The sequence below is a fragment of the uncultured Clostridium sp. genome (assembly GCF_937920395.1).
Taxonomy (GTDB): Bacteria; Bacillota; Clostridia; order Clostridiales; family Clostridiaceae; genus Clostridium_AD.
The window spans coordinates 1-44,542 of sequence record NZ_CALEVF010000223.1 but is presented as its reverse complement, the minus strand read 5'-3'; the positions used below and the strand labels follow the sequence as shown (position 1 = coordinate 44,542).

Below are 44,542 nucleotides of genomic sequence, written 5' to 3'. Positions count from 1 at the left end.
GGTTAGTATGACTGAATTATTATCAATGCTTACAACTACATTATACGAGGGGGGACATCATATGGCAATTAGAAATATTTTGTTTGATGTGGATGGAACATTACTTGATACAAATGAATTGATTATACAATCTTTTAAATACACTTATAAAAAACACTTAAATAGACAGGTGGATAATGAGGATATTATTAAGCATTTTGGAGAAATTTTAGATGATACAATGAATAAAGAATTTGGTGATAAAAGTCAGGAGGCAATTAAAACCTATCGAGATTTTCAAACTAAAAACTTTGATAAGTTAATTACTATTAATGATGGAATTAAAGAAGGTGTAAAAGAGCTTCATAGATTAGGCTATAAGCTTGGAATTGTAACTTCAAGGTTAAAAAAATCAACAATTAGGGGTTTAAAAATTTTTGGACTTGTAGATTATTTTGATGTGATTATATCTGCTGATGATACCAAGCTTCATAAGCCAGACCCTACTCCAGCATTCATGGCACTTAAAACATTGGATGCTAAACCTAATGATACCATGCTTGTGGGAGATACTCAGTTTGATATTTTATGTGCAAAGAATGCAGGAATTACTTCGGCAATTGTTGGGTGGAGTGCATTACCAATAGATGTCATACGTAAGTATGATCCTGATTATATTATACCCAGCATGGAAAAATTAATCTCACTTGTGGAAAAATCGAATAATTAACATAAATGGCGATAAATTATAACGAAAACAGGTGAATTCTTAGAATTTGTCTGCTTTACTTTGTGCATATATTAAAAAAAGAATTAAATCGTATTTATTTAGAGGGATTTAGCTTATTTTGCAGAATATTATAGGGTGATTCTAAAATTAAGGAGTGAAATTATGAAAGATACAAAAAAACTAGGTTTATGGACGTTGGTAATGTTGATTTTTGTTCCAACATTCGGATTTGGAAATATTGCTTCAAATGCAGTGACACTTGGACCTGCTGCTATTCCATCATGGCTTATAGTTGCATTATTATTCTTTTTACCTTTATCGATAATGATAGCAGAACTTGCTTCTGCTAATAAAGATAAAGAGGGAGGTTTATACACTTGGATAGAATGCTCAATTGGACCAAAATGGGCATTTATTGGCACTTGGTCTTATTTTGTTGCTAATTTATTTTACTTGCAAATGGTTTTTGCAAGAATACCAGTAATGATATCTTGGACTCTTTTTGGAGAAAATAGATTTAATGATGCCAATGCGTATTTATTGCCGTATATTGGTATTGGACTAGCAATAGCATTAACATATATTGCTACAACTGGAGTTAAAAGATTCTCTAAAATAAGTGATTTAGGTGGAAAACTAACTTTAGGTGTGACAGTTATATTTATATTATTTGCAGTTGTTGGAGTATTAGTTGGAAAACAACCATCAGCTACGACTTTTAGCGCAGGAACGGTAATTCCTAAATTTGATGCAAGTTATTTCTCAACATTTTCATGGCTAATTCTTGCTGTTGCTGGAGCTGAAGTGGCAGGAACATATATTAAGGATGTGGAAAATCCTAAAAAAGTTTTCCCAAAAGCCGTTATTATTGCAACAACATTTGTAGCAGGAGCATATATACTTGGATCACTTGCAATATGTTTAGTTGCATCACCTGAATTAATAACTAAAGCTGGAGTTAAGGATGCAGGTTATGTGGTTTATAAAATATTAGCAGAAAACTGGGGATTAAATGGTAAAATATTTGTTCAATTATATGCACTTATTTTAACTATATCATCTATAGCAGCATTTGTAGTATGGCTTGAATCTCCAATTAGAGCTATGTTCTCAGAAGTTCCTAGTGGAACATTTCCTAAATTTTTAACAAAAAAACGTGAGGACGGAACATTAGTTAATGCACTTTGGGTTCAATGCGTTATATTATTAGTATTGATAATAGTACCACTTGCAGGATTAAATAACATAGATAAATTCTTTAACCTATTAACTACATTGTCAGCTTTATCACTTGCAATACCATATATTGTACTTGCGGCTGCATATTTAGTATTTAGACTTAAAGGAAATGTACCTCCATTTGTAATGTTAAAATCAAAAGCTGCTGTAATAATAGCTTCAGTTGTGGTTTTTGTATTGGGTATACTCGCATTCTTTGGAGCAGGATGGGGAGAAATTGCAGGAGCTAAGAATTTCTCAGAAGCGATAATCCCAATACTCAAGAATTATGGTGGACCAGTAGGATTTATAATTTTCGGGTTCTTTATATCATATTTAACAAGAACATTTACTAGGAGTAAGATTAAAGAAAATTAGTCAAGTAAAAGTTACAATAAAAAGAAAGGCAAATCCTAAGGATTTGCCTTTCTTTTTATTGTAAATATTTATTAATTAGATACTTCTTCATTTGATGTTGATTTAGCATATCTTTTCTGCAATCTTTCGGATAATTTCTCTTGCACAGAAATTAATGCTGGTATTACTATAGGAAGTAGAATTGTACTTAGTAAGATAAGCCCTGCAACATTATGTGATGGCCAAAATAGATGCCCAGCTAGTATTCTCATGAGTATTGGGGTTAATGTCATAAGTTCAAGAAGTAAAACAGCTATTTCAATAGCTTTTAAGAAAAAAGCTATTGCTTTACTAAAACCTAAGTCCATTTTAGTATTTACGTTTTCAAGGGAGCTACATATTAGGTGAAATATTCAAGCCTAATTATATCTTTTGCACGTCTTTGATTCCAAAGCAGATCTAAGTTTATCTTTCGATGTTCACCATAGGTGGATACAGAGATATAATATATATTGTCTTTTAAATTTAGCTCAAGGCCAGTTATAGTCATCCAATGCCAAGTATATTCCTTAAATTCTTTTATTGGGTGTTTAAGAACTAAGAGGGCTAATGGAAGTCTTTGAGATAATGCTTCTAAAATAAAATTAACAGCTTCATCAATACTACTTGCACTATAATCTAAAATGTGAGGGGTTAAAGATATATCTCTTTGTTTTGCAAAAGCTAAAACATTATCTGAAAATTGCTGAACAGAAGTAAGTCCAAAGATTCCTGGCTTTACGTATTTTCTGATTTCAATCATATGCTTCGTAAAATCATCTTTATTTATAATGCCCTTATAATGGTATAAATTGCTATATTTATTTGGGAATAGTTGGGCTAGATATGCAGTTATATTAGCAGCAGCAACTGGGCCACAACCACTAAGCTTATTAAGTTTTTTGGGGAACCAATATTGACTGCCACCGTAATATGATCCTTCTAAATCGGATATATTAAATTTAATATCCTCAAGGTGAGTATAAGTTGGTGTTGTAAAATTTTCCATGGTTATCACCCCTTCATATAAATTTTAAACAACTAAAATTTCTTTTAACTAGTATATAATATACTACAATTTTTTGAAGGTGTATACAAGGGGATGTTTGGGTATATATTTTAATTGTTAAGATTATTTATATCTAACTATAGCCATTAAATATTGAATAGTGTAATAAATTATATTTTTTAATTTTTTTGGGAAAAATGAGATATAATATAGTGACAAATCAAATGAAGAGGGAGTTTTATTTTATGAAAGAATTACTTAAAGAAATTGAATATAATAATGGTGAGTTTCCAGAGGCACAATTAAAAGAGATAATAAATCGTAGGGATGAGTTTATACCTGACTTAATCGAAATATTAAAAAATGCTAAAGATAATTATGAAGAGATACTGGAAAAACCTGATTATTTTGCACACATATATGCAATATTTTTGTTAGCACAGTTTAAAGAAAAGAAAAGCCTTAATCCGATTATAGATTTGATTAGTATACCAAATGAAATATCAAGTGATATTTATCGTGAGTACCTTACTGAGGATTTACATAGAATTTTAGCATCAGTTTGTGGCAGTGATACTGAGCCACTAAAAAGACTCGTGGAAGATAGTAGTATTAACGAATACGTTAGAAGCGCTGCTATTAAATCTTTTATTGCACTGCTTGGTGAAGGTGTTATATCTCAAAAGGAGGTTATTGAATACTATAAGAGTTTATTTGAAGGAAAACTTGAACGTGAATTTTCACAAGTGTGGAATGAACTTATATACGATTCTTGTGATGCTGGTCCTAGTGAATTATATGAACAAATAAAAAAAGCTTACGCAGATGAATTAGTTGATGAGGATTGCATATCACTTGAGGAAGTAGATGGAGCTATTAAAATCCATGATATAGCGAAATTTCCAAATTTAAAGGCTGAAGGTTATTCGTTTTTTAATGATACTGTAGCAGAACTAGGATGCTGGGATTGTTTTGCTAAGAAAGATAATAGTCCTAAATCTCAATTTATGTTAGGCGTTAGTAAGTTAAATAAAGGCAAAAGTAAAAATAAAAAAAAGAAGGTAAAGGATACTAAAAAGAAGCAAAGGAAAAAATAGTACAACAAATATTAGAATAAAATAATATTATTTGAAATATTATTTTGTTGCTATAATAGGAGGATAAATATGGATACACTTGATATCAAACGCAAAGAAATAGAACATATTTATGGTAAGGTAAGTCCGTTTGAACTTAAAAATAAATTGATTAACCTTGCAGAAGAATCAAAAGAAAAGGGTGCTCATGCATTACTAGATGCAGGTAGAGGTAATCCTAATTGGACAGCAGCAACTCCTAGGGAAGCTTTTTTTACATTTGGTCTTTTTTCAGTTTCAGAAACACGAAGAGTATGGAATAACAACGATCTTGCTGGGATGCCAGAAAAAAAAGGAATTGCAAATAGATTTCGATATTTTATTAAGGAGAATTCTACTTATCCAGGAAGTGAGCTTCTTGAAAATATTATAAATTATGGAATAATATCTAAAGGGTTTAATCCAGATGATTGGGTACATGAACTCGCAGATGGGATTATTGGAGATAACTACCCAGAACCTGATAGAATGCTTGTACATGTTGAAAAAGTTGTTCACGATTACCTAGTTCAAGAGTTGTGTTATAAGGCGCCACCAGCTGGAAAATTCAAGCTATTTGCTGTAGAAGGTGCAACGGCAGGAATGTGTTATATATTTGATAGCTTAATAGCTAATAATATACTATCTATTGGTGATAAAGTTGCACTAATGGCACCTATATTTACTCCTTATCTTGAAATTCCACACTTACCACGTTATAATTTTGATGTTGTGGAACTTTTAGCTTCCGAGATGACATCAAATGGAGCGCATACGTGGCAATACCCTAATGATCAAATTGAAAAACTTAGGGATCCATCTATAAAAGCTTTGTTTATAGTAAATCCAAGCAATCCACCATCTGTAGCAATGAAGCCTGAAACAATAAATCTTATAAAAAGTATAGTTAAAAAAGATAATCCTAATTTGATGATTATTTCAGATGATGTTTACGGTACTTTTGTTGATAATTTTCGATCATTAGTAGCTGATATGCCATATAACTCAATAGGGGTATATTCTTTTTCTAAATATTTTGGGGTAACGGGATGGCGCCTTGGTACTATTGCTCTTTATGAAGACAATGTATTTGATAAATTATTAAGAGAATTACCTGAAGACAAAAAAGAAAGGGCAAGGATACGTTATTCTACATTATCAACTAAGCCTGAGCAAATTCCATTTATTGATAGAATAGTTGCAGATAGTAGGCAAGTAGCACTAAATCATACGGCTGGTTTATCAACACCTCAACAAATACAAATGGCATTTTTCTCTGTATTTTCACTACTTGATAAAGAGAATAGATATAAACAGCTTACTAAAGATATTTGCCACCGTAGGCAAGGGCTATTATTTAAAGGTTTGGGTTTAGAGCTTAGGCGTGATCCGCTAGATGCAGCATATTATACAGAATTTGATTTGTTAGAGTGGGCATGTCACTATTATGGTACTGAATTTGCAAAGTATTTACAAAGAGAATATAAACCTGTGGATATCCTTTTTCGGTTAGCACAAGAATCTTCTATAGTGTTACTTAGTGGTGGTGGATTTCATGGCCCTGAATGGTCAATTAGAATATCACTCGCAAATCTTGACGATGAGCATTATAGTGAAATAGGAAAAGTACTCCATAAGATACTTGAGGAATATGTGACTGCTTGGAAGCGTTAGATAATTAAGATTAAATATTGTTTACAAAGAAGGTATAGCATGTCTTGTTATGCCTTTTCTGAAAAAATATAATAAAAACAGTACATAAAACAATATTACAAATGCATTATTTGTCAAATAATAATGAAATTTAATTAAATAAATGTTATAGTATATATAGAACATTCTAAATTTTTGGAAAATATGATAGATTTAAATTTAAAATTCCTTTCTTTTAAATATTATTATTTATCAAAGATACTAATATATAAAAGAAAGAAAAATATAAAAAAGAATAAAAAAAGGAGGAAAAAACAATGAGTATGATGATTTTGAAAGATGGAACGCAGATTTATTACAAAGATTGGGGAACAGGACAACCTGTGGTATTCAGTCATGGGTGGCCACTAAATTCAGATAGTTGGGAGTCTCAGATGATGTTTTTAGCATCAAAAGGTTATAGGTGTATTGCACATGACCGTCGTGGACATGGACGGTCGAGTCAACCATGGGAAGGCAATAATATGGACACTTATGCGGATGATCTATCGGAACTAATTGAGATGCTAGATCTGAAAAATGCTATACTAATTGGATTTTCTGCGGGTGGCGGTGAAATTGCTCGTTACATAGGACGTCATGGAACGAAACGGGTAGCAAAAGCTGCTCTTATATCTGCTGTTCCACCACTTATGCTAAAAACAACATCAAATCCTGACGGAGTACCTATGGACGTTTTTGATGGAATACGTCTCGGATCCTTAAACGACCGTTCTCAGTTCTACAAGGACCTTGCTAGTGGCCCGTTCTTCGGTGCAAACAGGCCAGGGTCTAAAGTATCACAGGGAATGATGGATTCATTCTGGCTTTATGGGATGCAGGCAGGTAGCAAGAACACATATGATTGCATCAAAGCATTTTCTGAGACGGATTTTAACGAAGATCTCAAAAGAATTGATATTCCAACTTTGATTATTCACGGTGATGATGATCAGGTTGTGCCCATTGGTACTGCTGGCCTTCGCTCATCGAAAATAATAAAGAACTCTATTCTAAAAATTTATAAGGGTGCACCTCATGGTTTAACGTATACACATTCAGACCGTGTTAACGATGATCTTTTAGAATTCATTAAGAGTTGAGATCAAATTTTATAAGATAATTTAAAGCAAATACTTGGACGCATTAAAATAATAATAATTTAAAGAAATAACTGTTTCTAAAAGGATATATTTACCTTTTGAAGCGGTTTATTTTATGTCAGCTAGTGCTTTGAAATCTGGGCGCGCTGCTGAATCTAGTAAGTAGGCTGAGGTAGTTGCATCTTTTATTCTAAATTTATTTAATTCATAAATCATTTCATCGGCATTTCCGATTCCGATTCCATGCCCAAAATAAAGACCATTACTTAGGTCTATAACATTTTCTCCTTGCCATTCGGGTTCTACTGGATCTACATCTGGGTTATAAAAGTATCGTCTATCCCCAGGAAAATAATCACTTCTTTTTTCTATATAACCAACATCCTCAAGAAGATCATCTATATAATGCCAATTCATTAATTGAATGCTTGGAAATAACTTATTGAAAAGACTTGCGTCATATATATTAAGTAGTGCTTGATAATAAATAATAATCATGGCGGTTGCACATTCAGTACCATATTTAGAACTGTTTATAGAAATATCCTTAATAGCATCGCTAGGAGCTACTCCTTTTTTTAATATGAAACCACCTTCTTTCGTACGATCCCAATAATCAGGGTTACATATTGATTTGCGAAAGGTTCTAAATTCCATATCTCCTTTATTTAGATTTTTAGCGGCAATAACAATACTATACCTAAGATCTAACTCAAATTTAAATTGAGTTAATGAATCATATTCATATTTTGATCCACTTGAATCCATCTTAGTTATAATATCTTTTTCAATATCATTTGGATTATAATCATTTATAAAAGTATTAACATTAACAACTTTTCCAGAAATTATTATCATCTATTAACCTCCTTATAATTCTTATATTGGGTTTAATAATTAAATTATAAAAAAGCTCAATTTGACCTTGCCATATTTATTTGTTTAATTATAGATTGATTAATCCATGACCTCCATAAATATTTATTTTCATGTTGAGTTTTAAGTGAGAAGTTTGATAGTAGCTGTTTAGTATCATTATCTAATCTATTAAAATAATTAGATAAGCTGTTTTCCTTTTGAGTTAAAGGTATTAAGGAAATACCAGTATCCACTGATACTCGTTTGTATAAATATTTGGAATCCATTGCTATGCTATAAGGAGTAGGATTACTTTCTCTTTGAAAACTCTCTCCTGTAAAATAAAGAAAAGGGTAGTTTTCCTTAAGATAGTAAAAAAAAGAGAAATATTGTTTTTGGGTATTAATTCCACGCGTCATATCTATGCTAGGATCAAAACCTAAAAGCTTTTGCGCTAATTTGACATCATTTATATCATCTGAATTCAAATAATTTGCAATTAGCATTAAACTGTATGGATCTCGTGCTTGAAAAAAAGCCCATATCAGATCATGATTAAAGAGACCTTTTCTGTTTCTAGAAAAAATAACATCTGCTAGGGTAGGTAAAATTGTATTATCTTTGTGAGTTTTTATTAAAATGGAAGCAGTAACATCCAGAATTTCATCATTTTCATCATCTAATTCACGGCTTAATACAGAGATTTCGAACATCTTTTTTAAATCAGGATAGGTTATTTTCATATAATTAGAATGTAAATACGAAAGTGTAGATATACAGGGGCTCTTTATGTTATTTATTTGCATATATCTCCTCCTTATTTTTTGGCATTTTAAATATAAATAAAGAATCATATTATATAATATTATAAGTAGAGTCATTTTGTTAATGTTATTATTAAATATGGTAATTAATTTATATTGATATTGGTATTGAATAGAAGATAAATGTATAATGATTAGTGTGAAATAAATAGATAGGAGAGGATTTTGATTATTTTGGAAAACAAAAATATTTTTACAAATAAAAAAGTTGTAGCTATTATTGCAACATTTTGTTGCTTTTTATGGGGAAGTGCATTCCCAGCAGTTAAAAATGGATATATAATGTTTAATATTTCTTCAAGTGATATTCCGTCTAAGTTTGTATTTGCAGGTTATAGATTTGTTATAGCCGGGATAGTGTTACTTGTTATAACAAAAAGTTGTGGTAAGAAAATATTCGATATTTCTATAAAAAATTCTTTTGATTTATGTTTTTTGGGGATAATTCAAACTACAATTCAGTACATATTTTTTTATATAGGGGTATCTAATACCACAGGTGTTAAAAGTTCTATAATGACTTCCACAGCTGCATTCTTTAGTGTCATCTTAGCTCATTTTGTTTATGCAAATGATAAATTGAGTTTACGAAAAATAACGGGGTGTATTTTAGGATTTATAGGAGTTATGATAGTGAATTTTAGTTCTGATTTATTGAATTTTTCTTTTAAGTTTAACGGTGAAGGGTTTTTAATGATTGCGGCATTCGTTTTTGCAGTAGGTGCTATATATGCTAAAAAACTTACTAAAAGCATGGATGTAATGGTAGTAACGGGGTATAGCCTTTTTATAGGAGGAATAATGTTAATGCTACTTGGAATTATCTTCGGTGGTAGAGTTTATCATTTTACAATGGATTCTTCACTTTTATTAATGTATCTTGCTTTATTGTCATCGGCGGCATTTTCATTATGGAATCTACTTCTAAAATATAATAAGGTAGGCCCAATATCTGTTTTTAATTTTTTAACACCAATTTTTGGAGCAATACTCTCAGCAATATTTTTAAATGAAAATATATTTGAATATAAAAATATGGTTGCACTTGTATTGGTGTGTATAGGTATATGGATGGTTAACAAAGAAAAACAAATTGTTAAACAAGTGAAAAAGTGTAAATAATTTTAAGTATATACATAGTATAATTAGGATATATAATCATAATTATGAACATTATGGTATAATTAGAGTAGAAATTTTTAATGAAATATTTTTTTAGTAGTAGATAATATGGGAGGAGTTTTTTTGAATTGTCAGAAATCATATTAGAAATAGATAATATAATAAAAAAGTTTGGAAATAAGGAAGTAATTAAAAATATCTCTCTCACGGTAAATAAAGGCGAGTTTTTAACGTTACTAGGGCCAAGTGGTTGTGGGAAAACAACAACCCTTAGAATAATAGCAGGTTTTGAAAAACCAACAAGTGGGAGCGTTCTACTAGAAGGCTTACATGTTGAAAACAAGCAGCCCAATGAGAGAAATGTAAATACAGTATTTCAAAATTATGCATTGTTCCCGCATATGAATGTGTTTGACAATATAGCATATGGGTTAAAAATTAGAAAGATTAAAAAGAAGGAAATAAAAAAGAGAGTTATTGAAATGCTCAGTTTAATACAACTCGAAGGGTACGAGAAAAGAAAAATAGACGGATTAAGTGGTGGGCAAAAGCAAAGAGTTGCAATAGGTAGGGCACTAATAAATAAGCCTAGAATATTACTTTTAGACGAGCCGCTAGGTGCACTTGATTTAAAACTTAGAAAGCAAATGCAAGTTGAGCTTAAGAAACTTCAAAAAAAATTACAAATAACTTTTGTATATGTTACACATGATCAAGGGGAAGCACTTAATATGTCTGATCGAATAGCAGTGATGAATGATGGAATTATAGAACAGATAGGAAGCCCAGAAGATATATATGAGAGGCCTAAGACAAAATTTGTAGCCGGGTTTATTGGAGAGTCTAATTTGATTAAAACTAATATAAAAAAAATTGATGAAGAAACAATATCAGCCCAAATTGGTGGATATGAGATGAACTTAAATTATAAAAATTATGATAATTCTAAAAATAAACAAAGCTATATTTTAATCAGACCAGAAAATATAAAATATACTAGGGAAAAACAACCATTTGGAATTAAAGCAACAATAAAAGAACATAGTTATATTGGATCTATTGTTAAAACTACTATGGAAAGTGAAAGTGGACAAGAAATTATAGTTTGTGATTATGATAAGAAAAAAGACTTAATAGGTATAGGTAGTGAGGTTTGGATGTACTTTGAGCCAGAAGACGTATTTATAGTTGAAGAAGGTTAGGTGAAGAAGATGAGAAACATGAAAGAAAATATGTCAAAGGTGTTTACAATAGTTCCAATATCATTTTGGATGCTGTTTTTAGTTGCTATTCCTTTGCTTTATATTGTATTTATTAGTTTTATGCAAAGGGGTGATGACGGTAGTATAGTTTATGTGGCAACAATTTCAAATTATACAAAAATGGCTAGCCCGTTATATGCTAAAGTGTTTTGGGACTCTATACTCGTGGCTTTTACTACAACAATATTTACATTGGGTTTTGGATACCCGTTTGCATACTTTGCTACTAAAATAAAGAAATATAAAATCTTAATATTGCTTTTAATAATGGCACCATTTTTAACTAATTCATTAATACGTACTTATGGTTGGATAGTAATTTTAAGTAATGATGGGATATTAAATCATACACTACTTATAACTGGAATCATAAAAGAACCACTAAAGATGTTGTATTCTTATGGAGCGGTAATGATTGGAATGATATATACAATGTTTCCATTCATGGTACTTCCACTTTATAATTCTATAGATAAAATGGATAAAGCCTATATTGAAGCAGCTAAAGATCTTGGGGCAAGTAGTTGGAAGACTTTTAGAACCGTTACGGTTCCGCTAACTATGCCAGGAATAGTTGCTGGTTGCATTTTAGTATTTGTACCTTCAGTAGGACTCTTTTTCATACCAGATCTAATGGGTGGAAGTAATGTAATGCTTATTGGAAATCTAATTGAAAATCAATTTATGGAAGCAAATAATTGGCCTTTTGGGGCAGCACTATCAATAGTAATGATTTTTATATCATTAATATTGATCTTGGTTTACGTGAAAATTGTTGGTAAAAAGTTAGACACGGAGGTGTTCTAATGGATTCAAAATTATCAAAAGGGCTTGAGCGAACATATATATTTTGTATATTTGCATTTTTGTATGTTCCAATAGCAATAATTATTATGTATTCATTTAATGTTTCCAAATCAAATGTAGTTTTTAGTGGTTTTACTCTTGATTGGTACACTAAGTTATTTAGTGATGATGACGTAATCAATGCACTTGTAAATAGTTTAACTATTGCAACATTTAGTACTTTAATTTCGGCAGTAATTGGAACACTTGGGGCACTTGGACTAAAAAGGCATAATTTCAAAGGAAAATCAGTAATAAGTTTATTAGTTTATATTCCGATTGTAATACCAGAGATAATTATGGGAGTATCACTTCTAATTTTGTTTTCAACTCTTCAAATTGATTTTGGCATATTTACATTAGTACTAGCACATACAACCTTTTGTATACCGTTTGTACTTATAAATGTTAAATCAAGACTCGCTGGGTTTGATTTGTCAATCGAAGAAGCGGCTATGGATTTGGGAGCATCAAAACTCACGGTGTTTAGAACAATTACATTTCCAATGATTTTTCCGGCAGTGCTTTCAGGTGCTATGCTAGCTTTTGCATTGTCACTGGATGATATAATTATAAATGTTTTTTTGAGTGGACCAGCAAGTACTACACTTCCAATCAAAATATTCTCAATGCTAAAATTTGGGCTTTCACCTGAAATAAATGCATTGTGTACAATAATGTTAGTTACAACTTTTGTCGTTTTAATATTATCACAAGTTATAAAACTAAAAAAAGAAAAATAGAATATATTTAGAAGAAATTTTATTTTGTTGAAAAATTAGGGGGAATTTATATGTTAAAAAAAAGATTTAAAGCTTTAATAATTTTACTCGCAGTTTCAGTTATAGGCTCAACGTTTGTAGGGTGCGGAAAATCAAATACATCTAAAACGAGTACCGAAAAAGTAGTTAATATTTATACATGGGCAAATTATGTTCCAGCTAACGTTGTAAAAGATTTTGAAAAAAAGACAGGAATTAAGGTGAATTATAGTAACTTTTCTACAAATGAAGCGATGCTCTCAAAGTTACAGGCATCTAAAGGTGGAACATATGATGTTATAATTTGTGCAGATTATATGGTTCAGATTATGGCTAAACAGAAAAATGTATTATTACAACCTATCGATAAAGCTACTATTCCTAATTACAAAAATATAGATAAGGCTTATTTAGGTCAATATTATGATAAGACAAATAAGTATTCAGTGCCTTATTCACTTGGAAGCGAAATGATAGTTTATAATCCAGATAAAATTAAAAAAGATATCAAAGGAATAAGTGATTTATGGGATCCTTCACTAAAAGGTTCGCAGGTATTACTTGAAGACCCAAGATCAGTTATAGGTATGGCATTAACAAAACTTGGTTATAACATTAATGAGACAGATCCAGCAAAACTTGCACAAGCTAAAGCAGAACTTGCAAAACTTAGAGCAAATGTTAAAGTGTTTGATGCAGATACACCAATGACTAGTTTAATTAATGGAGATACAAATATTGGGGTTATGTGGGGATCACAGGCATCAGCAGCAATTAAGGGTAATAAGAAATTTAAAATTGTTTATCCAAAAGAGGGAATGCAGTTTGAAGAAGATAATTTAGTAATGCCTATTAATGCACCACATAAGGCAAATGCTTTGAAATTTATAAACTTCGTATTAGAAGGTAAAGCAAGTAGTGATATTACAACTAGTATAGAGTATATTAATATTAATACAGCAGCTAAACAATTTATGCCACAATCTGTTCTTAATAACAAAGCTATTTATATACCTAAAGATGAATTTAATAAAGCTAAACATTTACAGGATGTTGGTAGTTCATCTAAAGTGTATGATTCTATTTGGTCAGAATTTAAACAACAATAGTTGTAAATTATGCAGCTCAGTAGGAGATGATTTAGCATTAGTTATTAATCATAAATAAACATGGGCCTTATGTGGTTTCATGTTTATTTGCAATTAATTCAATAGCAAATTTGTTTGTTATTAGAAATAAGATTTTTCACGAAGGGGGAAAAGTATGATTATAAGGTCAATAAAGGATAGTGATATATTTAAAATAATGGATGAGAATGATCTTAGTATACATTATGGATGTAATCAGGAATGGTATACGAACCCATGGCAGCGTAATGCTGGATGTGGACCGACAGCTGTGACAAACATTATGATTTATCTTAATTGTATGCGAAAAGGTTTAAGTAAAGGCAAACAATTGTTATCTAAAAGTGAGGCACTATCTATGATGGAGGAAGTATGGTTATACGTAACTCCAACAAACAGAGGAATTCCTACAACAAAGTTACTCTATGATGATGTAATAAACTATGCTAAAGCAAAAAAACTAAATATAAAACTTGAGCTTATGGATATACATGAGAATCGGTTACTTTGCCCAGAGTTTCATAATTTGTTATTGTTCTTAGGTAATGCATTGAGTAGTGACGCTCCAATTGCTTTTCTCAATCTAGATAATGGAGAGGAAAAGCAACTAGATTCTTGGCACTGGGTGACTATCGTCTCACTTAAATATGTAGAGGATGAGAGCAATGCATTCATAGATATCTTGGATGAGGGAATTATTAAAAAAATAGACTTAGTCAAATGGTTAAATACAACAACACTTGGGGGTGGATTTGTAAGCGTTGACTTACTAATCTAATTTAAGAGGTATAGAGAATATATTTGAAAATTATATACACTTGTATAAAAATTGGTGTCATTGTATAATTATAGTTGCGCTTTTTGTCTGTTTATAAATAAAATTATGAAAACATTATAAAGAGCAACTATAAAACTAAAGAAAAGGATGAAAATATGACTAAAAAACTAGATCTAATTAAAAGACTGATTTTATTTTTTGTAGGAATGAGTATAATACAGCTTGGAGTAGCCTTGTTTTTAAAGACTAACATTGGGTCTGATCCCTTTACTTTGTTCACTCAAGGATTAGCATTTTTATTACATAAAACACCAGGAAATGCTAATATGGTTATTTTATTTGTATTGTTCTGTATAATACTTTTAGTTGACAGAACTCGTATAAAGATAGGAACAATTATATGTGTGGTTGGAGTAGGCCCTATTATTGACCTTGGAGTAAAGGCTGTATCATTTTTCCCAATAGCATCTTTAAATATTGGGTTAAAAATGCTTTTAGTTGTATTCGGATGTGTCCTAATTGCAATTGGATTTTCGATACTTTCAGCAAGTAATGTAGGTGTTGCACCAAATGATATTATTCCATTTATTATAAAAGACAAAACTAATTTTCAATATCGCTGGATTCGTATGGCTTTAGATATTAGCTTTTTAATAATAGGTTTTGTACTCGGCGGAGTATTTGGCATAGGAACAATAATATCTGCATTGTTAACTGGCCCTTGCATACAATTTTTCCTTCCATATGGAGTGAAGTTTGTAAATGTTATTGTTGCAAATGGAGTGGAAGATGATGAAAAAGAAGAAAATGTATCATTAGGAGCTTAAACTTAAAAGCTAATGATGCTTCCAAAGTCTAAACTTTGAGAGCATCATTAGCTTTTTATTTTCCAATAATAATATTAAATTGAAACTTTATTCAATAATTAAGAGTATATTATAAAGAGATAGTTTAAATTTTATGTTGAGGGCATAAGGAGGTGTTAGTTTGTTTATTTTGTTTTTAATATTAAAGATACTCCTTTATTTATTAATCTTTATATTTGCTATTATCATATTGTTTTTAATAATTCCCTTTGAATATTATATAAGTTCAAAAATTGATGAAACGATTAACGTAGATATAACCTTATTATTTTTCAAGAAAATCATAAAAATTATGGTGAAACATGAGGACGCTAAAGAAATATTTTTACTTAAATTTATGGGGCTTAGTATTATTAGAAAAGAAATAAAAAGCCCTGGCACAAAAATTGAAAAAGAGAAAGAAGAGAAGAATAAGAAAAATAGTAAGAAAAAGAAAAGGAGCAATTTTAATATAAGAGATTATATTCAAAAGGAATTTATAAATGACTTAATCAATTATTTTAAAGAAATAATACATATAGTAAAACCAAAAACTGTAGAAATAAATGGTTTTTATGGGTTTGAAGATCCATCACTTACAGGTATGATTTGTGGAATTATCCCTTTGATATCAAGTCTTATCCCTAAAAGTGATATTAATTTACAACCAGTATTTGATGATGAAATAATTGAAATTGAGTGTGATATTCATGGCAAGATTTCTTTGTTATCAGCTATAATAAAAACAATTAAATTTGTATTGAAGAAAAATAGTAGAGAAAGAATATTTAAAAAAACATAAAAATATTTAGACTTATTAATGTTTTATGTGTATTGTTAAGTGTAAAGCTAATAATGATTACTTAATAAATAAATAAACAATTAAATTTAAAATATAAGGAGGAATAAATTATAATGAATATGACAGAAAATGCTGATGCGTTATTTACAAATCTTGAAAGATTCTTAAAGACAGAAACAGTGGTTGGTGAGGCAATAATTGTCGGAGAAACAACACTTATACCACTTATTACAGTTTCATTTGGATGTGGAACAGGGAGCGGAACAGGGAACACTGTTAAAGATGGAGAAGGTACTGGGGGAGGACTTGGAGCAGGAGCTAAAATTACCCCAACTGCAATTTTAGTTATAAAAGATGGAAATGTAACAATGCTTTCTATAAAAGGTAAATGTAATATTGAAAATCTTATTCAAATGGTACCAGGACTAGTATCCAAAGTAAGCTCGAAAATGGGTGGATTTAAGAACAAAACAGATAAGAATAAAACGGCAAATGATATCTAACTCTGAATTTGGTTAAAGATTATACATTGGGGCAGGTGAATAAAATGAGTTCTAACAGATATTTAAAGTTTTTAGCAAATATAAGTAAAAATAAACCCAATAGTATTAAAAACAAGAAGACCCCATGTCCATTTTGTAACAGAGAGGGTTTAAAGGGAATTATAGATGAAGAAGGGCCATTCATTTTAATTAAAAATAAATTTCCTACATTAGAAAATACACTTCAAACAGTGTTAATAGAAACCAGTAGTTGTGATGTTGATATTACAATGTATGATAAAGAATATATGAGAAACTTATTAAAATTTGGAGTTAGTCATTGGATTGATATGGAGAAAAGTGGCGAGTTTGAATCAGTAATTTTTTATAAAAATCACGGCCCTTATTCAGGTGGCACTATTAATCATGCACATATGCAGATTGTTGGACTAAAAAATATAGATTATAAAGAATTTTTAAAAGACGAGTATTTTGAAGGAATAGTAATTAACGAATCCGATGGATGTGTACTTAATCTTTCAACTAAACCCAAGATAGATTTTACAGAATTTAATATTATAATAAACAATATTAATAATTTAGATACAATGGCGGATAATATACAGAAAATTGTTCGTTATATTTTAAATGATTTTTATGTGAAATGTAGTAGTTTTAATCTTTTCTTTTATGAGTGGAAGGGCAGTATAATCTGTAAAGTTATACCTAGATTTATTACATCTCCATTATTCATAGGATTTTCTATATCTCAAATTACAAATCAAACAGATGAAATTGTAAGGCAGGTACAACAGTTGTATTTTAAATCTAAAGAGTAACTAAGGTGTTTATTATATTTAAGAGAAGTTTATTATAGCTTCTCTTAAATACTCTAAATAAATAGTATATCTGCTTTATTCATTATTTACAGGTCAATTGGATAATGGAATTTTTACGATCACCTTATATATAACATCTGGTCTTATATTCTTTATAATACCATCTTTAATATAGTTGCCATTGACATAAACTTGGGTAGCTAGAACTCCGAGTTCCCTCTTAATATTTACATGTAGTTTTGCTCCTCTAAAAGTACGGATTACAGTGACTTCATTCCAATATGATGGGAGTTGTGGGTTTACACAAAGTCCAGTTTTGCTTCCTTGTAATCCAAATAATCCATCAATTAAGCAACGATAAAACCAAGTAACTGTTCCTGTATTAAACAAATGACTTGACCTACCAGCGGTGCGTGGGAATTGTCTATAGGCACCTCGATAATAATTAGGTATGAAAACAGGTAATTGACCTCGCCTTATAATATCTTTAGGGTCTGGTCCTGGTATCATTTTTCTAAGTAAATGATAGGCATTGTCTTTCTTTCCTATTGAGTAAAGAGCATAAATGTAAAATGCTGCAGCATGATTATACACAGCTCCATTTTCGGCCGTTCCTGGGAACTTTTGAGTTAGCCTTCCAACATCTTCTCTCATTGATGTATATGCAGGAGCCAGTTTTTCAACACCAAAAGGGTTTTCTAGTTGTGCGCTTACAGCTTTTATTATTTTCGTTTGCTTTATGTCATCAGCTGCACCACAAAGTATTGACCATCCTAGAGGATTTAGATAAATCCTACCTTCTTTATCTTTACTAATACCAAATATAACATTGTCATCTGTTATTCCTCGTGCAAACCATTCTCCATCCCATAAATATTTATTTATTACAATATTCGTCTTATGGGCTTCTAATGTAAATTCTTTACTGATACTTGGTTGTCCACTTTTTTCGCAAATATCAGCCCAAATCATAAATGCATATGCGCAAGCCATGGTTAGCCAGCCAGATACGCCTTTTCCTTTATATCCAACCATATTCATGGGGTCACACCAATCACCTTGTTTAATAAAGTTGAGACCTCGCTTATCTCTATCATTAATAAGCCAGTGCATAGCTCTTGTAATATGTTCAGAAACTGATGCTAATTCTGTGCCCTTTACAAAAGGGACCATTTCAGAAAGAATTCCATAATCATTAGTTTCATCTAAATAGGCACTGAGGCAAATTGGTAACCAAACGCAATGATCCGTGTGAGGTACTTGGTTAATATATTTTAACTCAGCATCCTTATGAAGAATTATACCATCGGGCATTGCACCATTTTCATTTTGCTGACTCAAGGCAATAATAAAGGATTCTCTTGCAATTTCAGGCTTTATATAACTCATGCCCATATTATCTTGAAGGTAGTTACGGGTTTGAGGATCTGTGCAAAGACGGTTAGTTTTACCATGGTAATACATTTGCCTTGGCAACCAATGATTAACAAAATTATCGAGGTCGTCATCAGGTGTTTTTATATGGATACAGCCACTACCCTCTGCTATGTATTTAGCGTATTCTATTTCAGCTAGTTTAAAACCATCATCGCCATTTTTATTCTTTTCTATAAAATATTTTTGGTGAATTTGGGCAATATCTTCATTGCTTTTAGCTGGACCAAATAAAAAGCGATATTCATTTTCTTCACCTGGATTTAGGTCCATTTTATATTGTAAAACAGCAACTGGCATTTCATACAGGGCATCACCTTTTGACAATATATCATTTTGTATACCGGTTGGTAATGTAATGCCACCTTCTCCTTCAAATGATTGCTGATTAACTTCCCAAGATAAAGGCTGCTTATCCGGCAATAAAAATGTTTTATCACTAAAGTCTTTAACCTTATAATAATCTTGATATTTTTGATAAGGCGTAATACAAGAACATACAATTCCTTGTAAATCCAGGTTGTATTCACCTGATTGATTCATCCATGACATATATCCTACTGTGAAATATGGATAAATACTTAATTTTCGTTTGCTTTGTGAAAGGTTTTTAACTTTAACAGACCAAAGCTCCATTACATCATCTTTAGGTAAACTAAGGCTCATTTTTATAAGAATATCATTGCTTTGAACTTCCCATAAAATATTATTTTTTCCTACAGAGAATTTGTATTTATCAGGTAAAACACGAACAGGTTCATAGGGTGCTGAGAAAATTTTACCGTTAACTTCATCCTTTACATAGATAAAGCGGCCAGGGTGATGGGCATAATAAGGTTGCTCTGGTTGCATAAATATTTTAGCCTCTAGGTTAGGAGCATAAGAGTATTTTGCAGGTTCTGGTTGCATAAATTGAGCTATTGCATACCCACGACAATTTGCATGAATCATCATCTTTTCATTCCATAAAAAACCTGAAGCTTTTGGCATATTTATTGGATTATCTAGTTCATAATATTCATTGTTTTCACTTGGTTTTATCATAGTTATAGATCTCCTTCCTCATTTTCTTTTAAGGCTCTGTATTCACTAGGATAGTGATTTGTATTATGTTTAAAGGTGCGGCTAAAATAGTATTGATCACTGTAACCTACAAGTTCACCAATGGTTTTAATCTCGAGGTCTAAACTGCTAGTTAGAAGACGTTTTGCTTCAGTTATTCTAAGGTGAATTAAATATTTTAAAGGGGATTTACCGGTACATTTTTTATAAACTCTACTTAGATAATCTGGTGAAAAATTAAGGCTTTTAGCTATGGTTTCTAGTGGTACTTCAGTTTTATAATTTGAACGAAGGTATAACTCTACAGCATTTACTAACTCCTGCGGAGCTATATGTTTTGATTTTATATTTGCAAGATTTGATATTGAAGTTAAATTTGAATCCAGCTTAAGTTTAATTTTAGTAAGAGCTGTTGATAATTCCTCAATAACTACAGGTTTTAATAAATAATCATTTACACCATATTGAATTGCTTGACGGGCAAATTCAAATTCATGGAAGCCACTTAAGATGATAACTTTTATATTAGGATAAGTAAAATAAAGGGCTTTTACCAGTTCTAGTCCATCCATTATTGGCATTTGTATGTCAGTAATAACAAGCTGTGGTAATTCGGTTTCAATAAGATTTAAAGCACTTTTGCCATCACTAGTAGAACCTATAACATTAAATCCTAGATTGAGTCCTTGAATTTTCTTTACAATATTTCGTCTTATTAATGCCTCATCTTCTACTACAAGTACTTTGTAGGTCACAGTAAGCTCCATTATAAATTCCCCACCCTTCTTATTAATCCACCTATTAATATAGTTGTGCCTTTGCCTTTAAGATTGGTTATAGTGAAAAGTGCATTTTCTTTATACATTAATTTTAATCTGGTACATATATTTATAAGTCCCATCCCACCAATTTGCATATCTTGCAAATTCGTGGAATCAATTGGATGAGACATCAATTCTTTGAATTTGTTTATTATAGCGGGATCAAAACCTAAACTACTATCTGTTATTTTTATATACCATTTGTCATTAGATACGTAGCCATTAATCAATATATTCCATGGTGGAAGAGAGTTAAGTCCATATTTTATGGAGTTTTCGACTATTGGTTGAATAAGTAGCTTTGGAACAATTATATCCATCATCCCATCTTCTATTGTAATTTCAAATTTAAGATTTTCTTCATAACGTATTTTCATACAATTCAAATATTTATTAGTGTAATCTATTTCAAAATTTAGAGCAACCCCCTCTTTACTATCAGTTGAAATATATCTAAGCATATAGGATACATCATGGCACATGGACACTATTTCTTCATTCATTCCTTCTTCAGCCATAACACTTATATTAGCAAGGTTATTATAAAGAAAATGAGGGTTCATTTGTGATTGCATTGCAAGAAGTTTAGCATTCATTTCTTCTGATTTTGCAATGAGTAGTTCATTTAAAGACCTTCCAAGTTTTATATACATAGTATTAAAAGTCCTGTTTAGATGCTCAATTTCGTTTAGGTTATTATTAGACATGGATGGACCAATTGAACTTTGCGATGATAGCTCGTCAATATTCATATTTTTTAATGCATGTCTTATTTTTCTTAATGGTACAGTGACCTTTTTTGACACGGCATATGACAAAAGTAGTATCATAAATAATACTAAAATTGATAGTAAAATAAAGGTACTAGTAAAGTTAATTAATGATGAAAAAATAACTCTGTGTGATTGAACTAAAATGATCGACCATCCAGAATAATCTGAAATCATGTAAGTCATTGATTGCTTTGTACCATCTGTTGGGCTTTTGACATTATGGATATTAAGTGAACTTAATTTTTGATTTTTTATAATGCTTTGATAATAAACACCAGTTGAGATCTTTTTATTATCATAAGGATAGATATTGGAGCCTTCTTTGTTAAATACATATATTTGAAGTGTGTTATCAGTCTTCTTAAGAGTATTTATGTATTTGAATACCGTTTCACAGTCTTGGACTATCTCAACTATCCCTAGTTTGTTATAGTTGCTATCACTATACGTTCTTGTAGTTGACATAAATTTATGGTTCTCAAATTGTTTAAAAATTGAGGAGTCTAAAAGTTTAATATGGGATGGTACACTGATATATTTAGCTCCATTTAGATTTAGTGTTTTATTATACCAAGACATTTGGTGTAAATCCATAGAGACCTCACCATTAAATAATCCTGCGCCAATCATATTTCCATTAAAATCGTATATGTTAGCTTGACTTACTGTTTGAAATGGGCCTAGAATGGCCATTACCACATCTATAAGTGACCTAATATTTGAATATCTTTCACTATATATTGAAATATTACTTTTAGGGGTGCTTGTCCTGAGTAATAGATATTTTTGAAAATGATCTTTTATTAGGTTTGAATAAACTATATTCATAGAAGTAGTATCCATTTTTTTTATTTCTTCATCTAGCGAGTTTGAAATTGAAGTACAAAGTTGTCCTTGCTGCTCAGATACCTTCCTAGTGGTATAATTTGAAAAAAAAGAATAAAAAATAGCACCAATAATAAATAAAATAATAATAAAAAAAGAAGAATAACTTATAAAAAGCTTTACTTGAAGAGTTTTAAATTTCATCTAATTTGCCCCCAATTAGGTCTTATGCATATATTTCATATAATATGGGTAGGAAAAGTGCAAACAATGTAACGGTTTTCTCCATTTAATATGGAGTAAAATAATTGTACTATAAATATATAAGTTGAAGGGTTTAGTTCTTCAAATTAATTCTACACTATTTTATTTATAATTCAAGGGGGGTACTTGTATGAAAATGAAAACGGTTTTAGCAACTTGTATGACGATTTTTTTAACTACAGCATGTTTTACAGGTTGTGGTAGTACTAGTAAATCAACTGGTGGAACTACCAAAAAAAATATCACGCTAACATTTGGTTCACATCAATCAGGATTACCAACTAGTGGAATTGTTCAAAGCATTGCAAAAGATTATGAGAAAGAAACAGGAGTTAAAATAGATTTCCAAATAACTCCAGATGCACAATGGAGAGATCTTCTTAAAACAAAAATTTCATCAGGAGAAGCACCAGATATATTTTGCGCTGATGCAGACCCATTTAGCTTATATGATAGGGTTAGACCGGATACCAATGTTGTAGATCTTACAAATGAGGAATTTGTTAAACGAATGGATCCAAGTGTTTTACCATCTATCTCTTATAATAAGAAAGTCTATGGTATAACTTTTCCAGGCTATAAAGTTTATTGGTATTATTACAACAAAAAGATTTTCAAGGATTTGGGACTTAAGGTACCAACAACTTACCAGGAATTTAAGGCTGTAGCTGCAAAAATAAAAGCTACAGGAGTAACACCAGTTTATGAGGGAATGCAAAATGGATGGCATCAAGTTCTACCATTATTCGAAACCGGTGGAAATTATATACAAAATGATGCTAAAGTTTATGATAAATTAAACAACAATACAGAAAATATAAAAGACGTTAAAGGAATTAAAACAGTTCTTACACAGCTCAAAGAGTTCCAAACTTTAGGGTACTTTGGAACAGATTATATGAGCAATACTGTTGAGGGTGCAGAAAAAGCTTTTGCTGATGGAAAAGCTGCAATGGTACTTGACGGATTTGGATGGGAACAAAATCTAGCTAAAGATTTTCCAACTACTAAAGGTAATGTAGGAGTCTTCGTAGAGCCATGGGGAGATAATAAAGTTCTTGGAATTAATCCTGCTAGTAATGCATATTTCGCTAATGCTAAAAGCAAAAATAAAGACGAAGCAGTTAAATTTTTTAGATATTTAGCTAAAAAAGAGGTTTTACAGAAAAGGCTTGATGGCGATCCTAATTCTTTACAAGTTTGTTGGCCAGAAATAAAACCTAAATATCCTCAATCTTATACTGATTATATTGCTACCCTTAAAAAGGCTACAGTTGTTCAAGTAGGGGTTAAATATATAGATCCACAATGGATGGATGTTGGTAAAGATATAGCTGCTATGTATTCTGGTGCAATGACGTCTGATCAGGTAATTAGTAGTATTTCTAAACGTCGTGATGACCAAGCTAAGCTTCAAAAGGATCCAGCTTGGACTAAATAAAATTATAATGATGAGTTGTATGATCGAATATTTGATTAGTACAACTCATTATTCTAATATTTTAAATTTATAATGTTTCTAATTAATAATAGAAAGGATTGATGATTATGGATAGAAATAAAACTTACCCATGGTATTTCGCTTCGGGAGCTTTATTGTTATTTTTTATTCTATGTTTTATACCATCTGTAATAGGTATTTTTTATTCATTTACAGATTGGAATAGTTTTAGTGACAAAGTCAATTTTATAGGACTTGATAATTTTAAAGAAATATTTGTTAAGGATAAAACATATTTGACATACATTGGAAATACAGTGTATTTTACAATATTCACAACAGCAATTAAAACTATTTTGGGCTTAGTTTTTGCATTACTTTTTACAAGAGGTATTAAGTTAGCTAATTTTCATAGAATGGTTATATTTTCACCTCAAGTGTTATCTTATCTTATCGTAGGGTTAGTTTTTAAAGGAATTTTACATCCAACAACTGGTTTTTTAAATATATTTTTTAATAATATTGGATTAGGTTTTCTTGCACATGATTGGTTAGGAAACATACACTATGCTTTTAATTCAGTTATGTTTGTAGATTCTTGGAAAGGCGTTGGGTATGGAATGGTAATATTTATTGCAGGAATCCAAGGTATTTCAGAGAGTTATTATGAAGCAGCGGATATGGATGGGGCAACTTTTTTGCAAAAAACTTTTAAAATAACACTTCCATTATTAATGCCAACATTAATAATGACAACTGTGCTAAATGTAACTTATGGGTTAAGAGTTTTTGATATTATTTATGTATTAACTAATGGAGGACCTGGATATGCAACTGATGTTATGAATACAGCTGTTTTCAAGGAGTTTTCTAGAGGTAACTATGCAGTTGGTACAGCGCTATCTACATTACTTGCTGTATTTACCATGGCAATTTCATATTTCATCCTTAAGGGTCTTAATAAAAAGGAGGAATACTAATGAAAACAAAGAAGATATTAATGCGAGTATTTCAAAATGCTATTGCTTGGATAGTTTCATTAATAGTATTAATACCATTAGTTGTAATATTTATTAGTTCATTTAAAACCGCTGCAGAGTCGTATACACTTAATCTTGATTTACCTAAAAAGTTAATTTTTGAAAATTATTCAGTAGTTGTTGAAAAAGGTAAGCTACTTGGTTCTTTTTTTAATAGTTTTGTTTATGCATCTACTAGTACATTACTTATAGTATTTTTAGCAACAATGGCAGCGTTTGTCCTTGCAAGGAATAAAAGCAAAATGAATAGATTTATATATTATTTTTTAGTTCTAGGAATAGCTATGCCGGTAAATTATATTTCTTTAATGAAGGTAATGCAGTTTACCCATTTGATTAACACTAGAATAGGAATAATACTTATTTATGCTGCATTTGCATTGCCAATTAGTATATTTATTGCATACGGATTTATAGACACAATTCCAAGGGAATTAGATGAGGCTGCAATTATAGATGGTTGTACTCCAAAATCTCTTTACTTTAAGGTTATATTTCCACTTCTTAAGCCAATAATAGCAACTTTATTTGTACTTAATTTTATGAGTACTTGGAATGATTTTACTATGTCAATATATTTTTTAAACGAATCAAGTAAATGGCCAATGACACTAGCCGTTTATAACTTTTTCGGACAGTTTTCAACTCAGTGGAATCTTGTATGTGCTGATATTGTGTTAACTTGTATTCCAGTACTCATTGTTTTCATACTTGGTCAAAAATATATTGTAACTGGAATGACCTCAGGTTCAGTAAAAGAATAATAGAATAATATTTTAATTTAAGGGGTGATGGAAGATGAAATTTACTAATGGAAATTGGTTGTTAAAAAAAGATATAGAAGCTCACTATCCTAAGCAGGTTTATGATGCAGAAACTTGTGAGAATTCTGTAACAATATATTGCCCAGATAAGGCAATTCGTGATCGCGCGGATACGGTAGATGGGATGCTTGTCTCGGTTAAGTTTTCATCTCCTATGGAGGATATCATTTGCGTAAGCATGAATCACTTTAAAGGGGAGCTTGCAATAGATCCAAAGTTTGATATTGCGGATACTTTAAATAAACATATGTCTATAAAAGAAGATGATAGTGAAATAGTCCTTAATACAGGTAATTTAAATGTATGTATTAATAAAAAAGAACCATTTATAATAGATTTTATGAATGGTGAGAAATCTATAACAAAAACCGGTTATAAAAAAATGGCATATATGAAAAAAGAAAATGATGGAAATTATATGATGACACAATTAGATCTTGGTGTTGGAGAGTGTGTTTATGGGCTGGGTGAAAGATTTACATCACTTGTGAAAAATGGTCAAGTTATTGACATGTGGAATGAAGATGGTGGTACCTCAAGTGAGCAATCATATAAGAATATTCCATTTTATATGACTAATAAGGGGTATGGTGTGTTTGTAAATCACACAGGGAAAGTATCATTTGAGGTTGCATCAGAGAGAGTGACTAAGGTTCAATTTAGTGTTCCAGGTGAATCACTTGAGTATTATGTAATATATGGACCAAGTCCTAAAGCTATACTTGAGAAGTATACATCACTTACTGGCAAACCTAGTTTACCTCCAGCATGGTCATTTGGACTATGGCTAACAACTTCATTTACTACAAGTTATGATGAAAAAACTGTTACTGGGATAATTGATGGTATGGCAAAACGAGATTTGCCCTTAGCGGTATTTCATTTTGATTGCTTCTGGATGAAGGAGTATCACCTATGTGATTTAAAATGGGATAAAAATGTATTCCCAGATCCTGAGGGGATGCTTAAAAGACTTAAAGAAAAGGGATTAAAGATTTGTGTTTGGATTAATCCTTATATTGCTCAGCGTTCAAGTATGTTTGATGAAGGAATGGAAAATGGCTATTTTATTAAGAAAAAGGATGGTAGTGTTTGGCAGTGGGATAGATGGCAGGCTGGAATGGCTATTGTTGACTTCACAAATCCAGAGGCTGCTGCTTGGTACTCTCTTAAACTTAAGAAGTTAATGGAGATGGGAGTTGACTGCTTTAAAACTGATTTTGGCGAGAGAATACCTACAGACGTAGTATATTATAATGGTAACGATAGCGTAAAAATGCATAACTACTATACTTATTTATATAATAAAGTGGTTTTTGAGTCTATAAAAGAAATTAAAGGTGAAAAAGAAGCTATAGTTTTTGCAAGGTCTGCAACAGTTGGAAGTCAGAAGTTTTCTGTTCATTGGGGTGGAGACTCTACAGCAGATTATGAATCTATGGCAGAAAGCTTAAGGGGAGGATTGTCACTTTCTATGTCTGGGTTTGGATTTTGGAGCCATGACATAGGAGGATTTGAAAATACTTCAACGCCAGATATCTATAAACGTTGGGTAGCTTTTGGAATGTTATCCCCTCTAAGTCGGTTGCATGGAAGTAAATCATATAGGGTACCTTGGGTATACGACGAGGAGTCAGTTGATGTTTTAAGATATTTCACAAAGCTTAAATGTAGTCTAATGCCATATTTATATAGCGTCGCAATAGAGGCTGCAAACAAAGGAATTCCTATGATGAGGGCAATGTTTTTAGAATTTATGAAGGACCCAAACTGTGAATATATTGATAGGCAATACATGCTTGGTGAATCAATGCTTGTTGCACCAATATTTAATACAAGTGGTGAGGTATCTTATTATCTTCCAAAGGGTATATGGACAAACTTTTTTACAAATGAAAAGGTTGTAGGTGGAACTTGGAAATTTGAAAAACACAATTATTTAAGTATACCTTTAATGGTTAGGCCCAATAGTATAATTGCAGTGGGCAATGCTTATAATAAGCCTGATTATGATTATGCTAATGGAGTTACTCTTCAGGTATTTGAAATTGAAGACGGATCAACTATAAGTTCAATTGTTCATGATACAAATAGCTTAGAGCAGCTAAAGGTTAGTGTAGAAAGAAAAGGGCAAGATATTAATATAAAAGTTGATATTTCAAATAAACCATGGAGTCTTTTGCTACGAGGAATATTTAAGGTAGAGGAAGTTAAGAATGCGACTTATATTGAGGAGCCATTAGGAATTCGATTAATTCCAAGGAAAGAAAAGAGAGAAATATCAATTAAAATAGTTTCTTAAAAAACAAATGACCTATATCATAATTCTTTGGATTTAATGATATAGGTCATTTTATTTAATCGTATAAAAAACTGAATTTGATAGTCAATAACACTTTTAAGGTTAATGAATGTTTCTAGGCAATTGAGTATACTATAACTAAGTCAAGAAAGCGTATACAGAAAGCGTATACAAATTTAAAATTTTACAGTTTGATTATAGTTGATTTTCAAACTTATTTGTAAAAAATCAAATGAAAAAGAATTTTTGTATGTTATTTATGTAAACGTATAATAAAATAATAAATCAAATTAAGCAAATTTAATTATACATAGGGGAGGAATTTAAATGGTACGTAAATGTATTGTAATGAAAGTATTTAGTGGGTTTCACGAGGAGTATAAAAGGCGTCATGATGAAATTTGGCCTGAGATGGTGGAAATGTTACATCAATATGGTGCAAAAAGCTATTCTATTTTCTTGGATGGACAGACAAATAGTTTAATTGCTTATTTAGAAATTGAAGATGAAGCTTTATGGAGTAAAAGTGATGCAACGGACATATGCCAAAAATGGTGGGCTTATATGAAAGATGTTATGGAAACAAATGAAGATAATAGCCCAGTTTCATTTGAGTTAAAAGAATTATTCCATTTAAATTAAAAGGGGGGAAAGAAATGAGTAGTAAAGAAGAAAAACAAATGACAAGTAAAGAAAAGAATAAATTAACCTGGAAAACAACTATTTCAGCGTCTATGGCAAATTACATTGATGCGGGCTCTATAGTTGCTGGAGCTGCTGGTTTATCACTTTGGACGAAATATCTTCATATGACTGATATGAAACTTGGGTTACTTAGTGCTTTAAGTTCAAATGCTGTTTCAGCAGCTCTTGGTGCATTAATTGGTGGTTATATATGTGATAAATATGGTCGTAAATTGGTTTATAATTTTTCAATGTTATTTTATATGTTTGGTATGTTATTTATTATATTTTCACAGAATTTCGCAATGATGTTAACAGGTTATATAATCGTTGGATTATCAGTGGGTGCTGACATCCCAGCTTCTTGGACTACTATCGCAGAAGGGGCTCCGGCTAAGGAAAGAGCGAAACATTGTGGTACAGCGCAACTTGCATGGTCAGCTGGTCCAATTATTGTTCTGATTTTATCAGTAGCCCTTGGAAATCTTGGATTACTTGGTAGTCGTATAGTTTTTGCACATTTATTTGTAGTGGCTCTTATCACTTGGTTAATAAGAAGAACATTGCCAGAATCAGAATCTTGGCTTGTACAAAAGGAAAAAGAAAAACAACTTATAGCAAAAGGGAAATTCCAAAAGGTCACTGTAAAAGATATATTAAAACCAGTGAATTTCAAATCAATATTGTTTTTGCTTGGTGTATATTTGTTTTGGAACCTGGCAGCAGGTACAATGGGATTCTTTATGCCATTAATTTATCAAACAGTTGGCAAGGTTTCAGCCCAACAGGCTAATCTACTTCAAGCAGTATTATTTGGATTTACAGCTATCGGCACTTATTTCATTTTCATGAAACTTGGAGATAAAATTAGTCGAAAGGTATTATATGCAGCAGCGGCTATAATGGCAATTGGTGCATGGTCAATATTCTTATTGCCAGCATCAAGTATGAATGCTAGCATGCTTGTAATATTTGTTGTTGTAAATGGACTTTCTTTTGGATTTGGTGCACAACCATTCTATCAGTTATGGGCTAGTGAACTTTTTCCAACAAAATATAGAGCTACGGCTCAAGGCGTAATGTTCTTTGCTGTTCGTATCGCGCTTGGTATATGGAGTTTTGTTATCCCAACTATAATGAGCAAGTTTGGTTTTCAATTGGCAGCAGCATTCATGGTAGGATTCCTTATAATCAGTGGAATAATAGGTGTTGTATTTGCTCCCAAAACTTCAGGTAGGACACTTGAAGCAATTGAAAAAGAACGTTATGGTGAATTGAATATGTAATTAATAATAAAATAACTTTTATAATAGAATTGTTTTTATAAAAATATGATCACCATCAACTTTAAATTGTAAGACTAAATTTATAAGGCTATAATAAATTCATAAGGCCATAATAAATGATTATAAAATAAAAAGTGATGGTGATAATATGAATATTAAAGATCTTGATAAAAAATTAAAACAATTAAATGACATAGAAAAAGAAACTTACAATTTGTATAATACTAAAATAAGTACAAATTTTGACGTTAAACTTAAGGAACACTTCTCAAATAAAATTAAAAATAATTTGTGGATAATAAACAATGAAAAACTTATGAATGAATCAGAAGTTATAGCTATCCATAAGCATGATAGGTTTGTAAAGTTTGAGAAACACAAACATGATTATTTAGAAATGATGTTTGTATATTCAGGAAAAATAAATCAGGTTATTGAAGGTGAGAAATTAGTAATAGAAAAGGGAGAAATTTTATTGCTAGACATGAATGTTGAACATAGCATTGAGGCTGCAGGTGAAGATGATATTGCCATTAATGTATTAATAAAAAAAGAATTTTTTGATTGGATTTTTATGAGTCAAATTGCTGATAATGATTTAATATCTAATTTTATCGTTGAAGCAATATATGGGAAAAGTGAGTTTAAGCAATATATTCATTTTAAGACAGCAGAGAACGATAAGGTTTGTAATTTTATGATACAAATACTTATGGAATATTATGATAAAAAAAATGGAATGGAAACAGCAATTCGTGCATATATTATGCTTTTATTTAATGAACTATTAAGGGATTATAAAAAGTATCTATCTAGTGAAATCGTTTCTAAAATTGATTCTACAATATCTACTGAAATTCTAAATTATATTAACAAACATTTTAAGGTTATCACATTAAAAGGTATGGCAGATTATTTTGGTTATAATCCTGATTATATAGGTAAATTAGTTAAGAAGATTATAGGTAAAAATTTAACTGAACTTGTAAAAGAAAAAAAAATTAAACAAGCAGAATATTTATTACATAGTACAAAAATGTCAGTAATCGATGTTATTACTGAAGTTGGTTATTCAAATGTGAGTTACTTTTATAGACAATTTAAAGAGCAAGTAGGAGTTACTCCTGATGAATATCGAAGAAAATAATATTATTGTTTGATTGCTTATTAGGACAGTAAGATTCTCTTTATAGGACATAGGATTTATAAGACTATTAAACTAAAATATTAGCTATAGGCAAAGTTATACGAGAAGTAGACGTTTGCAAAAGATTGGAGGTAAGTTATGGAATACTATCTAGCCATTGATATTGGAGCTTCAAGTGGAAGGCATATATTAGGCTCAACTCAAAATGGAAAATTAAAATTAGAAGAGATTTATAGATTTGAAAATGGAATTAGCAAGGTCGCAGATGAATATTGTTGGGATATTGATAAGTTATTTGAGAACATAAAAATAGGAATTAAAAAATGTGTTGAACTTGGGAAAATTCCAAAGAGTGTTGGAATAGATACTTGGGCTGTAGATTTTGTGTTGCTAGATAAAAATGATGAAATATTAGGTAATGCGGTATCTTATAGAGATGATAGAACTGAAGGTATGATGGAAGAAGTGTTTAAGATTATACCTAAAGATATGATGTATTTATATACAGGCATTCAATTCCAAAGATTTAATAGTATATATCAACTACTTTCCATAAAGAAAAACAAACCTGAAATTTTAGAAAAAGCAAAAACTTTTTTAATGATTCCTGACTATCTTAATTTTCTGCTTACTGGAAAAAAAGTTAATGAGTATACTAATGCAACAACAACTCAATTAGTTAATTCTTTTGATAGGACATGGGATCCAAAAATTTTAGATGATCTAGGGATTAAGAAGGACATATTTCAAGAGATAAAATTACCTAAGACTAAACTTGGTGGGTTAAAAAAAGAATTAGTCAAAGAATTTGGATTTGATATGGAAGTTGTACTTCCTGCAACTCATGATACTGGTTCAGCGTTTATATCATCAGTATGTAATGATAGTGATAGTTTATATTTAAGTTCAGGTACATGGTCGTTAATTGGTCTTGAAAATAGATTCCCATTATGTGTACCACAAACTATGGAATACAATTTTACAAACGAAGGTGGTATAGATTATAGATTTAGATTCCTTAAAAATATTATGGGACTTTGGGTAATCCAAGAGGTTTCAAGAAATCTTGAGAATAAATATTCTTTTGCGGAGCTCGTAGATTTGGCAAGAGCAAAAGCAGATTTTGCATCTATAGTAGATGTTAATGATGATAGGTTCTTAAAACCTGAAAACATGATAAAGGAAATAAAAGATTATTGCTATGAGACGGATCAAAAGGTTCCGTGCGATGTTGGCGAGATAGCAATGTGTGTATATAATAGTTTAGCTCATTGTTATAAGAATGCTGTAGCAAATATTGAAGAAATATTTGAAAAAAAATTCAAGAGAATAAATATTTTTGGCGGAGGATGCCAAAATAATTTTTTAAATGAGTTAGTTGCAAAAGTTACTGGAAAAGAAGTATTAGCTGGACCAGTTGAAGCAACTGCGATAGGAAATATTGTAGCTCAACTCTTAAGTTATGACATTTTTAAAGATTTAGGACAAGCAAGAGCAGCTATTAAAGAATCTTTTCATATTGTTACATTTAAACCAGATGACGTTTAAATATAGATAATTGAGTATATAAATTATAAGGGAGGCAAATATAAATGAACATTAAAGAAAAATATGAGATGTCTAAGAAGGAATATGAAAAATGGGGACTTGATGTAGATAAAATTCTAGAAGAGCTTAATAAGGTGAAAATATCAATTCATTGCTGGCAAGGAGATGATGTAACTGGTTTTGAAAAAACTCAGAATGCATTATCAGGTGGTATAGCTGCAACTGGTAATTATCCAGGAAAGGCTAGAAATGGGGAAGAATTAAGAAAAGATTTAGATAAAGCGCTAAGTTTAATTCCAGGAAAACATAAGGTTAATTTACATGCTATATATGCTGAGACTGATGGAGAAGTAGTTGAAAGAGATGAAATAAAACCAGAACATTTTAAAAAATGGGTAGATTGGGCAAAGAAAAATGGTTTAGGGCTTGATTTTAATCCAACAATATTTTCACATCCAAAAGCTGCAGATGGGTTAACTCTATCTAGTCCTAACAAGGAAATAAGAGACTTCTGGATAAGACATTGCAAGGCGTCGAGATTAATAGGAGAATACTTTGGCAAGGAGCTTGGACAAACTTGCTTAACTAATATTTGGATTCCAGATGGATACAAAGATATTCCAAGTGATAGAATGGGACCTAGAAAAAGACTTAAAGATTCTTTAGATGAAATATTTACCCAAAAGATAGATAAAAAGTATAATCTTGATTGTGTTGAATCAAAGGTATTTGGCCTAGGAGCAGAAGCTTATACTGTAGGATCAAGTGAATTTTATATAAGTTATGCAGCTAAAAACAACATAATGTCATTAATGGATACAGGACATTATCATCCAACAGAGGTTGTTTCAGATAAATTATCTGCAATGCTTTTATTTAATGATAAAGTTGCGCTTCATGTGAGTAGACCAGTAAGATGGGATTCAGATCACGTAATACTTTTTGATGATGAAATCAAAGAACTTTCTAAGGAAATTGTAAGAAATGATGCATTAGGTAGAGTAATTATTGGACTCGATTTCTTTGATGCTAGTATAAATAGAATAGCAGCATGGACAATAGGATCAAGAAATATGATAAAGGCATTACTAAGTGCAATGCTAACACCTAATGAAAAATTAAAAGATTTGCAAGACCAGGGAAACTTTACAGAAAGATTGGCTTTAATGGAAGAGTTTAAAACTTATCCAATGGGCGATATCTGGAATTATTATTGTGAAAAGAATAATGTTCCAGTAGCTGAAAAATGGCTTGATGATGTAAAGGAATATGAAAAGACTGAATTAAGTAAAAGAAAATAAAATTTTTAATTATTTAGAACAAAGTAAGAATGAGTCAGACTGTATATCCTGACTCATTCTTATTTTATTTTGAATAAAAGCTAGTTTATTATCTAAATTTATAGATGGTTAAGTGCTTCCAGAAGAGCCATTATTGTTTTCTCAGCATAGGGCTTAAATGAGTCATCAAGTATCCCAAGGCGTATTCCAGTGAGTATTCCTGTAACTTATAGCTGCAGAACCAGAAACTTCCTCATAGCTAGTAACATCGTCTATAACTGTATGCCATAAACCAGACTTCGCTTGATATTTAACTAAAGTGTTTACTTGAGCTTTAAAAGTATCAAGTAAATACTTCTTAATTCCAGAATTAATTTTTCCATCAAATGCTTCGATATAGTCTAAAATTCCAAAGGCAAACCATGAATTACCTCTGCACCAAAAAACTTCACCAAAGTTACTGTTCTCATTAAAACTCCAATCGTGATAGAAGAATAAATTCATTAGGAAAAGAATCACCTAACTCATTTTTATATGCGGCAATGATGTTTACTGTAATATTTGTTATTATTTTAATTCTTGTCTACCTATTTACATGGGAAAGACCACTTGCTATTTTCTTAGTGGGAGTTGCATTACAAGAGGCCCACTTTGTATCTGGAGTAAAAGCTCAACCACAAGAAGCTTTAAATATTATGGTGGTTATATTAGAGCTGCAAAGGAATGGATATTCAAAAGGGAATATTAGATGCAAATGAAGAAGAGGCAGAAATCAAAAGAATTATGATATCAAGGGCATGCAAGGTTATTATGTTAATTGATCATGATAAGTATGATAAAACATCTTTTGTAAAACTTTTTAATTATTAGGATATAGATAATAAAATATATTTAGGGAGTGGATTATGTTATGAGAATTTGTGTTTGCTTGTGGAAAAGTAAAACAAGTCTTAATTGGCAGTGGACAATTTAATTATCCATTGTTATTATCTTTAATAAAAGAAAGAAAGCCATATGTAGAAGAATTATATAAAAAGATATAAGTATAATTAACATCTATGTTATAATATAAACTAATAATTCAAACTATTCAAGTTAGTCTTATAAAGAGTACATAAAAAAAGCTAACATGATATAGATTCTATGGGGTTATTAATATATTTTATAATAAGAGGAGACCTAAAATGATATCTAATAAAATGAAAGATTTAGTTGCTAACAGTTCTATAATAAGAGCGATGTTTGAGGAAGGTAAAAGATTATCTGATATTTATGGTGAAGAAAATGTTTTTGACTATAGTTTAGGTAATCCCAATGTTGCCCCACCTGAAAATATTAAAATTGAAGTTAATAAAATATTAAATGAAACAGCACCTAAACTTGTCCATGGATATATGAACAATTCTGGATATATAGATGTTAGAGAAAAGATAGCTGAATTTTTAAATAAAAAGCATGATATAGATATTTCATACTATAATATAGTTATGACCTGTGGAGCTGCTGGAGGATTAAATATTTTACTAAAAACATTACTCAATCCAGGAGATGAAGTTATTGTTTTTGCACCATTTTTTGGTGAGTATAGAAGCTATGTAAATAATTTTGATGGTAAACTTGTTGTTGTTTCTACAGATATTGATACTTTTGAACCTAATATGGAGAGGTTAAAAGATAAAATAAATAGTAGAACGAAAGCAATTATTATCAACTCACCAAATAATCCAACGGGTATTGTTTACTCGCAGAAGGTTATACAAGATTTATCAAAACTTATGAGTCAAAAACAAGAAGAGCTCGGTACAAGCATATATCTTATATCTGATGAGCCTTATAGAGAAATAGTTTATGATAACGTTGTTGTTCCATATATTTTAAAATATTATACAAATTCATTTATTGGATATTCCTACAGTAAATCATTATCATTACCTGGGGAAAGAATAGGCTATGTAGTTGCAAATACAAAGATGGATTGTTTTGATGACATAATGATATCTCTTAATGTTGCAAATAGAATTCTAGGATTTATAAATGCACCATCACTTTTTCAGAGAGTTATTGCAAATTGTCTTGATGTTGAAGTCGATGTTAGTATATATCAAAAGAATAGAGATTTATTATACAACTATCTTACCAAAATAGGATTTATTTGCATAAAACCACAAGGAGCATTTTATTTATTTATTAGAACTCCAATAAAGGATGATAAAAAGTTTTGCGAGGATGCAAAAGAATTTAATTTAATATTAGTAGCTGGATCTGCTTTTGGTTGCGCTGGACATGCAAGGTTAGCTTACTGTATTGATTATAAGAAAATAGAAAATTCATTACCAGCTTTCGAAAAATTAGCAAAATCATACAATCTTATTTAAAATTATTCTCTTTATTTTTAAATAATAGAGAATAAATATATAAATTTCAGTTTGTATACATGATGTATCAAGCTGAAATTTTATTAAAGTTTTATTAAAGTTTTATTAAAGTTTTATAAAAATACAAAAAATACAATAAATACTAAAAAATACAATTTATTATGTGGCAATGTAATTGGTTATATGTTAATATATAAGAAAGTATATAATAAATGTAAAAACAATATAATAAATAGAAACATTTACCATTCAAGCATTTAATTCGGTAATATTTTTTTAATATTTTTTTAAAATTAAAGGATTTACCAATTAATTGTAGAATTTATAATTATTAGGATACATAATTGAGATGTGAAGGAGATTACGAACATGGAAGAGAAAAAAATAAATATAATTATTGTTGATGATAACAAAGAATTCTGTAATATTCTTAATGATTACCTATTAACACAAAAGGATATAGTTGTTACTGGAATTGCGCAAAATGGAGTAGAGGCATTAAAACTGATTGAAGAAAAAAAACCTGATTTAGTAGTACTTGATATAATTATGCCGATTCTTGATGGACTAGGAGTTTTAGAGAGGTTAAATACAATGAAGCTCGATCCAAGACCTCGTGTAATAATTTTATCAGCAGTTGGTCACGAGAAAATAACGCAGAGAGCTATAGCACTTGGAGCGGATTATTATGTTATAAAGCCTTTTGATATGGAAGTGTTTGCTAATAGGATAAGACAAACTCTAAATGAAAATATATATAGTAACGAAGCACCAAAAACAGCTACTTACGTTGATAGCAATGCAATTAAAGTTAATAGAGGGAATACTGACGATGTCGATATGATTGGGCAAATAACTAGTATTATTCATGAGATTGGAATACCTGCTAATTTAAAAGGTTATATGTTTGTACGTGAAGCAATAAACATGGTAATAAATGACATTGAACTTTTGTCATCAGTTACAAAGGAATTATATCCATTAGTAGGTGAAAAATTCAATACTACTGCTAGTAGAGTAGAAAGAGCAATAAGACATGCAATAGAAGTTGCTTGGAGTAGAGAACAGGTAGACACAATAAACAATCTTTTTGGTTATACTATTAACAATCAAAAGGGCAAACCAACTAATTCTGAATTTATAGCAATGGTAGCTGATAAGTTAAGATTACAAAATAGAGTTAGCTAGTATTAGCTTTTAAAAATAACAAATAGACCGCTTCTATTTATTGATGTAAATAGAGGAGGTCTATTTTTATAAAAAAAGGATAATATTAATTTCTAAAGATCTAAATTTTCATTCACATTTAGGCTTAGAGTGAATACATTAGTAGTGTAGAATATACATTATTTATATCCTATGCAAGTCCATTAATTAAACTTTTAAATTTAAACAAAGGCAATTTAAAACATTAATCTGATTTAGTAGAACATATATCAACGTATAAGTTTTATGTTGAAAATATATTGTAGTGATATATGTAGCTATAGAAAATTTGATGACAAAATCAGTATTAATAAGTATTGTCTTATCTAAAATTTATATATAAAGGAGTTTTATTAAATGGGCAAAATTGAAAAATGTAGTAAGTGTGATAAAGGTTCATGTGAATTATGTAGTGTCATTAATGCAGATCCAGTAGATATGGAGAAACATGGTGCTAGATTATTAACCGTAAGAGTAAGAATAAACAATGTATGCTTTGATAAAAAAGTAGCCGTTGCAGTTATAATATATGACAATTGCCACAGAATACTTGCATTTAGAGGATTTATTACAGTGGTATGTAGAGAGAATGAATGTAAAGATGAATGTGGTTCAATTGTACGTAAATTAGTGTTTGTACTTCCAGATGATGATAGAAGTAGACCTGATGAAATCGAAGTTCGTACAGCAGCCAACTATATATATCCATGTGAGCCTAATTGTTAATGGTTGCTCATAGACAAAATATAACGATTGATCCAATAATATATGAGGACTTTTGCAAGTATGCTAAAAGGAAAGGTATGAAAATTTCTTCATGGGTAGCTATGAAAATGAAAGAGGCAGTAGAGGAAGATAAAAAACTAAAAAGATGATCACTCATAAAATAACACGCTATAAAAAAGATCAGACTTTCGAGTCTGATCTTTTGATTTTTATCTATATAAGTTTTTTGTTAAATATATTGGTTAAACTTAAACTTTCTACTTTTGCTTTAATTTCTTCTTTATCAATAGTATAAAGCCCAAGTTCCTTCATTCTTTTAAAATACTCTGCACCTGCAAAAGTATATCTGTTTTTTCTTCCTTCACTAGTTTGCATTTTTTCATTTGCGTAAGCTATTATGTCTCCAACGGCTAAGGTCCTTGGTAATATTAAAAGAGGCATTCCTAAGTAGTTTTTTACGGCATTATATCCTGCTAGTGCACCAGTTCCCATTGCTTCAGTATGACCTATAAATAGACCTGCCTTCTCTCCAGCACAGAATAAGTTATCTAAGTCATTAACCTTCATGCTGTCTTCTCTTGGAGCTATAGATACATATCTGATGGAGTTTCCTATTCCACCTGCATATGGGTCTACGTATTTTGCATTCTCAAATCCTTTGATCCTTCTTAATTTTTCCAATGGATAGTAGGGGGTCATAAGTTTTATGTCGCCGGTATCAATAAGAATTAAATTTTCAGCGAACTCTTTTAAAGCATATTGCTGACAAACTTTTATTTTAAGTTTATCTAAATTTACATCTTCTTCTGGGACTTTTACAATAAGCACACCAGTTTCTTCTAGTTCTTTTACTAAATCACTAGCTAAAGAACCTTTAGCTAGTTTACCAGAACCACTAAAGGCTCCATATACACCCTCTTCTTCTCGTTCACCTTTTAAGTCTTTAATACCTGCCTTACTACTTATGCTTACTCTTCCACCAAATGCTGGACATCTTAAAACACACATTGCACATCCATTTCCGTATTTTAAGCAGTTATTCATTGGTCCAGCTGAACCCGTAGTTTCTATAAATGCATCGCCTTCAATGTAAGTCTTATCAGATAAATATATTCCCTTTATCGTATTGCCTTCCTTTTTAATATCAACGACTCTTGTTATCATGTTTACTTCTATATCCATAGCTTTTAAATATCTTCCAACTGCTGGCTCAATCTTATTTACATCATAAAGCCAAGCATTTTTATGACCCGGGAAATCAATGTTTTTATGTTTGGTATTTTCGTCAGTCACATGTATAAAATCTCCTGTACCTAATGCTATTAATTCTTCAGCTGCCGTATATCGTCCATTATTTCTCATTATACCACCAACATTACCAAGGCCTAAAAGCATATCTGTTTTTTCATATAATGCAACTTCTGCACCTGTTTTTTTTGCTGTTATTGCTGCGGTGCAACCAGCCCAGCCACCACCAATTACTATAACCTTCAAAATATTTGCCACCTTTCTAATCTATATTTAGGAGCTATCTACATTTTGTTTTGTTCCGTTTAATTCTATTGTAATAGTTATAGTATTATTACTCATATGGTATTCATAAGTGCTTTTTTTATTTATATAGGAAATTTATTAAAAAATAAAATGATTAAGGAAAAAATTAACAAAATATTGTAGGGTTGTCTTTAGTATAACAAATAAATTTTAAGGACATAATTTAAAAGCAATTACATTGAAGGGAATGATGACCTTATGATATTTAATAAAGTAGAGATATGTGGGGTAAATACTTCAAAATTACCGAAATTAAAAGAAAAAGAAATGAAAGAGTTATTGTATAGGATACAAAGTGGTGAGCCTGGATGTAGAGATGTATTTATTGAAGGCAATTTAAGATTGGTTTTAAGTGTAATAAAACGTTTTAATAATCGAGGAGAAAATGTAGACGATCTATTTCAAGTTGGCTGTATTGGTTTAATGAAATCTATTGATAATTTTAATTTAAGTCTAAATGTGAGATTTTCAACATATGCAGTTCCTATGATTATAGGAGAAATAAGAAGATACTTACGAGATAACAACTCTATAAGAGTTAGTAGATCACTCAGAGATATTGCATACAGAGCATTGCAGGTTAGGGACAGATTGGTAAATGAGAACAATAAGGAGCCAACTGTAGAACAAATTGCGAAGGAGCTAGAATTACCAAGGGAGGATGTAGTATTTGCTCTAGACGCTATACAAGATCCAGTATCTTTGTTTCAACCTATATACCATGATGGTGGGGATGAAATTTATGTAATGGATCAAATAAAAGATACTAAAAATTTAGATGATAGTTGGCTTGAAAACATATCAATTAAAGATGGAATGAATAAATTAAAAGATAGAGAAAAGTTAATATTAAATTTAAGATTTTTCGATGGGAAAACTCAAATGGAAGTAGCTGACGAAATAGGCATTTCTCAAGCACAAGTGTCAAGACTCGAAAAAAATGCATTAAAACACATGAAAAAGTATGTATAGGATTCTTTAGTAGGAGCAAATATGTGGTAGTGCTTCATAATTGTTAAAAGGTATTTAATTAAAAAGCATCTATAGGAAAACACGATTTAATTAGTGTTTCCCTATAGATGCTTTTTATATAATGTCTATTAAAACTTATACTATGTTAGAGTAATCAATAACTTTATTATTATAACTTTATTTGTGATAATATACAGTTTCCATCTTTATCTAATAATACAGTGAGGGTACCATTATAACCTTCTATATTTATAAAATAATTTGTTATTAAACCTGTATTTAGAATTGTTTTGCAACGTACAGATATGCCACATTCAGGGTCATATATTGTTTTAGAAATCTTGTTAGTACTTTCATTATTACTTTTATTAAACATTTGCCCCTCCTATATTTTAATAACTTTTATTATACAATTATTACCAAATATATCATTAGTCATTCATAAACCTTTATTTAGTTATGATTAATTTAGTGAATTTGAGGAATATCTAATAGAGTACACATATCTTTGTTTTAACTATTAATATTAATATATGCATTAATTGTATATTGGTGTTTTTTACAATAGACTGAAAAAAAAGTAATTAAAGAATTATGAAAAATGTATAAATTAAAAAAATATGTTAATAATATTAGATAATGGAAAATTTTTAATAGTGAAAGGAAGAATAAAAATGGTTGATATGTATAGCAGGCTTGTAAAAGCAGGTTTAAGAACAATTCAGAAGGTACCAGATCAATTTAGAGATGATGTGATGACGAATTTAACAATGGCAAAATCAGATGGAAACGGAAATTCAATACCAACAACAAATATATCTAATATAATAGTAGATAGATAAAGACTTTAAATAGCCTTTATCTATCTTTTTTTATATTTTATTAAAATTTAAAAATTCGCTCCTTTCTCCAGTATAATAAATAACAAGTCGATGTAGTGCCCTTGTGCAAGCAACATATAAGAGATTTCTATCGAATTCACTATTATAATTATCCTTTGAAACATTGAAAACAAGTACTACATCAAATTCTAGCCCTTTTGATATATAAGATGGAATAATTACGGTACCCTTTATAATTTCAGTGTCATCTATATTTAATAATTTAATTTTATCTAAATTAATTAATTCTTTTTCAATTATTAGGGCTTCTTTTTGCGTTTTACAAATAACTGCAATAGACTCATACCCAAGACTTACGTATTTGTGAATATCCAGTATAATAGCTTCATAAATCGACATCTCATTATCTTTGTATACAATTTGTGGATTTTCTTCATGTCTATCAAAGGAAACAAAAACTTCTTTGCTATTTAATATCTTCTGAGTAAATGAATTAATTTCAATTGATGATCTAAAGCTTTTATTCATAGAAAGTTTAAGACTTTTTTTCTTGTGAAGAATTTTTTCTATATCATCATAAATAAGTTTATTACCATGTTTTTCAAGAGTTTGGTTAAAGTCACCTAATATTGTAAACTTAGCTTTAGCAAATAAAAGATTAAAAACTTCATATTGAAGTGAATAATAATCTTGAGCTTCATCAATGACAACCTGCTGTATATCTGAAAACTCATGATTACCATTAAGCTTAAGTTTAATATACAAAAGGGGGGCACAATCCTCATAATTAATAATCCCTTTATGGAGACTTTTTGTTGTGCTCAATATCATTTGTTTAATGTTTTTTGGCAGTTCTAACCCTTTGGAAAGTTTTAGAAAAAGTCCGGTTTTATTGAAAAGCAATCCATATAAATTTGCATGATCAACCTGTGAATACTTGTGAATATGGCTCATTAATACTTTAGATTCTTTAATTGCCATCAATCTGCTAAAAGATTTTATCTCAAGTTGGTGGTTACTAGCATTTAGAACAATCTTTTGAAATTTTTCAAGTCTTACTTTTCTTAAAGGGTGAATTTTATTAAGCACCATACTTTCAATCCTTTTAAGTCTTTTTGATATTGGCATATCCATTTTACCATTTAGAAAAAGATTATTTAGTTGCTGCTTTGTTTCAATAATTTTACCATCATAATATAAGTCTTCAAAATTAATCAAATTATGTTCATAATAATGGATTAATCTATCTAGAATTATAACAAATGTTTTTGAACCTTTAAATTTAGTGTTTTCCATTTTTATATTAAGGTATTGGTCATTATTAAGAATTAAGGATTCAAGTTGTTCTTTTCTATTTTCAAATATAAATCTATTATCTAAGAAATCAACTATAATATTGTCAAAAGTAGTTTCTTCTACATTATCCTCACCTAACTCTGGCAAAACCCCTGAAATATATTTACTAAAGACAGAACTTGGTGAAATTATAACAATGTTGTTTGAATGCAATTTTGATCCAATACCAACATAAAGTAAATATGCAATTCTATGTAGTGCTATAGAAGTTTTACCACTTCCAGCTACGCCTTGCACAATTAAAAGTTCATTTTCAGTATCACGAATGATTATATCCTGCTGTTTTTGGATAGTTTCAACTATGTTTTTCATTGTTGAGGAAGAATTATGGCTAAGGACTTCTTGAAGTATTTCATCATTAATTGTTACACTACTATCAAAACAATATTGAAGTTTGGAATTCTTGATTTTATATTGTCTCTTCATAAGAATATCGCCTGAAATTATTGAGAAGGGTGCGGTGTATGATCCTTTGCCGATTTCATATTGATAAAACATGCTTGAAATTGGTGAACGCCAATCGTATATTAAAATCGAACTTGTATCTTTATCTATTAAGTTATAAAGACCAATATAAATTTTATCAAAATCATCATAACCATCTTCTTTAAAATCGAATCTTCCAAAATAAGGTGAGTCTAAAATCTTTGTATATTTTTTTATACGGTTAAGTGTTTTTTCGTAGCTATGATTTTGACTATCAACTTCTGAAAGATGTTGAAGCATTTCTGGAATTTTATCAAAATCATTTGAAGAATGAGCAGATTCTTGCCACATATCTTTTCTTGAAGTAATAAGGTCTTTTTTTCTAAAGGTTATAATATGTTCATCTTTCTTAAGTTCTTTTTTTAGAAAGTTAATAGTATCATCAAGATATAGTGTTTCTTCTTTATTAATAAGTTTATAATTACTCATTTTTTCACACTCCTATTTATTTTGATAGTGTTAACACTATCTTTGTTTTATTTATTTAAAACCCTGCTATTGCAAGG

General features: G+C 30.3%; 42 protein-coding genes. 31 read left to right on the top strand and 11 right to left on the bottom strand.

Annotation, left to right across the window (positions count from 1 at the left end; all coding sequences use genetic code 11):
* Both ppaX and Q0649_RS14290 read left to right on the top strand, forming a co-directional pair.
* The coding region (ppaX, locus tag Q0649_RS14295; protein ID WP_298843379.1) for a pyrophosphatase PpaX at positions 1-709 on the top strand (709 nt) is incomplete at its 5' end.
* A gap of 162 nt (positions 710-871) precedes the next feature.
* Positions 872-2,305, top strand: coding sequence for an amino acid permease (locus tag Q0649_RS14290; RefSeq protein ID WP_298843377.1), 1,434 nt, complete (start codon positions 872-874; stop codon positions 2,303-2,305).
* 71 nt (positions 2,306-2,376) lie between these two features.
* Here Q0649_RS14290 and Q0649_RS14285 read toward each other — a convergent pair whose 3' ends face one another.
* Positions 2,377-2,652, bottom strand: coding sequence for a hypothetical protein (locus tag Q0649_RS14285; RefSeq protein ID WP_298843374.1), 276 nt, complete (start codon positions 2,650-2,652; stop codon positions 2,377-2,379).
* A 32-nt stretch (positions 2,653-2,684) separates the two neighbouring features.
* Positions 2,685-3,332: a hypothetical protein gene (locus tag Q0649_RS14280; RefSeq protein WP_298843371.1), complete on the bottom strand. Its 648-nt coding sequence runs from the start codon at positions 3,330-3,332 to the stop codon at positions 2,685-2,687.
* A gap of 245 nt (positions 3,333-3,577) precedes the next feature.
* Between Q0649_RS14280 and Q0649_RS14275 the strand changes: the two genes are divergently transcribed.
* The 3 genes from Q0649_RS14275 (at position 3,578) to Q0649_RS14265 (ending at position 7,242) form a co-directional block, all read left to right on the top strand.
* Positions 3,578-4,429, top strand: a complete 852-nt coding sequence (locus Q0649_RS14275; protein WP_298843369.1) for a DUF1186 domain-containing protein — start codon at positions 3,578-3,580, stop codon at positions 4,427-4,429.
* Positions 4,430-4,498: 69 nt separating this feature from the next.
* Positions 4,499-6,121 carry an aspartate 4-decarboxylase gene (gene aspD / locus Q0649_RS14270; RefSeq protein ID WP_298843367.1) on the top strand — a complete coding sequence of 541 codons (1,623 nt, stop codon included), beginning with the start codon at positions 4,499-4,501 and terminating at the stop codon, positions 6,119-6,121.
* A gap of 296 nt (positions 6,122-6,417) precedes the next feature.
* Complete coding sequence (locus Q0649_RS14265; RefSeq protein ID WP_298843365.1) at positions 6,418-7,242, top strand: alpha/beta fold hydrolase; 825 nt, start codon at positions 6,418-6,420, stop codon at positions 7,240-7,242.
* A gap of 108 nt (positions 7,243-7,350) precedes the next feature.
* On the opposite strand, the gene Q0649_RS14260 is transcribed toward Q0649_RS14265, so the two are convergent.
* Positions 7,351-8,100, bottom strand: coding sequence for a protein-glutamine gamma-glutamyltransferase (locus tag Q0649_RS14260; protein WP_298843362.1), 750 nt, complete (start codon positions 8,098-8,100; stop codon positions 7,351-7,353).
* A gap of 56 nt (positions 8,101-8,156) precedes the next feature.
* On the bottom strand, positions 8,157-8,906 hold the full coding sequence (locus Q0649_RS14255) for a hypothetical protein (RefSeq protein ID WP_298843359.1): 750 nt from the start codon (positions 8,904-8,906) through the stop codon (positions 8,157-8,159).
* Between the two features lie 192 nt (positions 8,907-9,098).
* On the opposite strand from Q0649_RS14255, the gene Q0649_RS14250 reads away from it, so the two are divergent.
* The 10 genes from Q0649_RS14250 (at position 9,099) to Q0649_RS14205 (ending at position 17,788) form a co-directional block, all read left to right on the top strand.
* Positions 9,099-10,046, top strand: a complete 948-nt coding sequence (locus Q0649_RS14250) for a DMT family transporter (RefSeq protein WP_298843384.1) — start codon at positions 9,099-9,101, stop codon at positions 10,044-10,046.
* A 128-nt stretch (positions 10,047-10,174) separates the two neighbouring features.
* Positions 10,175-11,248, top strand: coding sequence for an ABC transporter ATP-binding protein (locus Q0649_RS14245; RefSeq protein ID WP_298843356.1), 1,074 nt, complete (start codon positions 10,175-10,177; stop codon positions 11,246-11,248).
* Positions 11,249-11,257: 9 nt separating this feature from the next.
* Positions 11,258-12,115, top strand: a complete 858-nt coding sequence (locus Q0649_RS14240; RefSeq protein WP_367179390.1) for an ABC transporter permease — start codon at positions 11,258-11,260, stop codon at positions 12,113-12,115.
* A complete protein-coding gene (locus tag Q0649_RS14235; RefSeq protein ID WP_298843353.1) occupies positions 12,115-12,897 on the top strand; it encodes an ABC transporter permease in 783 nt (260 codons plus the stop codon). The genes Q0649_RS14240 and Q0649_RS14235 overlap by 1 nt, the downstream gene beginning before the upstream one ends.
* A gap of 50 nt (positions 12,898-12,947) precedes the next feature.
* Positions 12,948-14,024, top strand: a complete 1,077-nt coding sequence (locus Q0649_RS14230) for a spermidine/putrescine ABC transporter substrate-binding protein (RefSeq protein ID WP_298843349.1) — start codon at positions 12,948-12,950, stop codon at positions 14,022-14,024.
* Between the two features lie 154 nt (positions 14,025-14,178).
* Positions 14,179-14,820, top strand: coding sequence for a hypothetical protein (locus Q0649_RS14225; RefSeq protein WP_298843346.1), 642 nt, complete (start codon positions 14,179-14,181; stop codon positions 14,818-14,820).
* 155 nt (positions 14,821-14,975) lie between these two features.
* Positions 14,976-15,647: a YitT family protein gene (locus Q0649_RS14220; protein WP_298843343.1), complete on the top strand. Its 672-nt coding sequence runs from the start codon at positions 14,976-14,978 to the stop codon at positions 15,645-15,647.
* A gap of 160 nt (positions 15,648-15,807) precedes the next feature.
* Positions 15,808-16,467, top strand: coding sequence for a DUF2953 domain-containing protein (locus tag Q0649_RS14215; protein ID WP_298843340.1), 660 nt, complete (start codon positions 15,808-15,810; stop codon positions 16,465-16,467).
* A gap of 113 nt (positions 16,468-16,580) precedes the next feature.
* A complete protein-coding gene (locus Q0649_RS14210; RefSeq protein WP_298843337.1) occupies positions 16,581-16,970 on the top strand; it encodes a GerW family sporulation protein in 390 nt (129 codons plus the stop codon).
* 44 nt (positions 16,971-17,014) lie between these two features.
* On the top strand, positions 17,015-17,788 hold the full coding sequence (locus Q0649_RS14205; protein WP_298843334.1) for a DUF4931 domain-containing protein: 774 nt from the start codon (positions 17,015-17,017) through the stop codon (positions 17,786-17,788).
* Between the two features lie 93 nt (positions 17,789-17,881).
* Here the strand turns inward: Q0649_RS14205 and Q0649_RS14200 are convergent, their stop codons facing one another.
* The 3 genes from Q0649_RS14200 to Q0649_RS14190 are packed head-to-tail and all read right to left on the bottom strand — an operon-like array spanning position 17,882 to position 22,907.
* On the bottom strand, positions 17,882-20,266 hold the full coding sequence (locus Q0649_RS14200; RefSeq protein ID WP_298843332.1) for a GH36-type glycosyl hydrolase domain-containing protein: 2,385 nt from the start codon (positions 20,264-20,266) through the stop codon (positions 17,882-17,884).
* A 2-nt stretch (positions 20,267-20,268) separates the two neighbouring features.
* Positions 20,269-21,051 (bottom strand): response regulator, encoded by a 783-nt coding sequence (locus Q0649_RS14195; protein ID WP_298843330.1) that lies wholly within the window; start codon positions 21,049-21,051, stop codon positions 20,269-20,271.
* The gene (locus tag Q0649_RS14190) at positions 21,051-22,907 is read right to left on the bottom strand and encodes a sensor histidine kinase (protein WP_298843327.1); all 1,857 of its coding nucleotides are present in this window, start codon (positions 22,905-22,907) and stop codon (positions 21,051-21,053) included. Before Q0649_RS14190 ends, Q0649_RS14195 begins: the two co-directional genes overlap by 1 nt.
* 190 nt (positions 22,908-23,097) lie before the next feature.
* Here Q0649_RS14190 and Q0649_RS14185 point away from each other — a divergent pair, with 190 nt between their 5' ends.
* The 9 genes from Q0649_RS14185 (at position 23,098) to rhaA (ending at position 34,540) form a co-directional block, all read left to right on the top strand.
* On the top strand, positions 23,098-24,408 hold the full coding sequence (locus tag Q0649_RS14185) for an ABC transporter substrate-binding protein (protein ID WP_298843324.1): 1,311 nt from the start codon (positions 23,098-23,100) through the stop codon (positions 24,406-24,408).
* 107 nt (positions 24,409-24,515) lie between these two features.
* Complete coding sequence (locus Q0649_RS14180) at positions 24,516-25,388, top strand: carbohydrate ABC transporter permease (RefSeq protein WP_298843321.1); 873 nt, start codon at positions 24,516-24,518, stop codon at positions 25,386-25,388.
* The gene (locus tag Q0649_RS14175; protein ID WP_298843318.1) at positions 25,388-26,212 is read left to right on the top strand and encodes a carbohydrate ABC transporter permease; all 825 of its coding nucleotides are present in this window, start codon (positions 25,388-25,390) and stop codon (positions 26,210-26,212) included. Before Q0649_RS14180 ends, Q0649_RS14175 begins: the two co-directional genes overlap by 1 nt.
* A 34-nt stretch (positions 26,213-26,246) precedes the next feature.
* On the top strand, positions 26,247-28,574 hold the full coding sequence (gene yicI / locus Q0649_RS14170; RefSeq protein WP_298843315.1) for an alpha-xylosidase: 2,328 nt from the start codon (positions 26,247-26,249) through the stop codon (positions 28,572-28,574).
* A 327-nt stretch (positions 28,575-28,901) separates the two neighbouring features.
* Entirely contained in the window at positions 28,902-29,216 is a 315-nt protein-coding gene (gene rhaM, locus Q0649_RS14165) for an L-rhamnose mutarotase (RefSeq protein WP_298843309.1), read from the top strand.
* 14 nt (positions 29,217-29,230) lie between these two features.
* Positions 29,231-30,544: an MFS transporter gene (locus Q0649_RS14160; RefSeq protein WP_298843306.1), complete on the top strand. Its 1,314-nt coding sequence runs from the start codon at positions 29,231-29,233 to the stop codon at positions 30,542-30,544.
* 148 nt (positions 30,545-30,692) lie between these two features.
* Complete coding sequence (locus Q0649_RS14155; protein ID WP_298843303.1) at positions 30,693-31,691, top strand: AraC family transcriptional regulator; 999 nt, start codon at positions 30,693-30,695, stop codon at positions 31,689-31,691.
* A 138-nt stretch (positions 31,692-31,829) separates the two neighbouring features.
* Complete coding sequence (rhaB, locus tag Q0649_RS14150) at positions 31,830-33,239, top strand: rhamnulokinase (RefSeq protein ID WP_298843300.1); 1,410 nt, start codon at positions 31,830-31,832, stop codon at positions 33,237-33,239.
* A gap of 44 nt (positions 33,240-33,283) precedes the next feature.
* Positions 33,284-34,540 (top strand): L-rhamnose isomerase, encoded by a 1,257-nt coding sequence (gene rhaA, locus Q0649_RS14145; protein ID WP_298843297.1) that lies wholly within the window; start codon positions 33,284-33,286, stop codon positions 34,538-34,540.
* 165 nt (positions 34,541-34,705) lie between these two features.
* On the opposite strand, the gene Q0649_RS14140 is transcribed toward rhaA, so the two are convergent.
* Positions 34,706-35,023 (bottom strand): glycoside hydrolase family 88 protein, encoded by a 318-nt coding sequence (locus Q0649_RS14140; RefSeq protein WP_367179389.1) that lies wholly within the window; start codon positions 35,021-35,023, stop codon positions 34,706-34,708.
* Between the two features lie 219 nt (positions 35,024-35,242).
* On the opposite strand from Q0649_RS14140, the gene Q0649_RS14135 reads away from it, so the two are divergent.
* From Q0649_RS14135 to Q0649_RS14115, 5 genes are all read left to right on the top strand, one after another.
* Entirely contained in the window at positions 35,243-35,389 is a 147-nt protein-coding gene (locus Q0649_RS14135) for a hypothetical protein (protein WP_298843294.1), read from the top strand.
* A gap of 314 nt (positions 35,390-35,703) precedes the next feature.
* Positions 35,704-36,894, top strand: a complete 1,191-nt coding sequence (locus Q0649_RS14130; RefSeq protein WP_298843289.1) for a pyridoxal phosphate-dependent aminotransferase — start codon at positions 35,704-35,706, stop codon at positions 36,892-36,894.
* Positions 36,895-37,263: 369 nt separating this feature from the next.
* Entirely contained in the window at positions 37,264-38,082 is an 819-nt protein-coding gene (gene spo0A, locus Q0649_RS14125; protein ID WP_298843282.1) for a sporulation transcription factor Spo0A, read from the top strand.
* A 375-nt stretch (positions 38,083-38,457) separates the two neighbouring features.
* Positions 38,458-38,826, top strand: a complete 369-nt coding sequence (locus Q0649_RS14120) for a hypothetical protein (protein WP_298843279.1) — start codon at positions 38,458-38,460, stop codon at positions 38,824-38,826.
* A complete protein-coding gene (locus Q0649_RS14115) occupies positions 38,826-38,975 on the top strand; it encodes a hypothetical protein (protein WP_298843276.1) in 150 nt (49 codons plus the stop codon). Before Q0649_RS14120 ends, Q0649_RS14115 begins: the two co-directional genes overlap by 1 nt.
* Positions 38,976-39,039: 64 nt before the next feature.
* Here Q0649_RS14115 and Q0649_RS14110 read toward each other — a convergent pair whose 3' ends face one another.
* Positions 39,040-40,320: an FAD-dependent oxidoreductase gene (locus tag Q0649_RS14110; RefSeq protein WP_298843273.1), complete on the bottom strand. Its 1,281-nt coding sequence runs from the start codon at positions 40,318-40,320 to the stop codon at positions 39,040-39,042.
* A 258-nt stretch (positions 40,321-40,578) separates the two neighbouring features.
* Between Q0649_RS14110 and sigG the strand changes: the two genes are divergently transcribed.
* Positions 40,579-41,352 carry an RNA polymerase sporulation sigma factor SigG gene (gene sigG, locus Q0649_RS14105; RefSeq protein WP_298843268.1) on the top strand — a complete coding sequence of 258 codons (774 nt, stop codon included), beginning with the start codon at positions 40,579-40,581 and terminating at the stop codon, positions 41,350-41,352.
* A gap of 169 nt (positions 41,353-41,521) precedes the next feature.
* Here sigG and Q0649_RS14100 read toward each other — a convergent pair whose 3' ends face one another.
* The gene (locus Q0649_RS14100) at positions 41,522-41,728 is read right to left on the bottom strand and encodes a DUF6440 family protein (RefSeq protein ID WP_298843264.1); all 207 of its coding nucleotides are present in this window, start codon (positions 41,726-41,728) and stop codon (positions 41,522-41,524) included.
* Between the two features lie 244 nt (positions 41,729-41,972).
* Here Q0649_RS14100 and Q0649_RS14095 point away from each other — a divergent pair, with 244 nt between their 5' ends.
* Positions 41,973-42,194 carry a CD1375 family protein gene (locus tag Q0649_RS14095; protein ID WP_298843261.1) on the top strand — a complete coding sequence of 74 codons (222 nt, stop codon included), beginning with the start codon at positions 41,973-41,975 and terminating at the stop codon, positions 42,192-42,194.
* 30 nt (positions 42,195-42,224) lie between these two features.
* Here Q0649_RS14095 and Q0649_RS14090 read toward each other — a convergent pair whose 3' ends face one another.
* A complete protein-coding gene (locus Q0649_RS14090; protein WP_298843258.1) occupies positions 42,225-44,465 on the bottom strand; it encodes a UvrD-helicase domain-containing protein in 2,241 nt (746 codons plus the stop codon).
* Positions 44,466-44,542 lie beyond the last annotated feature (77 nt).

Bases quoted from the DNA above. Each gene is read 5' to 3' on its own strand.
- Q0649_RS14135 (WP_298843294.1), top strand. From the start codon at position 35,243: ATGGATATTCAAAAGGGAATATTAGATGCAAATGAAGAAGAGGCAGAA.
- Q0649_RS14120 (WP_298843279.1), top strand. From the start codon at position 38,458: ATGGGCAAAATTGAAAAATGTAGTAAGTGTGATAAAGGTTCATGTGAA.
- Q0649_RS14255 (WP_298843359.1), bottom strand. From the start codon at position 8,906: ATGCAAATAAATAACATAAAGAGCCCCTGTATATCTACACTTTCGTAT.
- Q0649_RS14185 (WP_298843324.1), top strand. From the start codon at position 23,098: ATGAAAATGAAAACGGTTTTAGCAACTTGTATGACGATTTTTTTAACT.
- Q0649_RS14235 (WP_298843353.1), top strand. From the start codon at position 12,115: ATGGATTCAAAATTATCAAAAGGGCTTGAGCGAACATATATATTTTGT.
- Q0649_RS14160 (WP_298843306.1), top strand. From the start codon at position 29,231: ATGAGTAGTAAAGAAGAAAAACAAATGACAAGTAAAGAAAAGAATAAA.
- spo0A (WP_298843282.1), top strand. From the start codon at position 37,264: ATGGAAGAGAAAAAAATAAATATAATTATTGTTGATGATAACAAAGAA.
- Q0649_RS14155 (WP_298843303.1), top strand. From the start codon at position 30,693: ATGAATATTAAAGATCTTGATAAAAAATTAAAACAATTAAATGACATA.
- rhaM (WP_298843309.1), top strand. From the start codon at position 28,902: ATGGTACGTAAATGTATTGTAATGAAAGTATTTAGTGGGTTTCACGAG.
- Q0649_RS14190 (WP_298843327.1), bottom strand. From the start codon at position 22,907: ATGAAATTTAAAACTCTTCAAGTAAAGCTTTTTATAAGTTATTCTTCT.
- rhaA (WP_298843297.1), top strand. From the start codon at position 33,284: ATGAACATTAAAGAAAAATATGAGATGTCTAAGAAGGAATATGAAAAA.
- Q0649_RS14200 (WP_298843332.1), bottom strand. From the start codon at position 20,266: ATGATAAAACCAAGTGAAAACAATGAATATTATGAACTAGATAATCCA.
- Q0649_RS14225 (WP_298843346.1), top strand. From the start codon at position 14,179: ATGATTATAAGGTCAATAAAGGATAGTGATATATTTAAAATAATGGAT.
- Q0649_RS14180 (WP_298843321.1), top strand. From the start codon at position 24,516: ATGGATAGAAATAAAACTTACCCATGGTATTTCGCTTCGGGAGCTTTA.
- Q0649_RS14280 (WP_298843371.1), bottom strand. From the start codon at position 3,332: ATGGAAAATTTTACAACACCAACTTATACTCACCTTGAGGATATTAAA.
- rhaB (WP_298843300.1), top strand. From the start codon at position 31,830: ATGGAATACTATCTAGCCATTGATATTGGAGCTTCAAGTGGAAGGCAT.
- Q0649_RS14275 (WP_298843369.1), top strand. From the start codon at position 3,578: ATGAAAGAATTACTTAAAGAAATTGAATATAATAATGGTGAGTTTCCA.
- Q0649_RS14100 (WP_298843264.1), bottom strand. From the start codon at position 41,728: ATGTTTAATAAAAGTAATAATGAAAGTACTAACAAGATTTCTAAAACA.
- Q0649_RS14260 (WP_298843362.1), bottom strand. From the start codon at position 8,100: ATGATAATAATTTCTGGAAAAGTTGTTAATGTTAATACTTTTATAAAT.
- Q0649_RS14195 (WP_298843330.1), bottom strand. From the start codon at position 21,051: ATGGAGCTTACTGTGACCTACAAAGTACTTGTAGTAGAAGATGAGGCA.
- Q0649_RS14090 (WP_298843258.1), bottom strand. From the start codon at position 44,465: ATGAGTAATTATAAACTTATTAATAAAGAAGAAACACTATATCTTGAT.
- Q0649_RS14220 (WP_298843343.1), top strand. From the start codon at position 14,976: ATGACTAAAAAACTAGATCTAATTAAAAGACTGATTTTATTTTTTGTA.
- Q0649_RS14240 (WP_367179390.1), top strand. From the start codon at position 11,258: ATGAGAAACATGAAAGAAAATATGTCAAAGGTGTTTACAATAGTTCCA.
- sigG (WP_298843268.1), top strand. From the start codon at position 40,579: ATGATATTTAATAAAGTAGAGATATGTGGGGTAAATACTTCAAAATTA.
- Q0649_RS14290 (WP_298843377.1), top strand. From the start codon at position 872: ATGAAAGATACAAAAAAACTAGGTTTATGGACGTTGGTAATGTTGATT.
- Q0649_RS14210 (WP_298843337.1), top strand. From the start codon at position 16,581: ATGAATATGACAGAAAATGCTGATGCGTTATTTACAAATCTTGAAAGA.
- Q0649_RS14095 (WP_298843261.1), top strand. From the start codon at position 41,973: ATGTTAATAATATTAGATAATGGAAAATTTTTAATAGTGAAAGGAAGA.
- Q0649_RS14205 (WP_298843334.1), top strand. From the start codon at position 17,015: ATGAGTTCTAACAGATATTTAAAGTTTTTAGCAAATATAAGTAAAAAT.
- Q0649_RS14130 (WP_298843289.1), top strand. From the start codon at position 35,704: ATGATATCTAATAAAATGAAAGATTTAGTTGCTAACAGTTCTATAATA.
- Q0649_RS14230 (WP_298843349.1), top strand. From the start codon at position 12,948: ATGTTAAAAAAAAGATTTAAAGCTTTAATAATTTTACTCGCAGTTTCA.
- Q0649_RS14140 (WP_367179389.1), bottom strand. From the start codon at position 35,023: ATGAATTTATTCTTCTATCACGATTGGAGTTTTAATGAGAACAGTAAC.
- Q0649_RS14285 (WP_298843374.1), bottom strand. From the start codon at position 2,652: ATGGACTTAGGTTTTAGTAAAGCAATAGCTTTTTTCTTAAAAGCTATT.
- yicI (WP_298843315.1), top strand. From the start codon at position 26,247: ATGAAATTTACTAATGGAAATTGGTTGTTAAAAAAAGATATAGAAGCT.
- Q0649_RS14265 (WP_298843365.1), top strand. From the start codon at position 6,418: ATGAGTATGATGATTTTGAAAGATGGAACGCAGATTTATTACAAAGAT.
- aspD (WP_298843367.1), top strand. From the start codon at position 4,499: ATGGATACACTTGATATCAAACGCAAAGAAATAGAACATATTTATGGT.
- Q0649_RS14175 (WP_298843318.1), top strand. From the start codon at position 25,388: ATGAAAACAAAGAAGATATTAATGCGAGTATTTCAAAATGCTATTGCT.
- Q0649_RS14115 (WP_298843276.1), top strand. From the start codon at position 38,826: ATGGTTGCTCATAGACAAAATATAACGATTGATCCAATAATATATGAG.